Source organism: Pseudomonas pichavaramensis (assembly GCF_050473265.1).
In the GTDB taxonomy this organism is placed as follows: domain Bacteria; phylum Pseudomonadota; class Gammaproteobacteria; order Pseudomonadales; family Pseudomonadaceae; genus Aquipseudomonas.
The window spans coordinates 1-42,928 of record NZ_JBJKFJ010000022.1 but is presented as its reverse complement, the minus strand read 5'-3'; the positions used below and the strand labels follow the sequence as shown (position 1 = coordinate 42,928).

The 42,928-nt window shown below is 62.3% G+C and carries 34 protein-coding genes and 6 tRNA genes; 9 read left to right on the top strand and 31 right to left on the bottom strand.

The features are described 5' to 3' along the window. Positions 1–41 precede the first annotated feature (41 nt). Positions 42–971, bottom strand: coding sequence for an electron transfer flavoprotein subunit alpha/FixB family protein (locus ACJRW5_RS24130; RefSeq protein WP_484573010.1), 930 nt, complete (start codon positions 969–971; stop codon positions 42–44). Then, positions 972–1,721: an electron transfer flavoprotein subunit beta/FixA family protein gene (locus tag ACJRW5_RS24125; RefSeq protein WP_037054384.1), complete on the bottom strand. Its 750-nt coding sequence runs from the start codon at positions 1,719–1,721 to the stop codon at positions 972–974. A gap of 324 nt (positions 1,722–2,045) precedes the next feature. On the opposite strand from ACJRW5_RS24125, the gene ACJRW5_RS24120 reads away from it, so the two are divergent. Beyond that, the gene (locus tag ACJRW5_RS24120) at positions 2,046–3,710 is read left to right on the top strand and encodes an electron transfer flavoprotein-ubiquinone oxidoreductase (RefSeq protein WP_484573009.1); all 1,665 of its coding nucleotides are present in this window, start codon (positions 2,046–2,048) and stop codon (positions 3,708–3,710) included. A 75-nt stretch (positions 3,711–3,785) separates the two neighbouring features. On the opposite strand, the gene ACJRW5_RS24115 is transcribed toward ACJRW5_RS24120, so the two are convergent. The 16 genes from ACJRW5_RS24115 to leuC form a co-directional block, all read right to left on the bottom strand. Continuing rightward, the gene (locus tag ACJRW5_RS24115) at positions 3,786–4,562 is read right to left on the bottom strand and encodes an SDR family oxidoreductase (RefSeq protein WP_484573008.1); all 777 of its coding nucleotides are present in this window, start codon (positions 4,560–4,562) and stop codon (positions 3,786–3,788) included. Positions 4,563–4,564: 2 nt separating this feature from the next. Next, positions 4,565–5,776: an O-succinylhomoserine sulfhydrylase gene (locus tag ACJRW5_RS24110; RefSeq protein ID WP_484573007.1), complete on the bottom strand. Its 1,212-nt coding sequence runs from the start codon at positions 5,774–5,776 to the stop codon at positions 4,565–4,567. A 112-nt stretch (positions 5,777–5,888) separates the two neighbouring features. Then, complete coding sequence (gene purF, locus ACJRW5_RS24105) at positions 5,889–7,397, bottom strand: amidophosphoribosyltransferase (RefSeq protein ID WP_484573006.1); 1,509 nt, start codon at positions 7,395–7,397, stop codon at positions 5,889–5,891. A gap of 73 nt (positions 7,398–7,470) precedes the next feature. Next, on the bottom strand, positions 7,471–7,992 hold the full coding sequence (locus ACJRW5_RS24100; RefSeq protein WP_484573005.1) for a CvpA family protein: 522 nt from the start codon (positions 7,990–7,992) through the stop codon (positions 7,471–7,473). 82 nt (positions 7,993–8,074) lie between these two features. Further along, positions 8,075–8,692: an SPOR domain-containing protein gene (locus ACJRW5_RS24095; RefSeq protein WP_484573004.1), complete on the bottom strand. Its 618-nt coding sequence runs from the start codon at positions 8,690–8,692 to the stop codon at positions 8,075–8,077. A 15-nt stretch (positions 8,693–8,707) separates the two neighbouring features. Beyond that, complete coding sequence (gene folC, locus ACJRW5_RS24090) at positions 8,708–9,985, bottom strand: bifunctional tetrahydrofolate synthase/dihydrofolate synthase (RefSeq protein ID WP_484573003.1); 1,278 nt, start codon at positions 9,983–9,985, stop codon at positions 8,708–8,710. Then, positions 9,982–10,866, bottom strand: a complete 885-nt coding sequence (accD, locus tag ACJRW5_RS24085; RefSeq protein WP_484573002.1) for an acetyl-CoA carboxylase, carboxyltransferase subunit beta — start codon at positions 10,864–10,866, stop codon at positions 9,982–9,984. The genes folC and accD overlap by 4 nt, the downstream gene beginning before the upstream one ends. Positions 10,867–10,986: 120 nt before the next feature. Continuing rightward, positions 10,987–11,658, bottom strand: a complete 672-nt coding sequence (locus ACJRW5_RS24080; protein WP_484573012.1) for a phosphoribosylanthranilate isomerase — start codon at positions 11,656–11,658, stop codon at positions 10,987–10,989. Positions 11,659–11,681: 23 nt separating this feature from the next. Continuing rightward, positions 11,682–12,545 (bottom strand): tRNA pseudouridine(38-40) synthase TruA, encoded by an 864-nt coding sequence (truA, locus tag ACJRW5_RS24075; protein ID WP_484573001.1) that lies wholly within the window; start codon positions 12,543–12,545, stop codon positions 11,682–11,684. A gap of 8 nt (positions 12,546–12,553) precedes the next feature. After that, positions 12,554–15,376 carry a motility hub landmark protein FimV gene (locus tag ACJRW5_RS24070; RefSeq protein WP_484573000.1) on the bottom strand — a complete coding sequence of 941 codons (2,823 nt, stop codon included), beginning with the start codon at positions 15,374–15,376 and terminating at the stop codon, positions 12,554–12,556. A 154-nt stretch (positions 15,377–15,530) separates the two neighbouring features. Further along, entirely contained in the window at positions 15,531–16,541 is a 1,011-nt protein-coding gene (locus ACJRW5_RS24065) for an aspartate-semialdehyde dehydrogenase (protein WP_484573011.1), read from the bottom strand. 132 nt (positions 16,542–16,673) lie between these two features. Next, positions 16,674–17,786 carry an aspartate-semialdehyde dehydrogenase gene (gene asd / locus ACJRW5_RS24060; RefSeq protein WP_484572999.1) on the bottom strand — a complete coding sequence of 371 codons (1,113 nt, stop codon included), beginning with the start codon at positions 17,784–17,786 and terminating at the stop codon, positions 16,674–16,676. Positions 17,787–17,842: 56 nt separating this feature from the next. After that, positions 17,843–18,925 (bottom strand): 3-isopropylmalate dehydrogenase, encoded by a 1,083-nt coding sequence (gene leuB / locus ACJRW5_RS24055; RefSeq protein WP_484572998.1) that lies wholly within the window; start codon positions 18,923–18,925, stop codon positions 17,843–17,845. 51 nt (positions 18,926–18,976) lie between these two features. Next, positions 18,977–19,741, bottom strand: a complete 765-nt coding sequence (locus ACJRW5_RS24050; RefSeq protein ID WP_484572997.1) for a class I SAM-dependent methyltransferase — start codon at positions 19,739–19,741, stop codon at positions 18,977–18,979. A gap of 9 nt (positions 19,742–19,750) precedes the next feature. Continuing rightward, positions 19,751–20,398 carry a 3-isopropylmalate dehydratase small subunit gene (gene leuD, locus ACJRW5_RS24045; RefSeq protein WP_484572996.1) on the bottom strand — a complete coding sequence of 216 codons (648 nt, stop codon included), beginning with the start codon at positions 20,396–20,398 and terminating at the stop codon, positions 19,751–19,753. Between the two features lie 11 nt (positions 20,399–20,409). After that, the gene (gene leuC / locus ACJRW5_RS24040; protein WP_484572995.1) at positions 20,410–21,837 is read right to left on the bottom strand and encodes a 3-isopropylmalate dehydratase large subunit; all 1,428 of its coding nucleotides are present in this window, start codon (positions 21,835–21,837) and stop codon (positions 20,410–20,412) included. A gap of 168 nt (positions 21,838–22,005) precedes the next feature. Here leuC and ACJRW5_RS24035 point away from each other — a divergent pair, with 168 nt between their 5' ends. Next, complete coding sequence (locus ACJRW5_RS24035) at positions 22,006–22,887, top strand: LysR family transcriptional regulator (RefSeq protein WP_484572994.1); 882 nt, start codon at positions 22,006–22,008, stop codon at positions 22,885–22,887. 102 nt (positions 22,888–22,989) lie between these two features. Continuing rightward, positions 22,990–26,277 carry a sensor domain-containing protein gene (locus ACJRW5_RS24030; protein WP_484572993.1) on the top strand — a complete coding sequence of 1,096 codons (3,288 nt, stop codon included), beginning with the start codon at positions 22,990–22,992 and terminating at the stop codon, positions 26,275–26,277. Positions 26,278–26,343: 66 nt separating this feature from the next. Here ACJRW5_RS24030 and ACJRW5_RS24025 read toward each other — a convergent pair whose 3' ends face one another. Together ACJRW5_RS24025 and ACJRW5_RS24020 are read right to left on the bottom strand one after the other, a co-directional pair. Then, positions 26,344–26,793: an Hsp20 family protein gene (locus tag ACJRW5_RS24025; protein WP_277700467.1), complete on the bottom strand. Its 450-nt coding sequence runs from the start codon at positions 26,791–26,793 to the stop codon at positions 26,344–26,346. Between the two features lie 278 nt (positions 26,794–27,071). After that, positions 27,072–28,016 (bottom strand): tRNA dihydrouridine synthase, encoded by a 945-nt coding sequence (locus ACJRW5_RS24020; protein WP_484572992.1) that lies wholly within the window; start codon positions 28,014–28,016, stop codon positions 27,072–27,074. Positions 28,017–28,113: 97 nt separating this feature from the next. Between ACJRW5_RS24020 and ACJRW5_RS24015 the strand changes: the two genes are divergently transcribed. Beyond that, complete coding sequence (locus ACJRW5_RS24015; RefSeq protein WP_484572991.1) at positions 28,114–28,506, top strand: hypothetical protein; 393 nt, start codon at positions 28,114–28,116, stop codon at positions 28,504–28,506. A 7-nt stretch (positions 28,507–28,513) separates the two neighbouring features. Here ACJRW5_RS24015 and ACJRW5_RS24010 read toward each other — a convergent pair whose 3' ends face one another. Next, complete coding sequence (locus ACJRW5_RS24010; RefSeq protein ID WP_484572990.1) at positions 28,514–28,963, bottom strand: acyl-CoA thioesterase; 450 nt, start codon at positions 28,961–28,963, stop codon at positions 28,514–28,516. A gap of 284 nt (positions 28,964–29,247) precedes the next feature. Here ACJRW5_RS24010 and ACJRW5_RS24005 point away from each other — a divergent pair, with 284 nt between their 5' ends. Then, positions 29,248–31,086, top strand: a complete 1,839-nt coding sequence (locus ACJRW5_RS24005) for a sensor domain-containing diguanylate cyclase (RefSeq protein ID WP_484572989.1) — start codon at positions 29,248–29,250, stop codon at positions 31,084–31,086. Here the strand turns inward: ACJRW5_RS24005 and ACJRW5_RS24000 are convergent. From ACJRW5_RS24000 to ACJRW5_RS23960, 9 genes are all read right to left on the bottom strand, one after another. Beyond that, a complete protein-coding gene (locus tag ACJRW5_RS24000; protein ID WP_484572988.1) occupies positions 31,056–31,895 on the bottom strand; it encodes an alpha/beta hydrolase in 840 nt (279 codons plus the stop codon). The genes ACJRW5_RS24005 and ACJRW5_RS24000 overlap by 31 nt on opposite strands. 22 nt (positions 31,896–31,917) lie before the next feature. Next, positions 31,918–32,457, bottom strand: coding sequence for a TetR/AcrR family transcriptional regulator (locus tag ACJRW5_RS23995; protein ID WP_484572987.1), 540 nt, complete (start codon positions 32,455–32,457; stop codon positions 31,918–31,920). A gap of 291 nt (positions 32,458–32,748) precedes the next feature. Continuing rightward, positions 32,749–32,824, bottom strand: a tRNA-Ala gene (locus ACJRW5_RS23990). A gap of 47 nt (positions 32,825–32,871) precedes the next feature. Then, a tRNA-Glu gene (locus ACJRW5_RS23985) sits at positions 32,872–32,947 on the bottom strand. 48 nt (positions 32,948–32,995) lie between these two features. Then, positions 32,996–33,071, bottom strand: a tRNA-Ala gene (locus ACJRW5_RS23980). 49 nt (positions 33,072–33,120) lie between these two features. Next, a tRNA-Glu gene (locus tag ACJRW5_RS23975) sits at positions 33,121–33,196 on the bottom strand. Between the two features lie 60 nt (positions 33,197–33,256). Next, positions 33,257–33,332 (bottom strand) — tRNA-Ala (locus ACJRW5_RS23970). A 201-nt stretch (positions 33,333–33,533) separates the two neighbouring features. Continuing rightward, the gene (gene gltX, locus ACJRW5_RS23965; RefSeq protein ID WP_484572986.1) at positions 33,534–35,015 is read right to left on the bottom strand and encodes a glutamate--tRNA ligase; all 1,482 of its coding nucleotides are present in this window, start codon (positions 35,013–35,015) and stop codon (positions 33,534–33,536) included. A 34-nt stretch (positions 35,016–35,049) separates the two neighbouring features. Beyond that, a complete protein-coding gene (locus tag ACJRW5_RS23960) occupies positions 35,050–35,970 on the bottom strand; it encodes a LysR family transcriptional regulator (protein WP_484572985.1) in 921 nt (306 codons plus the stop codon). Between the two features lie 105 nt (positions 35,971–36,075). On the opposite strand from ACJRW5_RS23960, the gene ACJRW5_RS23955 reads away from it, so the two are divergent. Together ACJRW5_RS23955 and ACJRW5_RS23950 are read left to right on the top strand one after the other, a co-directional pair. Beyond that, entirely contained in the window at positions 36,076–37,125 is a 1,050-nt protein-coding gene (locus ACJRW5_RS23955) for an HlyD family secretion protein (protein WP_484572984.1), read from the top strand. Next, positions 37,115–38,668: an MDR family MFS transporter gene (locus ACJRW5_RS23950; RefSeq protein ID WP_484572983.1), complete on the top strand. Its 1,554-nt coding sequence runs from the start codon at positions 37,115–37,117 to the stop codon at positions 38,666–38,668. The genes ACJRW5_RS23955 and ACJRW5_RS23950 overlap by 11 nt, the downstream gene beginning before the upstream one ends. A 283-nt stretch (positions 38,669–38,951) precedes the next feature. On the opposite strand, the gene uvrB is transcribed toward ACJRW5_RS23950, so the two are convergent. Beyond that, positions 38,952–40,967, bottom strand: a complete 2,016-nt coding sequence (gene uvrB / locus ACJRW5_RS23945; protein ID WP_484572982.1) for an excinuclease ABC subunit UvrB — start codon at positions 40,965–40,967, stop codon at positions 38,952–38,954. Between the two features lie 245 nt (positions 40,968–41,212). On the opposite strand from uvrB, the gene ACJRW5_RS23940 reads away from it, so the two are divergent. Together ACJRW5_RS23940 and ACJRW5_RS23935 are read left to right on the top strand one after the other, a co-directional pair. Next, complete coding sequence (locus ACJRW5_RS23940; RefSeq protein ID WP_484572981.1) at positions 41,213–42,409, top strand: amino acid aminotransferase; 1,197 nt, start codon at positions 41,213–41,215, stop codon at positions 42,407–42,409. Positions 42,410–42,724: 315 nt separating this feature from the next. After that, positions 42,725–42,800 (top strand) — tRNA-Asn (locus ACJRW5_RS23935). Positions 42,801–42,928 lie beyond the last annotated feature (128 nt).

The following is a 42,928-nucleotide window of genomic DNA, read 5'->3' as shown; positions in this document are numbered from 1 at the left end:
ACCCGCTCATCAGAGCGGGTTTTTCGTAGCGGGAAAGCGGCTTAGACCGACTTCTCCAGCTCCGGAACGGCTTCGAACAGATCCGCAACCAGGCCGTAGTCAGCCACCTGGAAGATCGGCGCCTCTTCGTCCTTGTTGATCGCCACGATCACCTTGGAATCCTTCATACCGGCCAGGTGCTGGATCGCGCCGGAAATACCGACCGCGATGTACAGCTGCGGCGCGACGATCTTGCCGGTCTGGCCGACCTGCATGTCGTTCGGTACGAAACCGGCATCGACAGCAGCGCGCGAGGCACCCACGGCAGCGCCCAGCTTGTCGGCCAGCGCGTACAGGTGCTTGAAGTTGTCGCCATTGCCCATGCCACGGCCGCCGGAAACGACGATCTTGGCAGCGGTCAGCTCCGGACGGTCGGACTTGGCCAGTTCTTCGCCAACGAAGGCGGACTTGCCGGCGTCGGCCGGGCCGGACACTGCTTCAACGGCAGCGCTGCCGCCTTCAGCAGCGGCGGCATCGAAACCGGTGCTACGCACGGTGATGACCTTGATCGCCGCCGAGGACTGCACGGTAGCGATGGCGTTACCGGCGTAGATCGGACGCTTGAAGGTATCGGCGCTTTCAACGGCGATGATCTCGGAGATCTGATCGACATCCAGAGCAGCGGCAACGCGCGGCAGGATGTTCTTGCCGTTGCTGGTGGCGGCAGCCAGGATGTGGCTGTAGCCCTTGCCCAACTCGGCTACCAGCGGCGCGACGTTTTCCGGCAGTTGGTGCTCGTAGGCGGCGTTGTCGGCGACCAGAACCTTACTTACGCCAGCGATCTTGGCAGCGGCTTCGGCAGCAGCGCCAGCGTTGGCGCCGGCAACCAGTACGTGAATGTCACCACCGATCTTCTGCGCAGCGGCAACGGTGTTCAGGGTAGCGGCAGCCAGAGCGGCATTGGTGTGTTCAGCGATAACCAGGATAGTCATTTAGATTACCTTCGCCTCGTTCTTCAGTTTCTCGACCAGTTCAGCCACGGACTTGACCTTGATGCCAGCGCTGCGAGCAGCCGGCGCTTCGACTTTCAGGGTCTTGACGGTGGAGGCGGTGGAAACGCCCAGCGCGTCCGGAGTCAGGGTCTCCAGCGGCTTCTTCTTGGCCTTCATGATGTTCGGCAGCGACGCGTAACGCGGCTCGTTCAGGCGCAGGTCGGTAGTCACAATCGCCGGCAGATTCAGCGCAACGGTCTGCAGACCGCCATCGATCTCACGGGTGACGTTGACCTTGTCGCCAGCCACTTCGACCTTGGAGGCGAAGGTACCCTGGCCGAAGCCAGTCAGCGCACCGAGCATCTGGCCGGTCTGGTTGTTGTCGCTGTCGATGGCCTGCTTGCCCATGATCACCAGTTGCGGCTGCTCCTTGTCGACCACTGCCTTGAGCAGCTTGGCCACGGCCAGGGAGTTCAGCTCGTCATTGGATTCGACCAACACGGCACGGTCAGCGCCGAGGGCCAGCGCGGTGCGCAGTTGCTCCTGGGCGGTGGCCGGGCCAATGGTGACGACGACGATTTCACTCGCCACGCCCTTCTCCTTGAGGCGTACGGCTTCTTCCACGGCGATTTCGCAGAAGGGGTTCATGGACATCTTGACGTTGGCGAGGTCGACGCCGCTGTTGTCCGCCTTGACGCGAACCTTGACGTTGTAGTCAACCACTCGTTTGACAGCTACAAGAACCTTCATGGATTCCTCGTTACTCTCCGGTGAATAAGAATGTCGCCCAGGCGAGCCAGGCCGGTGATGCAAAATAGGCCGCAACCAACCTTTCAGCTCAGACGGCGAGCGCAAAACCGCTCGTATCTTGACCCCGCGGCCTGGCTCGGTCAATACAGCGAACTGGCCGGTCATCCGCGATGTAGTAGGATTCTAACAGGCCTACAGAAAATTCAAACAAACGTTTGTATTGGCCCGATGGGAGGGTGTAGATATAATGCGCACGCCGCACTCAGGGATCGAGTTGCGCCCTCCAACATAAAACATCGAAGAGCCTTGAGTAGGAGATAGCCTGTGGAACGCGAATTTATGGAGTTCGACGTCGTCATCGTCGGCGCCGGCCCGTCCGGTCTGTCCGCCGCCTGCCGACTGAAACAGAAAGCCGCTGAAGCGGGCCAGGAGATCAGCGTCTGCGTGGTCGAGAAAGGCTCCGAAGTCGGTGCTCACATCCTCTCCGGTGCCGTATTCGAACCGCGCGCCCTGAACGAGCTGTTCCCCAACTGGAAAGAACTCGGCGCTCCGCTGAACACTCCGGTCAAGCGCGATGACATCTATCTGCTGCGCGACGCCGACAAGGCTACCCGAATTCCTGACTTCTTTGTGCCAAAAACCATGCACAACGAAGGCAATTACATCATTTCTCTCGGCAACCTGTGCCGCTGGCTGGCTCAACAGGCAGAAAACCTGGGCGTCGAGATCTACCCAGGCTTCGCTGCACAGGAAGCGCTGATCGACGACAGCGGCGTGGTCCGCGGCATCGTCACTGGCGATCTGGGCGTTGATCGCGAAGGCAATCCCAAGGAAGGCTACTACACCCCCGGCATGGAGCTGCGCGCCAAGTACACCCTGTTCGCCGAAGGCTGCCGTGGCCATATCGGCAAACAGCTGATCAAGAAGTACAACCTCGACAGCGAAGCCGATGCTCAGCATTACGGCATCGGCATCAAGGAAATCTGGGACATCGATCCGGCCAAGCACGATCAAGGCCTGGTGGTGCACACCGCCGGCTGGCCGATGGACATCATGGGTACCGAGAACACCGGGGGCTCCTTCCTCTATCACCTGGAAAACAACCAGGTCGTAGTCGGCCTGATCATCGACCTGTCCTACGCCAACCCGCACCTGTCGCCGTTCGATGAGTTCCAGCGCTACAAGCACCACCCGGTGATCGCCCAGTATCTGGAAGGCGGCAAGCGCGTGGCCTATGGTGCCCGCGCCATCTGCAAGGGCGGCATCAACTCGCTGCCGAAGATGGTCTTCCCCGGCGGCGCGCTGATCGGCTGCGACCTCGGCACCCTGAACTTCGCCAAGATCAAGGGCAGCCACACCGCGATGAAATCCGGCATGCTCGCTGCCGACGCCATCGCCGAAGCACTGGCTGCTGGCCGTGAGGGCGGCGACGAGCTGAACAACTACGTCGATGGCTTCAAGGCCAGCTGGCTCTACGACGAACTGTTCCGTAGCCGCAACTTCGGCGCAGCCATCCACAAGTACGGCGCCATCGTCGGCGGCGGCATCAACTGGCTGGATCAGAACATCTTCGGCGGCAAGGCACCCTTCACCCTGCACGACAACAAGCCGGATTACGCCTGCCTGAAGCCGGCTGCCGAGTGTGCGAAGATCGCCTACCCGAAGCCGGACGGCAAACTGAGCTTCGACAAGCTTTCCTCGGTGTTCCTCTCCAACACCAACCACGAAGAAGAACAGCCCTGCCACCTCAAGCTGGCCGACCCGAGCATCCCGCTGGCGAAGAACCTGCCGGTGTACGACGAACCGGCGCAGCGCTACTGCCCGGCCGGCGTGTATGAAGTGGTGACACAGGAAGACGGCGAGAAGAAGTTCCAGATCAACGCGCAGAACTGCGTGCACTGCAAGACCTGCGACATCAAGGACCCGGCACAGAACATCAACTGGGTGGCACCGGAAGGCACCGGCGGCCCGAACTACCCCAACATGTAAGTCGTGCCGGTATGAAAAAGGCTCCTTCGGGAGCCTTTTTCGTTTCTGTCGCGCTTCTGCCGACGCTGCAGGCACTCAGTCCTGGTAGATCATCTTGCGGCTCATACCGCCATCGATGACGAACTCCTGCCCGGTGATGAAACCAGCAGCATCCGACAGCAACCAGGCGATCTGCGCCGCGACATCCTCGACCGTCCCGACTCGCCCGACCGGGTGCTGAGCATGATCGAACACCGACAAGGGCTCCAGGCGCTGCTTAGATGGATCACGTGCATCGATCCAGCCCGGGCTGACGCAGTTGACTCGCACCTCAGGCCCCAGGCTGATCGCCAGCGCATGAGTGAGCGCGACCAAACCACCTTTGCTGGCGGCATAGGCCTCGCTATCGGCTTCGGATTGACTGGCACGAGTCGAGGCGACATTGACGATGGCGCCGCGATGCCCACGCAGATAAGGCGCGCAGTGCTTGGCCAACAACATGGCGCCCGTCAGATTCACCGCCAACATTCGGTTCCAGCGCTTGAGATCGAGCGATTCCAGCGGCGGCGTGTGCGGATCGGCAATGGCAGCATTGCAAACCAGCGCATCGAGTCGGCCGAACTGGCCCAGCACCTCGGCAACACCGACTCCCACCTGCTCCTCCTTGGCCACGTCCATGGCCACGAACCAGGCGTTGTCACCCAAGGCACGCGCCACTCGAGAACCGCGTTCGCGGTCGATATCGGCGAGCACCACTTGCCAGCCCTCGGTGATCAACCAGGCGCTGATACCCAGGCCAATGCCACGTGCAGCGCCAGTGACCAGTGCGACACGCCCGTTATTGGGCGTATCGTCGCTCCCCCACTCCAGCATGCTCAGACTGCGGCCAGGCCGCGCACCAAGTCAGCCTTGAGGTCTTCCAGCGCCTCCAAGCCCACGGCAAGACGGATCAGGCTGTCACGGATACCGGCATTGGCGCGCTCCTGCGGCGTCAAGCGGCCGTGGGAAGTGGTCGCCGGGTGAGCGATGGTGGTCTTGGTGTCACCCAGGTTGGTGGTAATGGAAACGACCCGCGTGGCATCGATCACCTTCCAGGCGGCGTCACGCCCCCCCTTGACCTCGAAGCTGACCACCGCGCCGAAAGCGCTCTGCTGCTTCTTCGCCAGTTCGTGCTGCGGATGGCTGGGCAGGCCAGCGTAGTAGACACGCTCGACCTGCGGCTGTTGCTCCAGCCACAAGGCCAACTGCAGCGCGCTTTCGCTCTGCGCGCGCATGCGAATGCGCAGGGTTTCCAGGCCCTTGATGAACAGCCAGGCATTGAACGGGCTCAGCGTCGGACCAGCGGTACGCAGGAAACCCACTACTTCCTTCATATGCTCGCTACGCCCGGCCACCACGCCGCCCATGCCACGACCCTGGCCGTCGATGTATTTGGTCGCAGAGTGCATGACGATATCCGCACCCAGCTTCAGCGGCTGCTGCAAAGCTGGCGTGCAGAAGCAGTTGTCCACCGCCAGCAGCGCGCCGCGTGCATGGGCGATCTCGGCCAGCGCGGCGATATCCACCAGCTCGGCCAGCGGGTTGGAGGGCGACTCGACGAACAGCAGTTTGGTGTTCGGCTTGAACGCCGCCTGCCAGGCATCCAAATCGGCCAGCGGCACGTAATCGACCTCGACCCCGAAGCGCTTGAGGTACTTCTCGAACAGACTGATGGTCGAGCCGAACACGCTGCGCGACACCAGCACGTGATCACCGCCGCTGCACAGACTCATGACGATGGCCAGAATCGCCGACATGCCGGAGGCCGTTGCCACCGCCTGCTCGGCCCCCTCCAGCGCAGCGATACGCTCCTCGAAGGTGCGTACGGTCGGGTTGGTATAGCGCGAATAGACGTTGCCCGGCACTTCACCGGCGAAGCGCGCAGCAGCATCGGCAGCGGTGCGAAATACATAGCTGGAGGTGAGGAACAGCGCCTCACCATGCTCGCCCTCAGGCGAGCGACGCTGACCGGCGCGCACCGCCAGGGTATCGAAGCCTACGTCATCGAGGTCACTATCGAGTCGCCCAGCTTCCCATTCCAGTGTCATCTCTCTACCTCACGAACAAGTAGCCCGGATGCAATCCGGGACCTTCAGTGTGACATCCCCCCGGATTGCATCCGGGCTACAGGCGAAGGGCAGGCGTCCCCTGCCCCGTGCATCAATTGTTGTGCAGATCGATGATCGCACTGACCGCTTGCGACTTGGCCTTGCTGGCGTCGTTACGCGCCTGCTCGATGCGGTTGAGGTAGGCCTCGTCGACATCGCCGGTCACGTACTTGCCATCGAAGACCGCGCAGTCGAAGTTGTCGATCTTGATCTTCTTGCTACCGCTGACCGCTTCGATCAGATCCTGCAGGTCCTGATAGATCAGCCAGTCGGCGCCGATCAGTTCGCCAACCTGCTCGGTGGTGCGGCCATGGGCGATCAGCTCATGGGCGCTGGGCATGTCGATACCATAGACGTTCGGGTAGCGCACCGCTGGTGCTGCCGAGCAGAAATAGACGTTCTTCGCTCCGGCCTCGCGCGCCATCTGGATGATCTGCTTGCAGGTGGTGCCACGGACAATGGAGTCGTCCACCAGCATCACGTTCTTGCCGCGGAACTCCAGCTCGATGGCGTTGAGTTTCTGCCGCACGGATTTCTTGCGCGCCGCCTGGCCGGGCATGATGAAGGTGCGGCCTATGTAGCGGTTCTTGACGAAGCCTTCGCGGAACTTCACGCCCAGGTGATTGGCCAGTTCCAGCGCTGCAGTGCGGCTGGTATCGGGAATCGGGATGACCACATCGATGTCATGATCCGGACGCTCGCGGAGGATCTTGTCGGCCAGCTTCTCGCCCATGCGCAGGCGCGCCTTGTACACCGAGATGCCGTCCATGATCGAGTCCGGACGCGCCAGGTAGACGTGTTCGAAGATGCAAGGCGCGTAACTCGGGTTCTGTGCGCACTGACGGGTGAACAACTGGCCGTCTTCGGTGATGTACACCGCTTCGCCCGGTGCCAGGTCACGAATCAGGGTAAAGCCGAGCACGTCCAGCGCCACGCTTTCCGAGGCGATCATGTATTCGACGCCGTCGTCAGTGTGACGCTGGCCGAAAACGATCGGGCGGATGCCGTTGGGATCACGGAAACCGACGATGCCGTAACCAGTGATCATCGCCACCACCGCATAGCCACCTACGCAGCGCTCGTGCACGTGAGTGACGGCAGCGAATACGTCTTCCTCGGTCGGCTGCAGCTTGCCGCGCTGGGCCAGCTCGTGAGCGAACACGTTGAGCAACACCTCCGAATCGGAGTTGGTGTTCACGTGACGCAAGTCGGACTCGTAGATTTCCTTGGCCAGTTGCTCGACGTTGGTCAGGTTGCCGTTGTGCGCCAGGGTGATGCCGTAGGGCGAGTTGACGTAGAACGGCTGCGCCTCGGCCGAACTGGAACTGCCCGCAGTCGGGTAGCGCACGTGGCCGATACCCATGTCGCCGACCAGGCGCTGCATGTGGCGCTGCTGGAACACGTCGCGCACCAGGCCGTTGTCCTTGCGCAGGAACAGGCGACCATCATGGCTGGTCACGATGCCGGCAGCGTCCTGGCCGCGATGCTGAAGGACGGTTAGCGCGTCATACAGCGCCTGATTGACGTTCGACTTGCCGACGATACCGACGATGCCACACATGTGCCACGACCCCTGCTAGATAGTTCAGGCTAATTCAGTGGCCAGCGCAGCGGTTGCCGCATTGGCCACTCTTTTAAAGCAGATCGGCTGGGTGAGCCGATCCGCCGGAAAACCACTGACCGGACCACCCCAATATGAGGTTCTTCGACCAGTCGGCGACCATCAGAAAATGCGGCACCAGTTGCGACTGCTGCCACCATTCGTCCTGCTCTACCGGCGCCAGGCTGATCAGCCCCACCAGCAGTACCACCAGCAAGCCACCCCGTGCGGCACCGAATACCATACCGAGAAAACGGTCGGTACCGGACAGGCCAGTCACGCGAATCAGCTCACCGATGAGAAAATTGACCAGAGCGCCTACCAGCAAGGTGGCGATGAAGAGAATGGCACAGGCGGCAATCACCCGTGCCGAAGGCGTTTCGATGAACTCGACGAGGTGCTGGGCCAGCGCGCCACCGAACATCCAGGCAACGATGCCCGCGACGATCCAGGTCAGCAGCGACAGAGCTTCCTTGACGAAGCCGCGCTTCAGGCTGATCAAACTCGAGATGGCGATGACGGCGATGATCGCCCAATCGACCCAGGTGAATACCACGGTGCGGCCTACCAGCGGAAAAGGCGAAGCATTTTACCAGAGCCCGGCGCATCGGGTAACCGGGCAATGAAAAGTCCCGTGTTCAACCAGCCTCTGGCTGAAAACGCACCACGAAACCACTGAGCTTGTGCTGGCGATTGAGCTGATCACGCAGGCGCTCGGCCTCAGCACGCTCAATCAATGGGCCGACGAAAACTCGATTCATCCCTTCAAAGGTGCGCAGGTAAGCGTTATAGCCCTGGCTACGCAGGGTTTTCTGCAGGGTTTCTGCGCCAGAGCGACTGGAAAGACTGGCCAACTGCACCGACCAACTGATCGGCAGGTTGTTGGCATCCAGGCGCGCATCGGACTTGGGCTGAGTCGATGTAGCCACCGGCTCGGACTTGGCAGGCTCGGGCTTCTTCGCCTCAACGGCAGGAACTTTGACCGGCTCAGGCTGCTCCTGCACCTCGACCACCTGAGGCGCCTCGTCTTCCAGAGGAATGGGCTCCTGCGGCAACGCCTCAGGCTCGACCACATCCGCCGGCTGCACGATGATCTCTGCCACCTCCGGCGCTTGCGGCATCTCCGGCGCATCTACCACCACGCGGCGCATCTCGTCCTCGCGCGACAGCAGCATCGGCAGGAAAATCACTGCCAGCGCCACCAGCACCAGAGCACCGACCATGCGCTGCTTGAGCCCCTTGTCCAGCATTGCCATCCCCCAATCCCCTTATCAAGCCGGGCGGGCCAGCCAATCCAGGGCCTCGGCCACGCAGAAAAACGATCCGAACAACAGAATCTCGTCACCTTCAGCCGCCTGCTCGCATTGCGCATCGAGTGCCGCATGCACGTCCGCGTACTGCTCCACTGCGGCGCCCTGCCGCTGCAGGTGCTCAGCAAGCTCCTGCGCTGGACGCGAGCGTGAAGTGGCGAGCGGCGCCACAGCCCAGCCAGCGACCTGATCGAGCAACGGCGCCACGACGCCGGTCAGGTCCTTGTCGGCCAGCAAACCAAATACCGCCCAGCGCTTGCCCCGCGGCGGACGGCTTTCCAGGCGCTGCGCCAGATACTCGGCAGCATGCGGATTATGCCCAACATCGAGCAACAGCGTGAGTGTCTTGCCACGCCAGTTCAGCGTGCGACGGTCCAGCCGTCCGGTCACTCGCGTAGCCAACAGGGACTGCACGATCTGCTCGTGACTCCAGGGGAACGGCAGAAGCGCATAGGCCTGCAGTGCCAGAGCAGCATTCTCCATCGGCAAGTCAAGCAGCGGCAATTGCTCCAGGCGCAGTACCTGGCCCTGCGCATCGAGGCCATACCACGACCACGTCTGCTTGCTCACACTCAGGTCGTAATCGCGCCCGCGCAGAAAGAGCGGCGCATCCAGGTTCAGCACCTGTTCCAACAAGGGCTGCGGTGGGTCGAGGTCGCCACAGAGGGCGGGCTTACCCGCACGCATGATGCCGGCCTTCTCGAAAGCCACCGATTCGCGGGTATCCCCCAGCCAATCGGCATGATCGAGACCGATGCTGGTAATCAACGCCAGATCGGCATCGATCAGGTTGACTGCGTCCAGGCGACCACCGAGCCCGACCTCGAGCACCACGGCATCGAGCTGGGCACGCTCGAACAACCAGAAGGCTGCCAGCGTCCCCACTTCAAAGTAGGTCAAGGAAATTTCGCCACGCGCCGCCTCAACCGCTGCGAAGGCCTGACACAGCTCAGCATCGCTGGCCTCGCGCCCTTGCAGCACGACCCGCTCGTTGTAGCGCAGCAGATGCGGCGAACTGTAACCCCCCACCTTCTGCCCCTGCCCGGTCAGCAGGCTGGCGAGAAAGGCGCAGGTGGAACCCTTGCCGTTGGTACCGGTGACGGTGATCACCAATGGCGCGGGCTTGCCCAGGCCGAGCCGCCGCGCCACCTCGCGCGAGCGATCCAGGCCCATGTCGATGGCCGAGGGATGCAACTGCTCGAGGTAGGCGAGCCACTCGCCCAGGCTACGTTCGATCATGCAGTGGCCGGCAGCGCGACCGGAGACGGACGATTCATCAACTGCGCCAGCAGGCGCGCCAGACGCGGACGCAGTTCGTTACGCGAAATGATCATGTCGATAGCGCCATGCTCCAGCAGGAACTCGCTGCGCTGGAAGCCTTCTGGCAGCTTCTCGCGCACGGTCTGCTCGATCACGCGCGGGCCGGCGAAGCCGATCAGCGCCTTGGGTTCAGCGACGATGACGTCACCGAGCATGGCCAGGCTGGCGGAAACGCCGCCGTAGACCGGGTCGGTCAGTACGGAGATGAACGGCAGACCTTCCTCACGCAGACGCGCCAGCGCCGCGGAAGTCTTGGCCATCTGCATCAGCGAAATCAGCGCCTCCTGCATGCGCGCGCCGCCAGAAGCGGAGAAGCACACCAGTGGGCAGCGTTTTTCCAGGGCGTAATTGGCCGCCTGGACGAAGCGCTCACCGACGATGGCGCCCATCGAGCCGCCCATGAAGGAGAACTCAAAGGCACACACGGCAATCGGCATACCTTCCAGAGTGCCGCTCATGGAGATCAGCGCATCTTTCTCGCCGGTCTGCTTCTGTGCGCCGGCCAGGCGATCCTTGTACTTCTTGCTGTCACGGAATTTCAGGCGATCGACCGGCTCCAGATCGGCACCGAGCTCCTCACGACCATCAGCATCGAGGAACAGATCAATGCGCGCACGTGCACCGATACGCATGTGGTGGTTGCACTTGGGGCAGACGTCCAGGGTCTTTTCCAGCTCAGGACGGTAAAGCACGGCATCACAGGACGGACACTTGTGCCACAGCCCCTCGGGCACAGAGCTCTTCTTCACCTCGGAACGCATGATCGAGGGAATGAGTTTGTCTACCAACCAGTTGCTCATGCTGTCTTATCTCCATAACCGTTGGTTCGGATGAACGCCTCATCGTGAAGCGCCCACCTCCAGCAATTCTTTTCTGCCGCAGCGAACAGCCCACAAAACGGGCCATGGCGGCGTAACAGGCTAATTGACGGCCCCGCCGCTACTGCCGTCACATTGAGCAGCATCGACTGCCTGTATGAATGCACGAATCTTGCCTGCATCCTTTATGCCTTTGCTCGCCTCGACGCCGCCACTGACATCCACGGCAAAGGGACGAACCTGGCCAATCGCCTGCGCCACATTGCTCGCATCGAGACCGCCGGCCAGGATAATCGGCTTGGCGGCCGCCTCTGGCACCAGTGACCAGTCGAACGCGGCGCCGGTTCCGCCCGGCACGCCCTCCACAAAGGTATCGAGCAGGATGCCACGCGCACCAGCGTAGGGCGCCATCAATGCACCAACGTCTTCGCCCGGACGCACACGCAGGGCCTTGATGTAAGGGCGAGCATAGCCTTCACAATCCTCGGGCGACTCATCGCCGTGAAATTGCAGCAGGTCCAGCGGCACCTGCGCGAGCAAAGCCTGCAACTGTGCGCGCGGCATGTTGACGAACAACCCGACGCTGGTCACGAACGGCGGCAAGGCCTGCACGATTGCTATCGCCTGCTCGACACTGACCGCGCGCGGGCTCTTGGCATAGAACACCAGACCAATGGCGTCAGCCCCGGCTGCGACCGCCGCCAGCGCGTCTTCCACTCGGGTTATGCCGCAAATCTTGCTGCGCACGCGCATCCGCTTACACCTCTTGGCTATCGAACGGCGGATGTTAGCAAAGGCTAGCGCGCCCGCACATCCGCCAGGCCCGAGAGAAAATGCGGGCCAAGATAGCGCGCCGGCAACTCGAACTCCTGCGGGTATTCCACCTCGATCAGGTACAGGCCGAAAGGATGCGCGGTCACCCCGCCCGTGCGCCGCTCGGCACGGGCCAGCACTTCTGCCGCCCACTCCACCGGCCGCTCCCCTGCTCCGATCGCCATCAGCACGCCGGCGATGTTACGCACCATATGATGAAGAAAGGCGTTGGCGCGGATATCCAGCACGATGAAACATCCATGCTCGATGACCTCAAGGTGATGCACGGTCTTGACCGGCGACTTGGCCTGACAGCGCGTGGCGCGAAACGCACTGAAATCATGGGTGCCGACCAGCACTCGCGAGGCTTCTCGCATACGCGCCACGTCCAGCGGGCGGTGATTCCAGGTCACCTCTTCGGCCATGTGCGCCGGGCGAATCGGGTCGTTGTAGATCACGTAACGGTAACGTCGCGCCATGGCGCTGAAGCGCGCATGGAAATGCCTCGGCATCACCTTGGCCCAGGTCACACTGATGTCCTTGGGCAGGTTCAGGTTGGCGCCCATGATCCAGGCTTGCAGCGGCCGCTCGACAGCGGTATCGAAATGCACCACCTGACCGCTGGCATGCACCGAGGCATCGGTGCGACCCGCGCAGTGAATGGTCACCGGCGCACCACCTGCCACCTTGGACAGCGCATCCTCCAGACAGCCTTGGATGGAGGCGACCTTGCCGCTCTGGCGTTGGAAACCGCGATAGCGCGCGCCCTTGTATTCGAGGCCCAGGGCGACTCTGGAAAAGCCAGCGGCCGCCATTTCGGCGGCCGCTACAGGTACTGCATCAGACATGGATTCGATCAAACCAACTTGGCAATCATCTCGCGCGCTTCCTGTTGCTGAGCTTCGCTACCTTCGGCAACGACCTCGTCGAGGATGTCACGTGCGCCTTCACTATCGCCCATGTCGATGTAAGCGCGAGCCAGGTCGAGCTTGGTCGCAGTCTCGTCGGTGCCGGAGAGGAAGTCGAAGTCATCGTCACCATCCAGATCAGCGGAGAGAGCGTCGACAGACACTGCTGGCGCCTCTTGCGGGTCATCGAGATCGGTGGTCAGCTGATCCAGCTCGGCGGTCACTTCGTCCAGCTGCGCCGCGAAGCTATCGGCTTCGACCGCAGGCTGAGCAGGAGCCTCGTCGTCGAGGGACAGGTCGAAGTCTGCCGGCAGATCCAGATCGGCAGCAGGCGTTTCACCCGGCAGATCGAGGCCCAGGTCCGCCAGTTCGTCGGCTGGCTGAACAGCTGGCGCCTCGTCATCCAGACTCAGCAGGAAGTCGTCAGCCTCATCCGCAACAGCCGGCGCAGGCTCATCCAGGCCCAGACTGAAGTCGGACAGATCGTCGGCAGGCTGCGACAGCTCAACCTTGTCGTCGTCCAGAGCCAGGTCGAAGCCCAGGTCATCATCGGTGGAAGCCGCCGGCGCAGCCGGCTCGTCGACCAGACCGAAATCCAGATCGTCATCCAGCGAGAGCGCAGTGTCTTCGGCCTTGGCAGACTGAATGTCATTGCCCAGGTCGGACTCAAGATCATCGAGACTCAGGTCGAAGGCGTCGTCGAGGTCGTCACCAGCGGCGGCAGGCGTTTCGTTGCTGGGCTCGTCCAGGCTGAGGTCATCGAGACTGAACTCACCGATATCATCTGCGGAGGACGCAGCTGCAACTACGCCCGCACCGGCAAAGGCGGCGATTGCGGGGTACTTGGCCTTGAGCTGCTCCGCCTCGGCATTGATCCCGCCGATTTCGCGCAACTCATTGTCCTGACGGGCAAAGCCTTCGCGATCACCCAGTTCGGCGTAGACCTCCATCAGCTTCAAACGCAGATCAGCCCGATGCGGCTCGTCATTGATCGCATTCTGCAGCAACTCTGCAGCCTGGTTGAAACGACCATAGGCGATGTAGATATCCGCCTCACCCAGCGCGTCGCCAGTCTGTGCAGAAACGCGCTCCTCGGCGCCAACCGGAGCAACAGCATCGACAGGCTCGTCCGCAAGACCCGCGAAAGTGTCTTCCGGCATGTCGAGGTCAGAGGCAAAGGCCTGATCCTGAGCCAGCTCGTCATCCAGCTCTTCATGCTGCTCAGCTTCCTTCATGGCATTGCGACGCGACAGCGCCATCAGCCCAACCAGCAATAGCAGCAGCGCACCACCACCCGCCAACCCCAGGGTCATCGGGTTACTCATCAGGTCATCGAGAAAACTCTGCGGAGCCGGTGCGGGAGCTGGTGCCGGTGCAGCTGGTTTGGTTTCTTCGACAGGCGTGGCTGGAGCAGCCGGTTCAACGGCAGCAGCCGGCTCGCTGGCCGGCTGTTCGTTGGCGGCGGCGCTGTCATCGACAGGCGCCTCCGGTTCCTCAGAATAGTTGTAGTCGGTCGCCGCCTCCTCAGGCGGCGAAACGGGAGGTGCTGCAGCCTCCGACGCTGGCGGCACGACCTCAGGCTCGGCAGCCGGCGCTTCCGGCTCCTGAGCGTTTTCGGTTGTTTCTGGTACAGGCGTCTCTGCTGGCGTCGCGGCCATGTCGGCTTGCAACTTCGCCAGCTGGCTGTCTTTGAGCTCGATCAGACGCTGCAGCTTGTCCAGCTGACTCTGCAGATCCCCTACCCGGCTTTGCAACTCGCTATTTTCACGGCGAGTCGAGTCGAGACTTTCCTGAGTCACCGCCAATTTGTCAGCAAGGGCCTTGCTGTCGGCAGAACCGGTATCACTGCCGCGAGTGGATTGCCCTGCATCAGCAGCAACGAGTTTCAGGCTGTCGCCGCTTTCTGCAGTAGAAGGAGCAGCGCCTGCCTCGGTGCGACGCGTGGCATCCAGCTGACGCGAAGCGACAGCGCGGCCCTCACGCCAGGCGGCATTCTGCTCGGCAACCTGAGCAACCGCTTCGGCATTGCTGCGGCGACGGACCTGCTGCTCGTCCGGCAGACGCAGCACCTGACCGCTTTTCATGCGGTTGATGTTGCCGCCGATGAACGCGTCAGGGTTCAAATCCTGAATCGCCAACATGGTTTGATTGACCGAACCACCACCGACTCGCTGAGCAATCTCCCAGAGGGTGTCGTTGGCAGTCGTCTTGTATTCATTACCGGAAATCGCTTGCGAGGCAGGCGCCGGAGCACTCGGGCGCGGAGCGCTGGCAGGCGCCGAAGCGGAAGCAGCAGGTGCGGTTGCAGGACGCGGCGCGGCAGCAGCAGCCGGCAAACGCGGCGCGGCGGCCACAGCGGTTTGTGGCGAGTAAAGCGGCGGATCCAGCAGCAGCGTGTACTCACGCAGCAAGCGACCGTTCGGCCAAAGAACTTCTACCAGGAAGTTGAGATAGGGTTCGCGTACCGCCTTGCTCGAAGTGACGCGAATCACGCTCTTGCCATTGGGCTTGAGCACAGGCGTGAACTTCAGATCGGTCAGGAAGTACTCACGATCGACGCCTGCCTTGACGAAATCTTCAGGAGACGCGAGGTTGGGAAGCACTTCATTGGAGGCCAGATCGCGCACCTCCAACAGTTCGATTTCCGCTACCAACGGCTGATTCAACGAGGATTGCAGGGTGACTTCACCCAACCCCAGCGCATGCGCCATACCGGAAGACAGCGCAGAAGCCGCTGCGATTGCCAGCACTAGTTTGCGAACCCGAACCATAGCGTTATCCCTTGTTTTATCTTTTTCTCGGCATGCGAGAGGGTCTTGGTTATTGCTGCCTGCCTCCGCTCCAGGAGCGGCTCCCCATTCAGCAATTAACTCAGCCAGTATTGCCAAGCTAGAAAGATTCTTCAAATTTCTAGGTAAGTATCTTTTACAGATAGTGTTTTATCAATAACTCAGCTATCTGCACAGCATTCAAGGCCGCGCCTTTTCTCACATTATCAGACGCAATCCACAAATTGAGTTGCCGTGGATCACTCACTCCACGACGAATACGCCCGATGTAGACCAGATCCTGGCCAACCGCATCACCCACTGCCGTCGGATAGTCGCCCGCCTCGATCAACTCGATCCCCTCAGCCTCCTCGAGCAAACGCTGCGCCGCTGCGACATCGACATCCGTTTGCCCATGGATGGCGAGAGCCAGACTGTCCCCGAAGAAAACCGGCGCCAGGGCGCAGGTTGCCCCCACCGCCAGACCGGGCAAGCCCGACAATTGCTGCAGTTCAGCCGCCAGACGCTTTTCCAGCTCGGCGTGCCCCTGCTCATCCACGGCACCGACCTGAGCCAGCATATTGAAAGCCACCTGACGATCCACCGTACGCGTTTCCAGCGGACGGGCATTGAGCAACTCGGCGGTCTGCCGCGCCAGTTCCTGGACGCCGCTACGACCCAGCGTGGATATGGCCAGCATGGCGCTCACCTGCACCTGACTTGGCTGAAGCAAGGGCTTTAGCGCAGCCAGCACCAGCGCGCAGGCAGTGGCGGACGGCGTCGGCACACTGACTCGCCAAGGAGCAGCCAGAGCAGCAGCACCTTCGAGCCCAAGCTCTGGAAGCACACAGGGCGCCAGATCCAGCGGCAATGCGGAGCTGAGATCGATCAACGAACAGCCAGCGGCAATCGCGCGCTCGTGCCAGGCACGTGTCACCTCTGCCCCAGCAGCGAAGAAGGCCAGTTGAACCTGAGCGAAATCGAATGCCTCGAGCGACCTGACCCGCAGCTGACGACCGCGAAATGAAAGGCTTTGCCCAGCAGACTCGCTACTTGCCAGAAGATGCAGTTCCTTGACCGGAAACTCGCGCTCCTCGAGCAATTCGACCAGCGCTTCACCGACGTTGCCGGTGGCACCAATCAAAGCAATGTTGATGGATTCGCTCATGGCTCGACCCAAAATACAGAAGGAGCGGCACTTTAACCGCGGCCCTACAGCCCCGCAACCTGGCCCTGAAAACAACAAAGCCCCGCTACCAGGGTAGCGGGGCTTCGTTTTAAGCACATGACAATGCTGCGCTTAACGCTCCAGCAGGATGCGCAGCATGCGGCGCAGCGGTTCGGCCGCGCCCCACAGCAGTTGGTCACCCACGGTGAAGGCACCGAGGTACTGCGAGCCCATGTTGAGCTTGCGCAGACGACCGACCGGTACGCTCAGGGTGCCGGTCACGGCAGTCGGGCCGAGCTCGCGAATGGAATCTTCGCGGTGGTTCGGCACCAGCTTGACCCAGGGGTTGTGCTGGCTGATCAGGCCTTCGATGTCGGCCATCGGCACATCCTTGTTCAGCTTGATGGTCAGCGCCTGGCTGTGGCAGCGCATGGCGCCGATGCGCACGCAGATGCCGTCGACCGGGATCGGGCTCTTGAAGCGGCCGAGGATCTTGTTGGTCTCGGCCTGGGCCTTCCACTCTTCGCGGCTCTGGCCGTTGGGCAGTTCCTTGTCGATGTACGGAATCAAACTGCCGGCCAGCGGCATGCCGAAGTTGTCCACCGGGAAGGCATCGCTGCGCATGGCCTCGGCGACCTTGCGGTCGATGTCGAGGATGGCGCTGGCCGGGTCGGCCAGCTCATCGGCCACGGCGCCGTTGATTGCACCCATCTGCTTGATCAGCTCGCGCATGTTCTGCGCGCCGGCACCGGAGGCCGCCTGATAGGTCATGGCGCTCATCCACTCGACCAGGCCGGCTTCGTACAGACCGCCCAGCGCCATCAGCATCAGGCTGACGGTGCAGTTGCCGCCGATGTAGTTCTTGCTGCCGGCGTCCAGCGCCTGATCGATCACCTTGCGGTTGACCGGATCGAGCACGATCACCGAGCTGTCGTCCATGCGCAGGCTGGAGGCAGCATCGATCCAGTAACCCTGCCAGCCGGCTTCACGCAGCTTGGGGAACACTTCGTTGGTGTAGTCGCCGCCCTGGCAGGTCAGGATCACGTCCAGACCCTTGAGCTCGTCGATGCTGTAGGCATCTTTCAGCGGGGCAATGTCCTTGCCAATCGCCGGCCCCTGGCCGCCGACATTGGAAGTGGTGAAGAACACCGGTTCGATCAGGTCGAAGTCCCGCTCCTCCAGCATGCGCTGCATGAGCACGGAACCGACCATGCCACGCCAACCGATCAGACCTACACGTTTCATAACGACTACACCTATATAAACAGCCCGCCAGACCTACCCTGGCGAAACCGGAAAGATTACAGACTACGCAGCGCCTCGACTACTGCATCACCCATGGCGGCAGTACCGACTTTGGTCTTGCCTTCGGACCAGATGTCACCGGTACGCAGCCCCTGATCCAGCACCAGACTCACGGCCTTCTCGATGGCATCGGCGGCTTCGACCTGAGCGAAGCTGTAACGCAGCATCATCGACACCGAGAGAATGGTCGCCAACGGGTTGGCGATGCCCTGCCCGGCGATGTCCGGCGCCGAACCGTGGCACGGCTCGTACATGCCCTTGTTGCTGGCGTCCAAGGATGCCGACGGCAGCATGCCAATGGAACCGGTAAGCATGGAGGCTTCGTCGGACAAAATGTCACCAAACATGTTGTCGGTCACCATCACATCGAACTGCTTGGGCGCACGCACCAGCTGCATGGCGGCGTTGTCGACATACATGTGGCTCAGCTCGACCTGCGGGTAATCCTTGGCCACTTCCTCGACCACCGCGCGCCACAGCTGGCTGGAAGCCAGCACGTTGGCCTTGTCCACCGAGCACAGCTTCTTGCCACGCACCATGGCCATGTCGAAACCGACCTTGGCGATGCGGCGGATTTCGCTCTCACTGTACGGCAGGGTGTCGTAGGCCATGCGCTCGCCGTTCTCCAGCACCTTGCTCTCGCGCGGCTGGCCGAAGTAGATGCCACCGGTCAGCTCACGGACGATGAGGATGTCCAGGCCGGCGACGATTTCCGGCTTGAGGCTGGAGGCCTCGGCCAGTTGCGGGTACAGCAGCGCCGGACGCAGATTGCCAAACAGGCCCAGTTGCGAACGGATCTTCAGCAGGCCGCGCTCCGGACGGATGGCCGGGTCGATGGTGTCCCACTTCGGGCCGCCCACGGCGCCAAGCAGAATGGCATCGGCCGCGCGAGCGCGGTCCAGGGTTTCGTCAGCCAGCGGCACGCCGTAACGGTCGATGGCCGCACCACCGAGGTCATCGAAGCTCAGCTCGAAGCCCAGGCTGTACTTGTCATTCGCCAGGTTCAGCACCTTGACCGCTTCAGCCATGATCTCCGGACCGATACCATCACCCGGGAGAACCAGAATCTGTTTGCTCATCACTCGATATCCTTGGAAAGATTGACCGTCGCCCCGTGGCAACGGCAAGCATTAACGTTCGGCGCGGATCACCAGCACATCGGTGCTGAACGAGCCATCCGCGGCGATTTCGAAATAGTCCCGCACTTCTTCGCCCTGCGCCTGCTGCAGGGCACGAATGGCCTCGCGCAGCAGCGGCGGCGTGCGCATGCGCTCGACCCACGAGGCGAACTCCAGGCGCAAGCGCTGGCGCCGGCTAGCGGTCACTACCAGCCCCGCCTCGCCCAGCTGCCGCGCCCACTCGGCCGGCGAATAATCGCGCACATGACTGGTGTCACGCAGCAATTCGACCGCCTGCAGGTGGCTGTCGAGCAGCGGCACACCGGGCGCCACCACATCGACGAAAGCCGCCTCACCGCCCGCTTTGAGCACCCGCCGCACCTCGCGCAGGGCCAGGCCCAGATCGCGCCAGTGGTGCGCCGAATAGCGGCTGACCACCAGATCGAAACTGCCATCGGCAAATGGCAGCTGCTCGGCCGCACCCTGCTCGGTGCGCAGATTGTTCAGGCCGCGCTCGGCGGCCGCCGCCGACACCACCTCAAGCATCTGCGCCGACAGGTCATAGGCCACCACCTCGGCCGCCAGCGGCGCCAGGTTGAAGGCCACATGCCCGGCACCGCAACCCAGATCGAGCACACGCGCCTGCGGCCGCGCGGCCAGCAGGCCACGCAGCTCGGCAAATTCGGCGCCCTGGGCATGCACGGCACTGCTCAGGTAGGCCTGAGCCTGCTCGCCAAACTGGCGCTGGACGACGTCGAGGTGGTTTTCAGCGGTCATTTCAATACATCACTTGATCGCGCCGAACAACCACGGGCTGCTCTGCTGGTAGCCGACTTCGAAGGCCTTGATCGCATCCTGATCCTGCAGAGTCAGGCCGATATCGTCGAGACCGTTGAGCAGGCAGTGCTTGCGGAAGGCATCCACTTCGAAGCGGTACTGCACGCCGTCGGGACGGGTCACGGTCTGAGCCTCGAGGTCGACGGTCAGCTGGTAACCCTCGGTAGCCTCGGCCTGTTCGAACAGGGCATCGACTTCCTCGTCAGCCAGCACGATCGGCAGCAGGCCGTTCTTGAAGCTGTTGTTGAAGAAGATGTCAGCGAAGCTCGGCGCGATCACGGCACGGAAACCGTACTCGTCCAGCGCCCACGGCGCGTGCTCACGGGACGAACCGCAACCGAAGTTCTCACGGGCCAGCAGCACGCTGGCACCCTGGTAGCGCGGAAAGTTGAGCACGAAGTCCTTGTTGATCGGCCGCTTGGAGTTGTCCTGATTCGGTTGACCGACATCCAGGTAACGCCACTCGTCGAACAGGTTGGGGCCGAAGCCGGTGCGTTTGATCGACTTGAGGAACTGCTTGGGAATGATCTGATCGGTGTCGACGTTGGCACGATCGAGCGGGCAGACCAAGCCAGTGTGCTGGGTGAATGCTTTCATCATCTAACTCCTCAGGCCTGGATCAGTTCGCGAACATCGATGAAGCGACCGGTCACCGCAGCGGCAGCCGCCATGGCCGGGCTGACCAGGTGGGTACGACCACCGGCGCCCTGGCGACCTTCGAAGTTGCGGTTGGAGGTCGAGGCGCAATGCTCGCCGCTGCCCAGTTTGTCCGGGTTCATCGCCAGGCACATGGAGCAGCCTGGTTCACGCCATTCGAAACCGGCCTCGATGAAGATCTTGTCCAGTCCTTCGGCCTCGGCCTGCGCCTTGACCAGACCGGAGCCCGGCACCACCAGCGCCTGTTTGACGGTCGCGGCAACCTTGCGGCCCTTGGCCACTTCAGCCGCCGCACGCAGGTCTTCGATCCGCGAGTTGGTGCAGGAGCCGATGAACACGCGATCCAGCTGAATATCAGTGATCGGCTGGTTGGCTGCCAGGCCCATGTACTTCAACGCGCGACTGATCGAATCCTTCTTCACCGGGTCGGCTTCGACGGCCGGGTCCGGCACGTTCTGGTCCACGGCCAGAACCATCTCCGGCGAAGTACCCCAGCTGACCTGCGGTTTGATGTCTTCGGCCTTCAACTCGACCACGGTGTCGAACACGGCATCCGCGTCGGACACCAGGCCCTGCCACTGCGCCACGGCCTTGTCCCAGTCGCCGCCTTTCGGCGCGAACGGGCGATCCTTGACGTAGGCGATAGTCTTCTCATCCACCGCGACCAGGCCCACGCGGGCACCCGCTTCGATGGACATGTTGCAGATGGTCATACGACCTTCCAGCGACAGATCACGAATCGCGCTGCCGGCGAACTCCAGGGCATGGCCGTTGCCACCTGCAGTGCCGATCTTGCCGATCACGGCCAGCACGATGTCCTTGGCGGTGACGCCGAACGGCAGCTTGCCTTCGACGCGCACTTGCATGTTCTTCATCTTTTTCGCCACCAGGCACTGGGTGGCGAGCACGTGCTCGACCTCGGAGGTGCCGATACCGTGGGCCAGCGCACCGAAGGCGCCATGAGTGGAGGTGTGCGAGTCGCCACAGACCACGGTCATGCCCGGCAGGGTAGCGCCCTGCTCCGGGCCGACGACGTGGACGATGCCCTGACGGACGTCGTTCATCTTGAACTCGAGGATGCCGAAATCATCGCAGTTCTCGTCGAGAGTCTTGACCTGAATGCGCGAGACTTCATCGGCAATGGCGTCCAGACCACCCTGGCGCTCGACCTTGGTGGTCGGCACGTTGTGGTCCGGGGTGGCGATGTTGGCGTCGATGCGCCACGGCTTGCGCCCGGCCAGGCGCAGCCCTTCGAAAGCCTGCGGCGAGGTCACTTCGTGGAGGATGTGACGATCGATATAGATCAGCGAGGAACCGTCGTCGCGACGTTTCACTTCGTGCATTTCCCAGAGCTTGTCGTAGAGCGTCTTGCCGGCCATCAGCGTTACCTCATCAGCGTGTTTCTATGCCTGGGCGAAAATGGCCCTTCGGCTTATGGGGAGAATGCTATTGCCGGGCACGAAATAACTCAAATTCATATTTTTTATTCAAAGGATTCCGCAACGGAATGTATGCTCTGCGCCAGCATTCATCTCCTGGAGCGCCTCATGGATCTGGCCAACCTCAATGCCTTCATAGCCATCGCCGAGACCGGCAGTTTCTCCGAAGCCGGCGAGCGCCTGCATCTGACCCAACCAGCCGTGAGCAAACGCATTGCCGGTCTTGAGCAACAGCTCGGCGTACGCCTGTTCGACCGCCTCGGCCGCGAGATCGGCCTGACCCAGGCCGGCCGTGCCCTGCTGCCACGCGCTTACCAGATCCTCAACGTCCTGGACGACACGCGACGGGCGCTGACCAATCTGTCCGGCGAGGTCAGCGGTCGTCTGACCCTGGCTACCAGCCACCATATCGGCCTGCATCGCCTGCCCCCGCTGCTGCGTGCCTTTACCCGTGCGCACCCGCAGGTGGCGCTGGACATCCAGTTCCTCGATTCGGAAGTGGCCTATGAAGAAGTGCTGCATGGCCGCGCAGAGCTGGCTGTCATCACCCTCGCCCCGGAAACCCGTGAGCCGATCCGCGCGGTGGCCGTCTGGGATGATCCGCTGGACTTCGTCGCTGCGCCGGAACATCCGTTGGCACGCAGCCATGCCGTCAGCCTGGCCGACGTGGCGCAACACCCCGCAGTTTTCCCGGGCGGCAACACCTTCACCCATCACATCGTGCAACGCCTGTTCGAGGCTCAAGGCCACACACCCAACATCGCCATGAGCACCAATTACCTGGAAACCATCAAGATGATGGTCTCCATCGGCCTGGCCTGGAGCGTTCTGCCGCGCACCATGCTCGACGATCAGGTTGCGCGCCTGCCGCTGCCCGGCATCCAGCTCACACGACAACTGGGCTACATCCTGCATACCGAGCGCACGCTGTCGAACGCAGCGCGGGCTTTCATGGACCTGCTCGATAGCCAACGCGACGACCTTGCATAGGTCACCTACCTGCGTCTAACGTGGCGGCATAATGATAATAAAGTGACTGCATGCTTCTAACGCCCGCCACGCGCATCGCGCACACCGGAGGAAGGTACGGCCATGGCCAGATCGACTGACCAGACCCCGCCCCTGCCGCACATACCGGCGATGGACCCCGCCGAGTTCGAACAAACCTGGCAGGACGCACAGCGTCTGCTGGCCGCACTCAATGGTGCTCACCTCGGCACCTGGTACTGGGACATTGGCAGCGGCCAGGTGAACTGGTCTCGCGGAGCACAGGCACTGTTCGGCCTCGATCCCAACCGCCCGGTGACCCGCGAACTGAACTACATCGAGCTGATCCCCGAGGAGGAGCGCGCCGAAGTGCTGGCGACCTTCAATACCATCCTCAAGGGCGAACAGATCCCCAGAGCGTTGCGTCATCGTATCCGCTGGCCCGATGGCAGCCTGCACTGGCTGGAGATTACCGGCAGCCTGCAATATGAGGCCGATGGGCGCCCACGCATGTTCGGCGTCATCCGCGATATCAGCGCACAGCAGGAGCGCGCCGAGGCCTTGCAGGCATCGAAGGAGCGCTTCGCCAGCCTGTTCCGCCTGAGCCCTGACATCATGATGCTGGTGCGCTACGACACCAGCGAGATCGTCGAGATCAACCAGCACTTCACCCAGGTGTTTGGTTGGAACGCCAGCGAGATTCTCGGCCTGCCCACACAAGAGCTGAACATCTGGGTGCACGCGAACCAGCGAGACCACCTACGCCAGCAAGCACCTCTCAACCGAGAACCGGTAATCCAGGAAGTTCAGCTGCGCACCCGCACCGGAGAGATTCTCGACGGCGTGCTGTCGAGCCAGTATGTGGAGCTGCAGGGCGACCGCCTGATGCTCTGCACCTTTCTCGATACCAGCGAGCGCAAGCGTGCGGAAAACGCCCTGCGTGCCAGCGAGGAAAAATTCGCCAAAGCCTTCATGCACACGCCCGACGCCGTCGCCATCACGGTTCAGGAGACAGGCCGCTTCATCGAGGTGAACCCGAGTTTCGAGCAGCAGTTCGGCTGGAGCAGCGGCGAAACCATCGGCCGGACCTCGTTGGAACTGGGTATCTGGGCAGATCCCAGCGATCGCCAGCGAATGCTCGAAGCGCTGCAGCGTGGCAGCTTGAACAACCTCGAAGTCCGCCTTTTCAGCCGTGATGGCAGCGTCACCAGCAACCTCCTGTTCGGCGGCACGATCGAGCTCGACGGCACCGTTTGCCTGGTGCTGACCATTCGCAATATCACCGAGCAGCGCATACAAGAGGTGGCACTCAAGGAAAGCAAGCAGCGCCTCAAGCTGGCCCTGGAATCCGCCGACCTGGGCACCTGGGACTGGCACATTCCCAGTAACCGACTGCTGGCCAGTGCCCGGGCGTCGCAGTTGCAAGGCCTCCCCCTAGAGCCATTCGACGGCGCCTTTCTGGACTTCTTCGGCTACGTGCCGATGGGCGATCGACACGAGCTGCGCAGCCGCTACCTGCAACTGATCGAAGAGCAGACCAGCCAATATCAGGTCACCTACCGGGTACAACTGAAAGATGGCAGTCAACGCTTCCTGGAAAGCACCGCCAAGCTGCAACTCGACGATGCCGGCCAGCCGCTGCGCATGGTCGGCACACTGCTCGACATCAGCGATCGGGGGATACGCGAGCAACGCCTGCAGGCCTCCGAGGAGAAGTTCGCCAAGGCATTTCACTCCAGCCCTGACGCCATCACCATTACCGAGCGAGACACGGCTCGCCATATCGAAGTCAACGAGGGCTTTACCCGGCTGACCGGCTATACGCCTGAAGAAGTCATCGGGCGCACAGCCTTTGAGCTGAACATCTGGGCCTTTCCCGAAGAGCGCGGACGGATGCTCGAGCACCTGGCACGCAACGGCCAGGTTCTGCACATGGAAATGCACGGACAGCACCGCAACGGCGAGGTGCTTCTGGTCGACGTTTCGGTGCAGCCCATCGAGCTGGACGGCGTTCCTTGCCTGCTATTGACCGCTCGCGACATTGGCGAGCTGAAGCAGGTCCAGGCTCAGGTCCAGCACCTGGCCTATCACGATGCGCTGACCAACCTGCCCAACCGTGCACTGCTGATGGAGCGCCTTACCCAGCAGATTTCCCTGCTAAAGCGCCATCAACTGCGTGGCGCCCTGTTGTTTCTCGACCTCGACCACTTCAAGCACATCAACGATTCGCTGGGTCATCCAGTGGGTGACGCCGTGCTGCGCCTGGTCACCGCGCGCCTCGAAGCCAGCGTACGCCTGGAAGACACCGTGGCGCGGCTTGGCGGTGACGAGTTCGTGGTACTGCTCTCCGGCCTGGAGGGGAAACGTTCGGAGGTGACCCGCCACGTGCGCCAGGTAGCGGACAAGCTACGCCAGTTGCTGGCTGAACCCATGCTGCTGGACGGACATCGCCTGCAGGTCACTCCCAGCATTGGTATTGCCCTGATTCCAGACCACGGCAGCACCCCTGCGGATCTGCTCAAACGGGCCGATATCGCCCTCTACCGCGCCAAGGACTCAGGGCGAAATGCCATTCAACTGTTCCGCAGCACCATGCAGGATGCAGCCAGCGCGCGCCTGCGCCTGGAAAACGATCTGCGCCTGGCGTTGGCGCGTGGCGAGTTCGAGCTGCATTTCCAGCCTCAGGTCGATGCCCGCGACGGCATGGTGGTGGGCGCCGAGGCCTTGCTGCGCTGGCAGCATCCACAACTGGGCGCGCAGTCGCCAGCCCAATTCATCCAGGTGCTGGAAGAGAGCGGACTGATCGTCGAGGTTGGCGGCTGGGTACTGGCCGAAGCCTGTCACTTCTGCTCGCGGCTGCTGGCGGACGGGCTGGCCGATGGCAAACGCTTCAGCCTCTGCGTCAACATCAGCCCTCGCCAGTTTCGCCAACACGACTTCGTCGAGCGGGTCTCGAATTACCTGCGTAGCAGCCAACTGCCAAAGGCCATGCTCAAACTGGAGATCACCGAAGGCATCGTCATCCAGAACATCGACGACACCGTCGGCAAGATGCTGCGCCTGAAAAAACAGGGCGTCAGCTTCGCCATGGATGACTTCGGCACCGGTTACAGCTCACTAACCTACCTCAAGCGCCTGCCAGTGGACATGCTGAAGATCGACCAGTCGTTCGTGCGCGACGCCACCAGCGACCCGAACGACGCCGAGATCATCCGTGCTATCGTGGCCATGGCCCGCAGCCTGAACCTGGCCCTGATCGCAGAAGGAGTCGAACAGAACGACCAGCTGGAGTTTCTACAGGCGCAGGGCTGCCACCTTTACCAGGGCTACCTGTTCAGCAAGCCCCTGCCGCAGGATGAATTTCGCCAATTGCTCAAGCTGCAGCGCAAGTAGAAAAAAACCGATAGAAACGAAGAAGGCGCCCCTTGGGGCGCCTTCTTTTGCCTACAGCTGGTGGAATCAGCTTTCCAGTGCCGGACGCTGGTTACCGATTGGAATGCGCTTGGCTTTGGCCTCTTCCGGCACGATACGCTCCAGCTCGACATTGAGCAGGCCGTTGACCAGATTGGCGCCCTTGACCTCGATATGGTCGGCCAGGCGGAACGACAGCTTGAATGCGCGCTGGGCGATGCCCTGGTGCAGGTAGCTGACGCTTTCCGCGCTGCGATCACGCTTGTTGCCAACTACAGTCAGCACGCCGCGCTCGACCTGCAGTTCCAGATCGTCTTCCTCGAAACCGGCAGCCGCGACCACGATACGGTAGTGGTCCTCGCCGTGCTTCTCGACGTTGTAGGGAGGGTAAGAGCTGCCAGCATCATTGCTACGCAGGGCAGACTCGAAAAGATCGTTGAAACGGTCAAAACCGACGGACTGGCGGAACAGAGGGGCCAGGGACAGTACGTTGCTCATGAGTATTCTCCTGAAGATTTCAGCAAGTGTCATATCGCGGAACCCGACTTCGGCATCCCGCAGTCACTTATCTGAGGTCGGTCGGAAGAATTTCAAGGCCACAAAAAATATGCTCATCACCCCCTCTTCGCGCAGGACCCAAGGCCAAGAGCTTCGCCCCGAGGCCGGGGCCCCTACATCAATAGCGCAGACATAGCCCAAGCCGTAGGAGCGGCGCCCCGCCGCGGATCATTCTACAGAGCGCCTGCAAAGCAACAGCTTCGCCCCAGGCAGGGTTCCTACGACAGGGCAAGCAACTGGTCGATGCGCTCGCAATCCTGCTCGCGACGCACCTCGGCGAACAGAGCCACAGCCTCCGGATAAGTACGGGTAAGCATCGCCAGCCACTGTTTCAGTCGCCCCGGCGCATAGCGCGGCGCCAGCTTGCGCCGCGCCTGTTGCCAGAAATCGAACAACAACGGCTGCAGCTCGGCCCAGCTCATTTCCTGCGGATCTTCGCCGGCCCTGACCGCCGCAATCTGCCGTGCCAGCCCGGGCCGGGAGACCAGCCCGCGCCCTAGCATGATGTCATCCACGCCACTGATCTCGCGGCAGCGGCGCCAGTCATCCAACGTCCACACCTCGCCGTTGGCAAACACCGGAACGCCGACCACCTCCTGCACCCGCGCCACCCACTCCCAGTGCGCCGGCGGCTTGTAGCCCTCGACCTTGGTCCGCGCATGTACCACGATCTGGCTCGCCCCGCCTTCGGCCAGCGCCCGCGCGCAATCGAGCGCCCCTTCCTTGCCCTCGAACCCCAGGCGCATCTTGGCCGTGACCGGAATCTCGGCCGGCACCGTGCGCCGCACCTCACGGACGATGGCATGCAGCAGCTCCGGCTCCTTGAGCAGCACCGCCCCACCCCGCGACTTGTTCACCGTCTTGGCCGGACAGCCGAAATTGAGGTCGATCACCGGCGCACCAAGGGTGCAGGCAAATGCCGCGTTATCGGCCAGGCATTGCGGATCGGAGCCGAGAAACTGCACCCGCATCGGCGTGCCGGCGTGGGTACGCGAACCGTTGAACAGCTCGGGCGCCAGCTTGTGGTAGGTGGCGGCCGGCAGCAGCCGTTCGCTGACACGAATGAATTCGGTCACGCACCAGTCGATGCCACCAATGCGGGTCAATACGTCGCGCAGGATCTCGTCGACCAGCCCCTCCATGGGTGCCAGGGCGATTTGCATGAGGTTATCCGGGGAAAATGGGGCGCACAGTTTAAGGGGTCGCGCGCTACGCGCAAGATCGGCGACACTGATCGCATCGCCATACGGAGCTCTTGCCATGCGTCATACCGCGCTCGTTCTGCTCGGCCTGCTGTGCCTGGGAGCGCACGCCAGCGACGCGCCCTCCAGCGCCATCGATCAGATGCCCCCGTCTCCGGCCGCCGACGCACCGGCCCGCCTTTTCGTCAGCCGCGATAACAATGCGCCGAACGCTTGCGATGTCGAGCTGTACGTCAACCAACAGGTGGTGGCAAAACTCGGCCGCGATGAAAACACCAGTCTGGATATCCCCAGCGGTGAATTGAGCCTCGCGGTGGCAATGTCGCCTGATGGCTATTGTGGCGGCCAGGGCCCTGAGGCCGCGCAATCGATACTGTTACGCCCTGGCGAAATCCGCCAATTCGCCATCGTGGTCGAGGAAAAGCAGGTGTTTCTCGCCCCCCTCGACTGACAGCGGGTCACAACTCCAGCGGATATGGCTGCAATAGCGCCTTACCATAGCCTTCGATGAACTCGGCAGGCATGCGCTTCGGACGGCCACTGGACAGTTCGATACAGACGAAAGTGGTCTTGGCCCGCAACAGGGTCGCCCCATCCTCAGGGCGCAGCAGCTGAAAGCGCCGGTCCATCTTCAAACGCTGATCGGATTCGACGATCCAGGTCGCCATCTGCAGATGCTGGCCCTCATAGGCGCTGGCGAGGTAGTCGATCTCGTGCCGCACGACGGCCATCGCACGATCCAGACGCCGGTACTCCACCAGGTCCAGCCCCAGGAACTGCGAATGGCGCCAGGCGCAACGCTCCAACCAGCTGACATAGACTGCGTTATTGGCATGTCCGAGCCCATCGATGTCTTCTGCGGTGACTTCGATATCGATGAGAAAAGGGCTGGGTAGATCCCAGGTCATGGTCGTACCTCCAGGCGTGCAGCAAAGAGTTGCGGGCGTATGCGCTATGCTGAGCGGCCATGTTAGCGAAATCACTGCGCAGCGGACGATTGTCGCGAGCTCAGGCGTATCGGGCTTGAGCCCCTTGCCAAGCGCTCGCCCCGCTTTTTCGGAGCCGCATCATACCCCGCGACGCCAAGCCACGCAGTGCTGCGCTTTCACCACCTCATCTCAAAGCGCCATAATGCGGCGCACGTGCCCGAGAGCCCGAGACCGAGCCATTGTTTGCGATCCTGCGCCTACTGATGCTTCTGCTGCTGCCCATCCTGTCTTGGGCAGGTAGCCTGCCGCTGCCGATCGGTCAGACACAGGTGCTGCCTGGGCCTTACATGCAGTACTGGAAAGACCCAGGCGGCAAGGCCGACTTTACCGATGTACGCGCCCTGCCCGACTCCGCCTGGCAAGACCTGGAACGGCGCGACGCCAGCTTCGGCTATGGCGGCAGTGCCTACTGGCTGCGCCTGGACGTGCACAACCCCCACAACCGCTCTCTCGGCTGGGTCCTGCTGATCGGCAACCCACTGCTGGACCAACTGGACGCCTACGGTCTCGACGGCGAACGCATCTACCGCGCAGGCGATCAGCGCCCATTCGCCTGGCGCTGGGTCGACCATCGGCAACTGGTCTTGCCATTGCAGGTTGGCCCCGGCGAGGAGCGTCGTATCTGGTTGCGCATGCAGACCGCAGGCTCAGCCAATCTGAGCGCCAGCCTGATGACTCGCGACGCTTTCGATCATCAGGAACAGAGCAGCCTGCTGCTGCAGGGCCTGTTCTTTGGCGCGCTGCTTGCGATGTTCATCTACAACCTGAGCATCTTCTCCATCACCCGTGATCGCAATTACCTCTGGTACAGCCTATTCGTCGCCAGCTTCGGGCTCTATCAGTTCATTCAGCTTGGTTTCGCGCTGCAATGGCTGTGGCCCAATGCGCTGGGCTGGCACCAACTGAGCTTTCCGCTCGCCTCAGCACTGGCCACGCTGTTCGGCATTCAGTTCACCTATGGCGTGCTGGAACTCGGCCAGGCGGCAAGCCCCTACCGCTGGGTCACCCATACACTCAAGGCATGCGCCTGGCTGGTGCTTGGCATGGCGCTGCTGGGCCCTTATACGCCGGCGCTGATCGGCAGCTTCGTACTGGTGATAGCCTGCGCCATAGCCGCCTTCGTCATCACCCTGCTGCGCTGGCGTGCCGGCTACACTGCCGCGCGCCTGTTCGCCCTTGGCTGGTTCGTACTGATCAGCGCCAGCCTTGCCAGCATTCTTAGCGGCACCGGCATACTGCCCTACTCGCTATTGACCCTGCATGCCCAGCAAATTGGCAGCCTGATCGAGATGACGGTGTTTTCCATCGCCCTGGCCGCGCGCATCCGCCAGACCCAGGATGCCGAACGAACGGCTCAGGCCAAGCTGATCGACCAGGAGCGCCGCCTGCGCGACGAGCAGGCGCGGCACCTGGAACTGCAAACCAGGATCAGCGAAAGCCTCGAACAACGCGTAGAGGAACGCACCGCCACCCTGCAGGACACCCTGCATCAGTTGTCCAATGCCAACCTGCGCCTCGCCGAGCAGAACCGTCGCGACGGCCTCACTGGCTTGTTCAATCGCCAGACGCTGAGCGAAGAGCTGGCGCGCGCCTGCGCCCGCGCGGTCCGCAGCCGGCAATCGGTTGCAGTCCTGATGCTGGATCTGGACCACTTCAAGCAGGTCAATGATCGCTACGGTCACCTCGCAGGTGACGCGTGCCTGCGCCATGCTGCCGGACGCATCCAGCAACGCCTGCGCAGCAGCGATCTGCTGGCCCGCTTCGGCGGCGAGGAATTCGTAGCCCTGCTCGATGGAACAGACCTGACCGGTGCGCTCGACCTCGCCGAGCAGCTACGCGACGACCTGGCCCGGTATCCCTGCCTTTACCAGCAGCACAGTATTTCGCTGAGCATGAGCATCGGTTTGTACGCCGGCGTGCCGAGCGACCCAGGCTGCGGCGAACACTGGCTCGACCTGGCCGATCGCGCCCTTTACCGCGCCAAGGCCGGCGGCCGTAACCGCGTGGTCAGCTACGAAGCCAGAACCTTCAATGGCGCCTGACGCAGATCGCCCAGTAAACCCAGTACTGCCTGCACGATAGCTGGATCGCCGAGCAGACGCTGATGCCCTCCCGCCGGCAAACGCAGCAGCTGGCTGTCGAACCAGGCTGCGTGGATCAACTCAGCCTCACCTACCGGCACGACAGAATCATCCTCTGCATGCACGATCAGCCCAGGCAGCTCCAGTTGGTAGCGCTGCACATCGAGGTGCGCGGCTGCGATGCCCGCGGTGACTTCCACCTGCCGCACGAAGTGTGCACGTGCCGTAGCCGGTAACCCCATGAAGTTGGCGAATCCTCGCAACACCCCAAGAATGCGGCTAGGCGCTGCGATGCTGACCAACGCATCGGTGCGCAAACCCATTTGAATGGCCAGCAGCGCACTGGCGCCGCCCATCGAATGACCGATCACGGCACGCAGTGGCGGCAGTTCGCTGGCAGCCTCAAGCAAGGCTCGCGCAAACAGCACGACGTTTGCTTCACGCCCCGGAGAACGTCCATGAGCAGGACCATCCAGCGCTACGACGCCGTAGCCGGCATCGACCAAGCCATGGATTAGAGAGGCGAACTGAGTTGGCCGCCCTTCCCAGCCATGCATCAACAACACCGTCGGCCCACTCCCCCAACGCAAGGCGGACAGACCGAAGCGCAGCGTGATGCGCTCAGCGCTGGCCAGCAAAGGCAGCTCCCAATCTCGCGGCGGCAGGCTGCGCGGCGTCATGAAGCGGTCGCGCAGGCGGCTGGCGATCATTTGCGGGGCTACCCTTCCCAGGGCAGCATTGACGCCACGCACCCATGTCATCTGGTTCATCATCGTCTCCTCAGAGTCTGACTCACAGCACTGCCGATTTGGCAGCACGCAACAAACGGTCGGACAACTCACCGGGCCCCAATGCCCGAGCCAGCGCCAGACCACCGACCATCAACGCCAGATCAGCCAGTGCCACATCCGCCTCCTCCGGCGCCGCACTCATCTGCGCCACCATTTGCTCCACATGCTCTACCAGGGCCAGACGAAAGCCGTCCGGCAAGTGCTCGATCTCAGCCAAGGTACTGGGTAACGGGCAGCGCTCATCAGGCTCATCGCGATGTCGACGCGACAGGTAGAAGGCTGCCAGCAGCGCTCTGCGTTCCCTGCCACCCAGGCGCTGGTCGACCTCATCCAGGCGCGCCCTGCGCACGCTGAGCAGTTGACGGAAAGCCTCAAGCATCAACGCATCCTTACTGCTGAAATGCGCGTAGAAACCGCCCACCGTCAGCCCCGCCGCGGCCATCACTTCGGCGACCGCCGGGCTCCCAGGACCGTGCTCGGCCAGAATCCGCCCAGCTGCAGAGAGAATGCGTTCACGGGTCCTGCTCTTGCGCTCGTTCATGTTCGCGACCTTTATATGACAACAATAATATTACAGTCATCATCTTTACTTGCAAGCAGCAATGCAACCACAGGTCGACTTAACCGCCACCAACGCGATACAGGAAAAAAATGGAGTAAACAAAAAGGGGCCACCTCCGAAGAGGCAGCCCCTGCGTCCCGCAAATGCGGCAAGAAAAATAGCGCCCCCAAGGGGCTCGAACCGCTGTTACCGCCGTGAACTGCGGCGTCTAGGCACTAGACGAAGCTCTTCGAACGACAAGGCCAGCACGAGGCTGGCCTTGGGTGTGATTGGTGGAGCTAAACGGGATCGAACCGTTGACCTCTTGCATGCCATGCAAGCGCTCTCCCAGCTGAGCTATAGCCCCGAAACCTTGCGGTCGGTTCGCAGCACCTGAGCGCTGCGACTGGAATATGGCGTCCCCTAGGGGACTCGAACCCCTGTTACCGCCGTGAAAGGGCGGTGTCCTAGGCCACTAGACGAAGGGGACAAAACCTTCGAACGACAAGGCCAGCACGAAGCTGGCCTTGCGTGTGATTGGTGGAGCTAAACGGGATCGAACCGTTGACCTCTTGCATGCCATGCAAGCGCTCTCCCAGCTGAGCTATAGCCCCGAAACCTTGCGGTCTGGCTGCAACGCCTGAGCGTTGCGGCTAGAATAAGTGGCGTCCCCTAGGGGACTCGAACCCCTGTTACCGCCGTGAAAGGGCGGTGTCCTAGGCCACTAGACGAAGGGGACGCAAGACCCTGATCGTGAATCGACTCACATCGATTCTGGCACTCCCGAAGGAGTCGAGATTGGTGGAGCTAAACGGGATCGAACCGTTGACCTCTTGCATGCCATGCAAGCGCTCTCCCAGCTGAGCTATAGCCCCATCTCGAGGACGGGGCGCATGTTAAGAGCGCCCCGATTGCCTGTCAACAACATTTTTCCTTCCAGCCCAAAGTTTTTGCCACTAGAACAATTACTTAGAGCCAAAGCGACAATCAAACACCGACCTAACCGTAGGGTGCGCCATGCGCACCGCGTGTTCTGCTGTTGGGCATCGGTGCGCACGCCTCACCCTACAAAGCCATCAGGCAATGCTGGCCAGCAGCTTTTCCCACTCCTTGGTTTCCTTCTTGGAGGTACCGCCGAGCAGTTCCAGCGCCTGACGCAGGCGGAAGCGGGTCAGATCCGGACCGAGGATTTCCATCGCATCTAGCACCGAGACCGAGCTGGCCTGACCGGTGATGGCCGCGAACATCAGCGGCATGGCATCACGCAGTTTAAGCTCCAGATGCTCGACCACCGCCTGAATGCAGCCGGTAATGCGCTCCTTCTCCCACTGGCGCAGCGCTTCCAGCTTCCACAGGATCAGTTGCATCAGCTGGCGCACCTGATCGGCCGAGAGTTTCTTGTGCTCGAACAACTTGGCGTCCAGGTTCAGCCCGCCGGAGAAGAAGAAGCCGGCTAGCGGCGCGATCTGGCTGAAGGTTTCTACCCTGCCCTGCACATGCGGCGCGATCTTCATCAGGTACTCGGGGTTGAGCGCCCACTTCTGCACTTCGGCGGCGAAGGTTTCCACCGGCAACTCACGTAGCCACTGACCGTTGAGCCAGGAGAGTTTTTCCAGATCGAAGATCGGCCCGCCCAGCGACACGCGGTTGATATCGAAGTGCTCGATCATCTCGGCCAGGGAGAACTTCTCGCGCTCGTCCGGCATCGACCAGCCCATGCGCCCGAGGTAGTTGAGCATGGCCTGCGGCAGGTAACCCATGCGCTCGTAGAAGGTGACGCTGGTGGGGTTCTTGCGCTTGGACAGCTTGCTCTTGTCCGGATTGCGCAGCAGCGGCATGTAGCACAGCGCCGGCTGCTCCCAGCCGAAGTACTCGTACAGCTTGATCAGCTTGGGCGCCGACGGCAGCCATTCTTCTCCGCGCAGCACATGCGTGATACCCATCAGGTGGTCATCGACCACGTTGGCGAGGAAGTAGGTGGGCAGGCCATCGGCCTTCATCAGCACCTGCATGTCCATACGATCCCACGGGATCTCGACATCGCCACGGAGCATGTCCGGTACCGTACACACGCCTTCGCTCGGCACCTTCATGCGCACCACGTGCGACTCGCCTGCGGAGATGCGCGCCTGCGCTTCGGCCGGGTCCAGATGCATGCAGTGGCCGTCGTAACGCGGGGTTTCCTTGTTGGCCATCTGCTGCGCGCGCACTTCATCAAGGCGCTCGGCGGAACAGAAGCACGGGAAAGCATGGCCCTTGCTGACCAACTCGTCGGAGTACTTCTTGTAGATCTCGCCACGCTCGCTCTGCCGGTACGGGCCGTGCGGGCCACCCACATCCGGGCCCTCGTCCCACTCGATGCCCAGCCAGCGCAGGGAGTCGAAGATCTGCTGCTCGGACTCGCGGGTCGAACGCAACTGATCGGTGTCTTCGATGCGCAGGATGAACTGGCCGCCATGCTGACGTGCGAAGCACAGGTTGAACAGTGCGATGTAGGCAGTGCCGACATGGGGGTCGCCAGTCGGCGAAGGCGCGATACGGGTACGAACGGTGGTCATGAATGCTCTCGGATGGAAGACACGAGGGGGTGAATCAAGCAGGCGATGTTATCAGGCTGACCGCCCCTGGCTCCAGCAACCCGCCACGGGTAATCGGCAAGCTGGCGATCAGAAAATCCAGGAAGGCCTTGACCTTCATCGCCTGGAAACGCCGCGACGGATAGATCGCGTATACCTCGCCCACCGGCAACCGCGCCTCGGGCAGCAACTCGATCAGGCGTCCGCTGCGCACCGCCTCCTCGCTGATCATCACCGGCAGCCCGCAAATCCCGGCCCCGGCCAGCGCCGCTTCACGAGCGAAGGTGATGTTGTTGCAGGTCATCACCCGCTGACAGGGCAGGTTCTCTCCCAGCAGCGGCCAGTAACGCGGGGCATCGTGCTGCAGCAGGATTGCCCGGTGCCCTTCCAGATCAGCCACGCTGCGCGGCATGCCATGCGCCGCCAGATAAGCAGGACTGGCACACAGGCGCCGGCCGCTTTCGAACAGCTTGCGCGCAATCAGCGTGGAGTCCTGCGGCTGGCCGACCAGGATGGCGATGTCCACGCCCTCCTCCAGCGGATCGACCAGGCGTGAGGTCAACTCCACCTCGGCATTGATCTGTGGGTACTGGCGCATGAACTCGCCCAACACTCGCCCGAGAAACAGCTGGCCGAACTCGATCGGCGCAGTGATGCGCAACAATCCAGAGGGCTCACGCTGTAATTGCATAACGGCCTGCTCGGCCTCAGCGAAGTCGAGCATGATCTGCCGGCAACGTTCGTAGTAAGCCTGGCCCACTTCGGTCAGGCGCAACTTGCGTGTGGTGCGGTTGAGCAGGCGCACGCCAAGACGCTCTTCGAGCAAGGCGATGCGCCGGCTCACCGTGGATTTCTGCATACCCAGGCTGGTGGCGGCCTGGGTGAAGCTGTGGCATTCCACCACCCGGGTAAAGATCAGAGCGTCATCCAGCCCCATGATTGTTCCTCATAAGCAACAAAGCATGCCAAGGCTAGAGTCTACTAGCACAAAGGGAACGCTGTTAAATTTGCTTACACTTCCTCGACGCCTTCTGAGCCCCGCATGCCCGCCAAACTGCAACGCCGCCTCCTCGTATTCGTGATCCTGCTGGCACTGATTGCCGCCGCCCTGCTCGCGCGCTGGCTGCTGGTCGGTCGTTACCACGAGAGCACCGACAACGCCTACGTGCAGGGCGAAATCACGCGCGTCTCCAGCCAGCTCAACGCCCGCATCGAAAAAGTGCTGGTGCGCGACAACCAGCATGTGGAGGCCGGTCAGTTGCTGGTCGAACTGGAAAACAGTGACTTCCGCCTGGCCCGCCAACGCGCCCTCGCCGCCCTGGAAACCCATCAGGCCGAACGCGCCCAGGCGCAAAGCAAGCTTGATCAGCAGGCCAGCCTGATCGCCGCCAGCCAGGCCGATGTCGCCGCCAGCCAGGCCACGCTGGACCGTTCCAAGCTGGATCTTGGTCGTGCCCAGACCTTGCGCAAGCCCGGCTATGTGTCCGAAGAGCGCGTCACCACCCTGGCCGCCGACAACCGCGTGGCACGCTCGCAAGTGGCCAAGGCCCAAGCCGACCTGCAGGCACAACGTCAGCAGGTAGCCAGCCTGGAAGCCGAACTCAAGCGCCTGGACGCCCTGATTCTCTCCGCCCAGGCCGACCTGGAGCAGGCCGAGCTCAATCTCTCGCGCACACAGATTCATGCGCCGATCAGTGGCCTGGTCGGCCAGCGTTCGGCGCGTGAAGGCCAGGTGGTACAAAGCGGCGCTTACCTGCTGTCGCTGGTGCCGGATCAGGACATCTGGGTACAGGCCAACTTCAAGGAAACCCAGATCGGCCGCATGCGTCCGGGGCAGAAGGCCGAGCTGCTGTTCGACAGCTACCCCGACACGCCCATCGAGGGCCGCATCGACAGCCTGTTCGCCGCCTCCGGCGCGCAGTTCAGCCTGCTGCCGCCGGACAATGCCACCGGCAACTTCACCAAGGTGGTGCAGCGCATCCCGGTCAAACTGACCTTCGCCGCCGACAACCCACTGCAAGGCCTGATCCGCCCCGGCATGTCGGTAGAAGTCACCGTGGACCTGCGCAGCGACGAACACCATGGCGGGTGATGCACTGATCCGAGCGACGGAGGAACCCAGCCGCCGCGACTGGATCGCCGTGATGAGCGCCATGCTCGGCGCCTTCATGGCGGTACTGGACATCCAGATCACCAACTCCTCACTGAAGGACATCCAGGGCGCGCTGTCCGCCACCCTCGAGGAAGGCTCATGGATCTCCACCTCCTACCTGGTGGCGGAAATCATCATGATCCCGCTGACCGCCTGGCTGGTGCAGCTGCTCTCGGCGCGGCGCCTGGCCGTCTGGGTTTCGGTGGGTTTTCTGATCGCCTCCTTGCTCTGCTCCATGGCCTGGAGCCTGGAGAGCATGATCGTGTTCCGTGCGCTGCAGGGCTTCACCGGCGGTGCGCTGATCCCATTGGCGTTCACCATGACGCTGATCAAGCTGCCCGAGCATCACCGCGCCAAGGGCATGGCGCTGTTCGCCATCACCGCCACCTTCGCCCCGTCCATTGGACCGACGCTAGGCGGTTGGCTGACGGAGAACTGGGGCTGGGAATACATCTTCTACATCAACGTGCCGCCTGGCCTGATCATGATCGCCGGCCTGCTCTACGGTCTGGAAAAGAAGGTGCCGCACTGGGAACTGCTGAAGACCACCGACTACGCCGGCATCCTCACCCTGGGCCTGGGCCTGGGCTGCCTGCAGGTTTTTCTCGAAGAAGGCCATCGCAAGGACTGGCTGGAATCGCAGCTGATCGTCGGCCTCGGCAGCGTGGCGCTGGTCAGCCTGATCCTGTTCGTCATCCTGCAGATTTCCCGCCCCAACCCGCTGATCAACCTCGGCGTACTGCGCGAACGCAACTTTGGCCTGGCCAGCATCTCCAGCCTGGGGCTGGGCGTCGGCCTGTACGGTTCGATCTACGTGCTGCCGCTGTACCTGGCACAGATTCAGAACTACAACGCCATGCAGATCGGCGAAGTGATCATGTGGATGGGCGTGCCGCAGCTGTTTCTGATTCCGCTGGTGCCCAAGCTGATGAAGGTCATCTCGCCGAAGTGGCTCTGCGCCCTGGGCTTTGCCCTGTTCGGTGCGGCGAGCTTCTTCTCCGGCGTGCTCAACCCGGACTTCGCCGGCGAGCAGTTTCAGCACATCCAGATCATCCGCGCGCTCGGCCAGCCACTGGTGATGGTCACCGTGTCGCTGATCGCCACTGCCTACATCATGCCGCAGGATGCCGGCTCGGCCTCGAGCCTGTTCAACATCCTGCGCAACCTCGGCGGCGCCATCGGCATCGCGCTGCTCGCCACCCTGCTCGATGCGCGGGCCAAGGTCTACTTCGACTACCTGCGCGAATCCATCGTGCCGACCAACCCGCAGGTGGAGCAGCGCCTGCAGCTACTGACGCAAACCCTGGGCAGCGAACAGGCCGCACTGGCCAGACTGAGCCAGATCGTTCACGAACAAGCCACCATCATGGCCTACAACGATGCCTTCCATTTCATCGGCATCGCCCTCGGGGTGAGCATGCTGGCGATTCTGCTGACGCGAAAGTTGCCGCAGAACATGGCGGGTGGTGGCGCAGGGCATTAACGCCAAAAGCAAAGGGTTCGCCCCGAGGCGGGGCTCCTACACAAATACCGCAGGCACCGCCGCCTCCCTGTAGGAGCGGCGCCCCTCCGCGAATCGCCCGACAAAACACCGCAAAAGCAAAAGCTTCGCCCCGAAGCGGGGCTCCTACACAAATGCCGCAGGCACCGTCAGACCTGTGGGAGGGGCTTCAGCCGCGACTGTTGCCGCTACGACTGCATGGATGCAGGAGGTAGAACGAAGCCGGATGCCAGAGTCGAAAGCGCCTCCCACACTCACTGGCACATCACACCTGCAACAACCGATCGCGCAACTTCTGAATCTCATCACGCAACTGCGCCGCAGCCTCGAACTCCAGGTCGCGCGCCAGGGCATACATCTTCTCTTCCAACTGACGAATGCGCTTGGTGATCTCGCTCGGCGAGCGCAGTTCGTTCTCGTAGCGGGCGTTCTCCTCCGCTGCCTTGGCCATGCCCTTGCGCTTGTTGCTACGCGCGCCCGGCACCACCGCGCCTTCGAGAATGTCCTTGACGTCCTTCTGCACCCCCTTGGGCACGATGCCATTGGCCTCGTTGAAGGCGATCTGTTTCTCGCGGCGGCGCTCGGTCTCGCCGATGGCACGCTGCATCGAACCGGTCATGTTGTCGGCGTAGAGAATCGCTCGGCCGTTGAGGTTACGCGCGGCACGGCCAATGGTCTGGATCAGCGAGCGCTCGCTGCGCAAGAAGCCTTCCTTGTCCGCATCGAGAATCGCCACCAGTGACACCTCGGGCATATCCAGGCCCTCGCGCAACAGGTTGATCCCCACCAGCACATCAAAGGTACCCAGACGCAGGTCACGAATGATCTCCACCCGCTCCACCGTATCGATGTCCGAGTGCAGGTAGCGCACCTTGACGTCATGGTCGCCCAGGTAATCGGTCAGGTCCTCGGCCATACGCTTGGTCAGCGTGGTGACCAGCACGCGATCACCCGTCGCCACTCGCAGGCGAATTTCCGACAGCAAATCGTCGACCTGGGTACGCGCCGGGCGCACTTCCACCTCGGGGTCGACCAGGCCGGTCGGGCGCACCACCTGCTCGACCACACGCCCGGCGTGCTCGCCCTCGTAAGGGCCGGGCGTGGCGGAAACGAAGATGGTCTGCGGGCTCGCCGCCTCCCACTCCTCGAAACGCATCGGCCGGTTATCCAGCGCCGACGGCAGGCGGAAGCCATATTCCACCAGGGTCTCCTTGCGCGAGCGGTCACCCTTGTACATGGCGCCAACCTGCGGCACCGAGACGTGGGACTCGTCGATCACCAGCAGCGCTTCGTCCGGCAGATAGTCATACAGCGTCGGTGGCGGCGCTCCCGCCGGGCGCCCCGACAGGTAGCGCGAGTAGTTTTCGATGCCGTTGCAGTAACCCAGTTCGAGGATCATCTCCAGGTCAAAACGGGTGCGCTGCTCCAGACGCTGCGCCTCCACCAGTTTGTTCGCCCCGCGCAGGTATTCCAGGCGCTGCTGCAGCTCGGCCTTGATGTGCTCCACCGCCTCCAGCAGGGTTTCCCGCGGGGTGACGTAGTGGCTCTTGGGATAGAAGGTAAAACGCGGCAGCTTCTGGATCACCTCACCGGTCAGCGGGTCGAAAGCGCTGATGCTCTCTACCTCGTCGTCGAACAGCTCGACGCGGATGGCCTCGAGATCCGATTCGGCCGGGAAGATGTCGATCACGTCGCCCCGCACACGGAAGGTGGCGCGGGCGAAATCCATGTCGTTACGGGTGTACTGCAACTCGGCCAGACGGCGCAGCAACGCGCGCTGGTCCATCTTGTCACCGCGGTCGAGGTGCAGCACCATTTTCAGGTACTCCTCGGGGCTGCCCAAGCCGTAGATCGACGACACGGTGCAGACCACGATGACGTCCTTACGCTCGATCAGCGCCTTGGTCGCCGACAGGCGCATCTGCTCGATATGGTCGTTGATCGAGGCATCCTTCTCGATGAAGGTATCCGACGACGGCACATAGGCTTCCGGCTGGTAGTAGTCGTAGTAGGAAACGAAATACTCCACCGCGTTGTTCGGGAAGAACGCCTTGAACTCGCCGTACAGCTGCGCGGCCAGGGTCTTGTTTGGCGCCAACACCAGCGTCGGCCGCTGCACCTTGGCGATCACATTGGCTACAGAGAAGGTCTTGCCCGAACCGGTCACCCCCAGCAGCGTCTGGTGCGACAGGCCGGCCTCCAGCCCCTCGACCATCTGCCGAATCGCCTCGGGCTGATCACCGGCAGGCTTGAAGCGGGTCACCAATTGAAAATCGGACATGCAGCACCTCGACAAATAGCTGTGACGCATCCGTTCAGACTGCGTCAAAAGCCATGAATTGCGGGGCGAGCTGGCAATAGTGCCAAGTAGAGTCGAATTACCTGGCAAAAGGCCTTAATTCAGGGCATTGCGCTGTCGCCCCCTGGATTCAGGGCCGTTATACTAACGCCCCGTTTACGCGCTCCCTAGCGCTTTCGTTGGGGACGCCTGGCCACCCACCCCTCACTCGAGTTGCCGCACCCATCATGAGTCTCTTCTCCGCCGTCGAAATGGCTCCGCGCGATCCCATCCTGGGCCTCAACGAAGCATTCAACGCTGACACCCGCAGCACCAAGGTCAACCTTGGCGTCGGTGTCTACTACAACGAAGAGGGGCGAATTCCGCTGCTGCGCGCCGTCGCAGAAGCGGAAAAAGCGCGCATCGAGGCCCACGCACCGCGTGGCTACCTGCCGATCGAAGGCATCGCCGCCTACGACAAGGCCGTGCAGGAACTGCTGTTCGGCAAGGGCGCAGCCCTGATCGAGACCGGTCGCGTCATCACCACCCAGGCCCTCGGTGGCACTGGTGCCCTGAAAATCGGCGCCGACTTCCTCAAGCGTCTGCAGCCGGACGCGACCGTGGCCATCAGCGACCCGAGCTGGGAAAACCACCGCGCCCTGTTCGAGTCCGCTGGTTTCACGGTGCAGAACTACCGCTACTACGATCCGTTCAGTAATGGCGTAAACCGTGGCGGCATGCTCGAAGACCTGCGCAATCTGCCAGCGCGCTCCATCGTCGTGCTGCACGCCTGCTGCCATAACCCGACCGGCGTGGACCTGCAACTGGAAGACTGGAAGGCCGTCCTGGAAGTACTGCGCGAGCGCGAGCACGTGCCCTTCCTCGATATCGCCTACCAGGGCTTCGGTGACGGCATCGAACAAGACGCCGAAGCGGTGCGCCTGTTCGCCGAATCTGGTCTGGAGTTCTTCGTCTCCAGCTCCTTCTCCAAGTCGTTCTCGCTGTATGGCGAACGCGTCGGCGCCCTCTCGCTCGTTACCAGCAGCCGTGAAGAATCGACTCGTGTGCTGTCGCAACTCAAGCGCGTGATCCGCACCAACTACTCCAACCCACCGACCCACGGCGCCACCGTGGTCGCCAGCGTGCTCAACAGCCCTGAGCTGCGTGCCATGTGGGAAGCCGAACTGGGCGAAATGCGCGACCGCATCCGCAGCATGCGCCTGGCCATGGTCGAGCAACTGGCGGCACTGGGTGCCAAACGCGACTTCGGCTTCGTCGCCCAACAACGCGGCATGTTCTCTTACTCCGGCCTCACCGTAGAGCAAGTGGAACGCCTCAAGGAAGAGTTCGGCATCTACGCCGTCGGCACCGGCCGCATCTGCGTCGCCGCGCTGAACAAAGGCAACCTGGATAGCGTCACCCGCGCGATTCACGCCGTGCTGTAAGCCTCTGCGATAAACAAAAGCGCCGGCTCATAAGCCGGCGTTTTTGTCACCGTAGGAGCGGCGCCCCGCCGCGAATCGTTCGACAGAACACCGCAACGGCCAAAGCTTCGCCCCGGGGCGGGGCTCCTACGGAGACACCGCAGGCACCGCAGGCACCGCCAGGCCTGTAGGAGCGGCTTCAGCCTCGATCCACCACTGCCGTCGCGGCTAAAGTCCCTCCCTCGCGCCAACACCAATTCCGCCGAATTATCCCCACCAGAGGTCACCACAAAGTGTTGACTTCCCCTTTTTAATCAGTAACATACGCTCCGTTGTTCCGCGATAGCTCAGTCGGTAGAGCAAATGACTGTTAATCATTGGGTCCCTGGTTCGAGTCCAGGTCGCGGAGCCAAATTTGAAAACCCAGCCTAACCGCTGGGTTTTTTATTACTTCGGACTCTCACCAGGGACTGCGTCCCAGGTTATTCGCTTCGCTCACCCCTTCGGGGCCGCGCTGAAGCGCGTTCAGCTGCGCTGTCG

Coding starts and splice junctions, on each gene's coding strand:
- purF (WP_484573006.1), bottom strand. CDS start 7,397: ATGTGTGGCATCGTCGGTATCGTCGGCAAGTCGAACGTCAATCAGGCG.
- ACJRW5_RS24000 (WP_484572988.1), bottom strand. CDS start 31,895: ATGAACCAGATGACATGGGTGCGTGGCGTCAATGCTGCCCTGGGAAGG.
- uvrB (WP_484572982.1), bottom strand. CDS start 40,967: ATGTCCGATTTTCAATTGGTGACCCGCTTCAAGCCTGCCGGTGATCAG.
- ACJRW5_RS24115 (WP_484573008.1), bottom strand. CDS start 4,562: ATGCTGGAGTGGGGGAGCGACGATACGCCCAATAACGGGCGTGTCGCA.
- asd (WP_484572999.1), bottom strand. CDS start 17,786: ATGAAACGTGTAGGTCTGATCGGTTGGCGTGGCATGGTCGGTTCCGTG.
- leuB (WP_484572998.1), bottom strand. CDS start 18,925: ATGAGCAAACAGATTCTGGTTCTCCCGGGTGATGGTATCGGTCCGGAG.
- ACJRW5_RS23995 (WP_484572987.1), bottom strand. CDS start 32,457: ATGAACGAGCGCAAGAGCAGGACCCGTGAACGCATTCTCTCTGCAGCT.
- ACJRW5_RS24050 (WP_484572997.1), bottom strand. CDS start 19,741: ATGACCGCTGAAAACCACCTCGACGTCGTCCAGCGCCAGTTTGGCGAG.
- ACJRW5_RS23950 (WP_484572983.1), top strand. CDS start 37,115: ATGGCGGGTGATGCACTGATCCGAGCGACGGAGGAACCCAGCCGCCGC.
- ACJRW5_RS24005 (WP_484572989.1), top strand. CDS start 29,248: ATGCTTCTGCTGCTGCCCATCCTGTCTTGGGCAGGTAGCCTGCCGCTG.
- leuC (WP_484572995.1), bottom strand. CDS start 21,837: ATGGCCGGCAAGACGCTCTACGACAAGCTCTGGGAAATGCACGAAGTG.
- ACJRW5_RS24065 (WP_484573011.1), bottom strand. CDS start 16,541: ATGAGCGAATCCATCAACATTGCTTTGATTGGTGCCACCGGCAACGTC.
- ACJRW5_RS23955 (WP_484572984.1), top strand. CDS start 36,076: ATGCCCGCCAAACTGCAACGCCGCCTCCTCGTATTCGTGATCCTGCTG.
- accD (WP_484573002.1), bottom strand. CDS start 10,866: ATGAGCAACTGGTTGGTAGACAAACTCATTCCCTCGATCATGCGTTCC.
- ACJRW5_RS24125 (WP_037054384.1), bottom strand. CDS start 1,721: ATGAAGGTTCTTGTAGCTGTCAAACGAGTGGTTGACTACAACGTCAAG.
- ACJRW5_RS24095 (WP_484573004.1), bottom strand. CDS start 8,692: ATGGCAATGCTGGACAAGGGGCTCAAGCAGCGCATGGTCGGTGCTCTG.
- ACJRW5_RS24130 (WP_484573010.1), bottom strand. CDS start 971: ATGACTATCCTGGTTATCGCTGAACACACCAATGCCGCTCTGGCTGCC.
- ACJRW5_RS24030 (WP_484572993.1), top strand. CDS start 22,990: ATGGCCAGATCGACTGACCAGACCCCGCCCCTGCCGCACATACCGGCG.
- leuD (WP_484572996.1), bottom strand. CDS start 20,398: ATGAAAGCATTCACCCAGCACACTGGCTTGGTCTGCCCGCTCGATCGT.
- ACJRW5_RS24025 (WP_277700467.1), bottom strand. CDS start 26,793: ATGAGCAACGTACTGTCCCTGGCCCCTCTGTTCCGCCAGTCCGTCGGT.
- truA (WP_484573001.1), bottom strand. CDS start 12,545: ATGTCTGATGCAGTACCTGTAGCGGCCGCCGAAATGGCGGCCGCTGGC.
- ACJRW5_RS24020 (WP_484572992.1), bottom strand. CDS start 28,016: ATGCAAATCGCCCTGGCACCCATGGAGGGGCTGGTCGACGAGATCCTG.
- ACJRW5_RS24010 (WP_484572990.1), bottom strand. CDS start 28,963: ATGACCTGGGATCTACCCAGCCCTTTTCTCATCGATATCGAAGTCACC.
- ACJRW5_RS23940 (WP_484572981.1), top strand. CDS start 41,213: ATGAGTCTCTTCTCCGCCGTCGAAATGGCTCCGCGCGATCCCATCCTG.
- ACJRW5_RS24070 (WP_484573000.1), bottom strand. CDS start 15,376: ATGGTTCGGGTTCGCAAACTAGTGCTGGCAATCGCAGCGGCTTCTGCG.
- ACJRW5_RS24035 (WP_484572994.1), top strand. CDS start 22,006: ATGGATCTGGCCAACCTCAATGCCTTCATAGCCATCGCCGAGACCGGC.
- ACJRW5_RS24110 (WP_484573007.1), bottom strand. CDS start 5,776: ATGACACTGGAATGGGAAGCTGGGCGACTCGATAGTGACCTCGATGAC.
- ACJRW5_RS24015 (WP_484572991.1), top strand. CDS start 28,114: ATGCGTCATACCGCGCTCGTTCTGCTCGGCCTGCTGTGCCTGGGAGCG.
- folC (WP_484573003.1), bottom strand. CDS start 9,985: ATGATCGAACGTAGCCTGGGCGAGTGGCTCGCCTACCTCGAGCAGTTG.
- ACJRW5_RS23960 (WP_484572985.1), bottom strand. CDS start 35,970: ATGGGGCTGGATGACGCTCTGATCTTTACCCGGGTGGTGGAATGCCAC.
- gltX (WP_484572986.1), bottom strand. CDS start 35,015: ATGACCACCGTTCGTACCCGTATCGCGCCTTCGCCGACTGGCGACCCC.